Source organism: Pantoea sp. AN62 (genome assembly GCF_050432985.1).
In the GTDB taxonomy this organism is placed as follows: Bacteria; Pseudomonadota; Gammaproteobacteria; order Enterobacterales; family Enterobacteriaceae; genus Pantoea; species Pantoea brenneri.
In genome coordinates this window covers 108,743-165,501 of sequence record NZ_JBNPYB010000006.1, presented here as the reverse complement: position 1 = coordinate 165,501, position 56,759 = coordinate 108,743, and the positions used below count along the sequence as shown (strand labels likewise).

Here is a 56,759-nt window from a genome sequence, read left to right as displayed (position 1 = left end):
CGCCGTAGGCCGGCAGGAAGAACACCATGCAGATCAGCACTTTGAAGCTGTAGTCAACCAGGGCGATCTCCACCCAGTGCTGGGCCATAAACGCATCAGGGCTTTTATAAAAGGCGATGAAGAAAAAGGCCAGCGTATCGCTGATGTTGCCGAGGAACATGGCGCAGCCTGGAGCGATCCACCATTGCGGCAGGGCGCGCAGACGGTTGAAGACGTGCACGTCGAGGATCTGACCCAGGGCGTAAGCCATAAAGCTGGCGCAGGCGATACGCGCGACAAACAGATTCACCTGTTCCAGTGCCGCCCAGCCCTGCCACTGACCCTGATAATAGAGCGAAGAAACGGCATAGGAGATAAACAGCGCCGGGATCATCACCGCCAGAATAATGCGTCGGGCCAGCGGCGCGCCAAAGATGCGCACGGTCAGATCGGTTGCCAGGAAGATAAACGGGAAGCTGAACGCGCCCCAGGTGGTGTGGAAGCCGAAAATGGAAATCGGCAGCTGCACCAGGTAGTTACTGGAGGTGATCACCAGCAGGTGAAACAGCGATAACCAGAACAGCGCGTGCATGCGCTGACGCGAAGAGAATGCGAGCATAATCAACCTTTTTAATGTTGGGGTGAGGGAACCCATTGCGGGACGCCGTTCGGGCAGCGCCTGGCAGTTTTATGAGCAAAAAGCGGCGGCATCTTACCGCGTTGTGCTATTTATGCAATGGTTAATTTTAGCGCAATCGTTATCGCCTTGCGTCAACGGCACCACGCGCTAGAATGAGCGCCCCAAACCTGAACCGAGTCCATTATGAGCGATGCTTTTTCCTCTGCCGACCATCAACTGGATGCCCGTGGCCTGCGTTGTCCGGAGCCGGTGATGATGGTGCGCAAAACCGTTCGCAGCCTGCAGGATGGCGATACGCTGTTGATCATTGCCGACGATCCGGCCACCACCCGCGATATTCCCGGCTTCTGCCGCTTTATGGAGCATCGCCTGCTGGCGCAGCAGACCGATAACCTGCCTTATCAGTTCCTGATCCAGAAAGGGATGGCGGAGTAACGCTGGGTGCCCATTGGCAGCGCGGCCCGTCATCTGACCGGCCGCTCGTCTTCAGCTTCGGTTGCGCAGTAATCGCAGCGCGTTAGCGGTGACCAGCGCCGTTGCGCCGGAATCCGCCAGCACCGCCAGCCACAATCCGGTCAGTCCCAGCAGGGTCGTGACCAGAAATACCGCCTTCAGCCCCAGCGCAATGGTCAGGTTCTGACGAATGATGCGGCGCGTACGGCGCGCCAGTACAATCATTGGTGCCAGATTGCTGAGCTGATTGCGCGTCAGCGCGGCATCGGCCGCCTCCAGCGCAACGTCGGTGCCGCTGCCCATCGCGATCCCCAGCGTCGCCGCTTTCATCGCCGGCGCATCGTTAATGCCATCCCCGACCATCGCCAGCGGCTGCTGCTGACTCAGTTCTGCTATCGCCGCCACCTTGTCGGCCGGTAACAGGCTGGCACGGTACTCAATGCACAGTTGCCGGGCGATGGCTGCCGCTGCACGCGGGTTGTCGCCGGTCAGCATCAGACTCTCAATGCCCAGTTTTTTCAGCGCCTGTAATGCGGCGATCGCATCGCTGCGCAGCTGATCGCGCAAGGCCAGCGCGCCCAGCGCCTCGCCATTGCGGGTCAGCACCACCACCGTTTCACCTGCTGCTTCACGCTGGGTGATCTGTTCGGTTTGCTGCGCCGTCAGTCCGGTCATCTGCGTGGGCGTCAGCAACCGGATCGGCTGGCCATTGACCACCGCCGTAATGCCCCGTCCCGCCTGAACCTGCTGATCGCGGGCGGCCGGGATGGCCAGATTGCGTGCCGCCGCCGCCGCCACAATCGCACTGGCCAGTGGATGCGTCGCGCCCTGTTCAACCGCCGCGCTGAGCGCCAGCATCTCTGCCTCGCCGGTCTCGCCAAAGCGCAGAATCCCGGTGAGCTGCGGCTTGCCAACGGTCAGGGTGCCGGTTTTATCGAACGCCATCATGCGCAGGGAACTCAGACGTTCTAAGGCCGCGCCGCCTTTGATCAGCGCGCCCTGACGTGCAGCGGCAGCCAGCCCGGAGGTAATCGCTGCCGGCGTGGAAATCACCAGTGCACAGGGGCAGCCAATCAGCAGTAAGGTCAGGCCCTTGTAGATCCACGGCTGCCATTCTCCCGCGCCGAGCAGCGGGGGCACCACCATCACCAGCAGCGACAGCAGCATCACCAACGGCGTATAGAGACGGCTGAACCGATCGATAAAGCGCTCAACCGGGGCGCGGTGGGTTTCTGCTTCTTCAATCAGCTGCAGTATCCGGTCAATCGCGCTTTCGCCCGGTTTCGATACCACTTCCAGCGTGACCAGCCGGTCAATGCTGGTGGCACCGGCCAGTATTTTTTCGCCGCTGCTGCGCGTCACCGGCAGCGACTCGCCGGTTAACGCGCTTTCATCAAAGCTGGCGAGCGGCGTGATTAAGCGGCCATCGACCGGCAGGCGACTGCCGGCTGCCACTTCAATCTGATCGCCGGGCTGCAGCGCAGCCAGCGGCACGTCGCTGCGCCGACCCTGCTCAAGACGGACCGCCGATTCCGGCCGCAGCGCCATCAGACGGGTCACGCCACTGCGCGCCCGCGAGGCGGCATAGCTTTCGAGCTGTTCGCCAAGCTGAAACAGCACCAGCACCATCGCTGCTTCGGCGTGAGCGCCGATGATCAGCGCACCCGCTGAGGCCAGCGTCATCAGGGTTTCGATGGTGAAAGGCGAGCCGCTGCGCAGCCGTTGCCAGGCGCTGCGCGCCACCGGAAACAGGCCGATCAGGGTAGTGACAATAAACAGGCGATCTCCCCACAGCGGCGCGAAATGGCTGAGCAGGCTGCTGGCGAGCACCAGCAGCGCCAGCGCAATCAGCATGCGGTTATGCTGCCAGCGTGGGCCATCGGCTGCCGTTTCGGTCTGCGTACTGAGCTGGAAGCCAGCTTTTTTGACCGCCTGCTCCACCGCCTGGCGCACGTCGCTGTCCGCATTGACCACCAGTTTTTCACTGCTGAACAGGACGCGCGCCTCGGTGACGCCCGCGACCTGCTGAACTGCGGTTTCAATGCTGCGGGCGCAGCCGGGACAATCCATCCCGCTGACCTGCCAGCTATAAGGTAGAGTGCCGACGCGTCGTCGGTCACTTTCCTCATCGGCGTCGTTGCCGGGACTGCTGTTACTGTCGCAGCAGCAGCCCGCACTATCCGGCGTGACCGGAGTCGCGGCATGAATAGAGAGCGTCAGGGGACGGGACTGAGGGATCTGGCACAGGGGTTTGGCTGCGGCGTGGCTGGCACGCGGTTTACCGCAGCCACAGGCGTGATGTTGATGCATATGACCTCCGGAAAAGGGATGGACGAAGCTGTCCATCCCGCTATCCTACACTCTGGAGTGAACTCCAGAGTCAAGGTCAATTTTTTAAATCACCCACAGTGAACGGACAATCATAAAGTGACCGGCAAAGTAGCAGGCCGCAACGATAGCGCTGTCGGCACTGAAACGACGGCGATAGTGGCTGATAAACCAGACAATGTTAGCCAGCAGCAGCAGACCTGCACCGACCATGATTGAGAAGCTGTAATCGGTAGGGCGGAAGAAGTATTGCTCAGTAGCGATCCAGGTCATCACCAGCGTCATGCCGATAAAAGTACAGATCGGCCAGCGCAGATCTTCCAGTCTGCTCCACAGAATGCCAATCAGCACCACGCCGATAATCAGCAGCGTCAGCGGGATCGGCCAGAAAAAGGTCATGGTCATGCTGGCGGCAAAACAGAGGGTATACAGCAGATGCGACAGGAAAAATGCGCCAATCGCATAGAGCATCTGCTGACGGGGCAATAGCGTTAGCGCATCACCGACCAGCGTGGCGATCAGGCCGGCCAGAATCAGATAGTCAGTGGTATTCAGCGTCGGAGCCTGCCAGGCCAGGCCGACCAGCAGCAACAGTGTGACCGGTTTAAACAGCCAGCGTTGCCATTGCGGACCGCGATAGGTGGCATCAACGTAGAGCCAGCCGGAGAAAAGTACAGCGAGGAAAGACCAGAGCATTGTTTCTCCCTTTTTTAACCAAAATGGTGAAAGATCCCAAAATATCCCTTCCAGTTTAGGTTACGTCCCGACGATGTGACAATCAGGCAACTCTGGTTGTATGCTTTGCCGCGCAGTTAACGCCATCCGCACCCTTTAAGCCCGAGAGAATTATGAGCAAACCACCGCTAATCTTTATGATCGTTCTGGCAATTATCGCCGTGCTGGCAACCCGTCAGTTCATCAAGCAGCGCCGGGAAACCGCCGTCAATGACGCCTCACCGGTGCGATCCCTGACGGCACAGGTTAAAACCAAACGGGAGTTTCCGGCACCCAATCGCCGCTCACGTCAGCGTGAAGTGATTGCCGGAGAAGAGATGCGCTACGAAGCGCTGTTTCATCCGCTTAACGGTGCCAGCGACATTAAAGTGCAGCTTCAGGAAGCGCAGTATCATCAGCTGGATAAAGGGGCGAAGGGCGAATTAAAAATGCAGGGGACGCGCTTTATCAGCTTTACGCCAGCGCAGTAATCAGCGGGCAGGGTGCCCGCTCTGAAGACTACTTTTTCCGCGGGAAGTGCTTTTTCTGCCAGGCGACCAGCTCAAATACGCCGAACACAAACACTTTCACCTGGGTCAGGCGGTCGATTGGCGGGGCATCTTTGGTCTGCGTTGCACGCAGTAACACCAGCTGCAGGCCGTGCATCATGATCATGAAAAACAGCGCGACATTAATGAAGTAGGTCAGCGGTTTCGGGTAGGGATGGACCACGTTAACCAGCAAAAAACCCCATACGCACAGCATCAACAGACGCCCCAAATTAAGTAACATCCTGCGTCTCCAGTTGACGTTGATATAAACGATAAGCCACTTGTCCGGCTATTTTCTCGCGATAAAGGTTCCACTCTGGCGGCACCGGCGGCGCGCCATTTTCCACTTCACTTTCGACGTAGATCAGCGCCTCGTCTGCCAGCCAGTGATTCTGTTCCAGCAGCTGCAGCGTCTGTTCCAGCAGGCCCTGACGAAACGGCGGATCGATAAACACCACGTCAAACGGTTGGCCCGGCTGGGCCAGAAAGCTCAGGGCATTGGTCTGAATCACTTTGCCGTTGCTGGCGTTCAGCGTCTGCAGATTCTTCATCAGTTGCTGTGCCACCGGACGCTCCAGCTCCAGTAGCGTAGCCGATCCAGCGTAACGCGACAGCGCTTCCAGACCTAACGCGCCACTGCCGGCGAAACAGTCGAGACAACGTGCGTCGGGCAGTACCGGCGCCAGCCAGTTAAACAGCGTTTCACGTACCCGATCGGTGGTCGGGCGCAGTCCGGCACTATCGGGCACCGGCAATTTGCGTCCGCGCCATTGTCCGCCGATGATGCGGATCTGGCCGGCACCGCCGGTACTGCGGGGGTTTTTAGTCATCTTGCTCACAACTCGTCATAATTTGTTGCGTAGTTTAACGGGCGAATCGGTGAGAAGAAACGTTAAAAAAGGGTGCTGTGGTGAGCTGGCTGGAAAGTGTTAGACTACTGAGTTGCTGAAGTCATGCAGTATTCTGCGGTTTTACGCCGGTCTGGCGTTAGCCAATTTTAATTGATTCACCCCTGGAAACGACGTGCGACCGGGACAAAGCCATCGAGGAGTGTAGTCACACAATGGCAAAAGAGAAAAAACGTGGCTTTTTTTCCTGGCTGGGATTTGGCAAAGAAGAAGAGAAGCAACCCTCTGCGGAAGAGCAGGCGCAGCAGGCGGCTGAGTCTGCTCAGCCGCAGTCAGAGCAGCAAGCCGCAACCTTAACGCAGGCTGAAGCGCAAGCGGAAGAGACTGTCGCCATCACCGAAACGGTGGCCGGACAGCAGCGTGATGCGGATGTGACGGCCGCTGCGCCACACGAAGCCGCGCCGGAAGCCCTGGCGGAGCCGGAGCCGATTCAGGCTGACCCGGAAGCCTTACTGGAAACGGCGAGGGGGCCGGAGGCTGACGTTGCCCCGGTCGTCGAGGCTGATGCCGTTATCACACCAGCGGCTGATGCTGAACGGCATCAGGCCGACGCGCCGCTGAGCGACGAAGAGCTGGAAGCCCTGGCGCTGGGCGAGGCGGAGATCATCGAAACGCCACCGGCCGACGCGCCGCTGAGCGACGAAGAGCTGGAAGCCCTGGCACTGGGCGATGCGGAGATCATCGAAACGCCACCGGCCGACGCGCCGCTGAGCGACGAAGAGCTGGAAGCCCTGGCACTGGGCGAGGCAGAGATCATCGAAACGCCACCGGCCGACGCGCCGCTGAGCGACGAAGAGCTGGACGCGCTGGCGCTGGCAGAAAGCGAAGAAGCCGATGTCGTGCCGGATACCGTCAGCGATCTGCCGTTAGCCGCTGCGCCAATCATCACGCAGGAGCAGGAACGTCCCAGCAAGGAGGGCTTCTTTGCCCGCCTGAAGCGCAGCCTGGTGAAAACCCGTCAGAACCTCGGTTCCGGTTTTATCAGCCTGTTCCGTGGCAAAAAGATTGATGATGACCTGTTTGATGAGCTGGAAGAGCAGTTACTGATTGCCGACGTCGGCGTCGATACGACCCGCCGCATCATTACTCACCTGACTCAACAGGCGAACCGTAAGCAGCTGCGTGACGCAGAAGCGCTCTACGGCTTGCTGAAAGCCGAAATGGCCTCGATTCTGGCCAAAGTCGATGCGCCGCTGGATGTCTCCGGCAAAACGCCGTTTGTCATCCTGATGGTTGGCGTCAACGGTGTGGGTAAAACCACCACCATCGGCAAACTGGCACGTCAGTATCAGGCCGAGGGCAAATCGGTGATGCTGGCTGCCGGCGACACCTTCCGTGCCGCTGCGGTAGAGCAGCTGCAGGTCTGGGGCCAGCGCAATAATATTCCGGTGATTGCCCAGCATACCGGTGCGGATTCCGCTTCGGTGATCTTCGATGCGATTCAGGCAGCCAAATCACGCGGTGTGGATGTTCTGATCGCGGATACCGCCGGTCGTCTGCAGAACAAATCGCACCTGATGGAAGAGCTGAAGAAAATCACCCGCGTAATGAAGAAGCTGGACGAAGATGCGCCGCATGAAGTGATGCTGACGCTTGACGCCAGCACCGGGCAGAATGCGGTCAGCCAGGCCAGACTGTTCCATGAAGCGGTTGGCTTAACCGGTATCGCGCTGACCAAGCTGGATGGCACGGCCAAGGGCGGTGTGATCTTCTCGGTCGCCGATCAGTTCGGTATTCCGATTCGCTATATCGGTGTCGGGGAAGGCATCGAGGATTTACGGCCGTTTAAGGCGGAAGATTTTATTGAGGCACTGTTTGCCCGAGAGGACTAATTAGGATGATTCGCTTTGAAGAGGTCAGTAAGGCATATCTCGGCGGACGTCAGGCACTGCAGGGGGTGGATTTCCATCTGCGTCCCGGCGAAATGGCGTTCCTGACCGGCCACTCCGGTGCCGGTAAAAGTACGTTGCTGAAGCTGATTTGTGGCATTGAGCGTCCGAGTGCCGGACAAATCTGGTTTAGCGGCCACGATATTTCCCGCTTGCGTAACAGTGAAGTGCCTTTCCTGCGCCGTCAGATTGGCATGATCTTTCAGGATCACCACCTGCTGATGGATCGTTCGGTGTATGACAACGTGGCGATCCCGCTGATTATCTCCGGTGCCAGCGGCGAAGATATCCGTCGTCGTGTCTCAGCAGCGCTGGATAAAGTCGGCCTGCTCGACAAAGCGAAAAGTTACCCGATTCAGCTGTCAGGCGGTGAACAGCAGCGTGTCGGTATCGCCCGTGCGGTGGTAAACAAACCGGCGGTGCTGCTGGCGGATGAACCAACCGGTAACCTTGATGAAGCGCTGTCGGAAGACATTCTGCGGCTGTTCGAAGAGTTCAACCGCGTTGGCGTCACGGTATTAATGGCGACGCACGACAACGGCTTAATCGCCCGTCGTAACTACCGCGTCATGACGCTGAACCAGGGACGCCTGCACGGAGGCCACGATGGTCAATAAACGCAATAAACGCCCGACGGCGCAGAAAGCGAAGCAGCAGCCGTCAAAAAGCAAAGCGCTGAAAGGCGGCTGGCAGGAACAGTGGCGCTACGCGCTGCGCGGTACGCTGTCTGACATGTGGCGTCAGCCGCTGGCGACGCTACTGACGGTGATGGTAATCGCCATTTCGCTGACCCTGCCAAGCGTCTGCTATATGGTGTGGAAAAACGTCAGTCAGGCGGCGACGCAGTGGTATCCGGCACCGCAACTGACGGTCTATCTCGACAAAGCTCTGGATGACACTGCCGCGGAAAACGTGGTGGCGCAGCTCAAACAGGTTGATGGCGTGGATAACGTCAATTACCTGACGCGGGAAGAGGCGCTCAACGAGTTCCGCAACTGGTCAGGCTTTGGCGGTGCGATGGATATGCTGGAGCAGAATCCGCTGCCTGCGGTGGCGATTATCACGCCGAAGCTCAATTTCCAGAATTCCGACACCATGCAGAGCCTGCGCGATCGGGTCACCAAAGTGCAGGGCGTAGATGAAGTGCGGATGGACGACAGCTGGTTCGCACGGCTGGCGGCGCTGACCGGGCTGGTAGGGCAGATTGCCTCAATGATCGGCGTGCTGATGATTGTGGCGGTGTTCCTGGTGATCGGTAACAGCGTACGGCTCAGCATCTTTGCCCGTCGCGATACCATCAACGTACAAAAGCTGATTGGTGCGACCGATGGCTTTATCCTGCGGCCCTTCCTGTATGGCGGCGCGTTGCTGGGCTTCAGCGGCGCGGTACTGTCGCTGGTGCTTTCAGAAGTGCTGGTGCTGCGGTTACAGTCGGTGGTGGCCCACGTGGCGACCGTATTCGGCACTACCTTCTCACTGGAGGGATTCTCCTGGGATGAGGCGCTGCTGTTATTACTGATTGCCGCGATCATCGGCTGGGTGGCCGCCTGGCTGGCGACGGTACAACATTTACGCCGATTTACGCCCCAGTAAACGCCTGCAACATTTTTTTGTTATAATACTCCTCTGCTGCCGAAGACCGGATGCAGAGGACGTATTACCTCTTCCCTTCCTGTCATCTGTGTGTAAAATATTCACTGCTATAATTGTTGTTGTGGATAACTTTGTTGTCCCGGTAGCACAGATTGCTTTCGGATTTCGCGCGACGTTGACATACTGTATCGTCTGCGCAAGGAAATGTGCGGCAATTCCACTGAATTTGTGAGGGTTTGAATGACCAAAGAAATGCAAACTTTAGCTATTGCTCCTCTTGGTAACCTGGAGTCTTACGTCCGGGCTGCCAATACCTGGCCGATGCTATCGGCAGAAGAGGAAAAAGCGTTGGCTGAACGGCTGCATTACCAGGGCGATCTGGATGCGGCAAAGACGCTGATCCTGTCTCACCTACGCTTTGTAGTTCATATCGCTCGTAACTACTCCGGCTACGGCTTGCCGCAGGCTGACCTGATTCAGGAAGGTAACATCGGCCTGATGAAAGCGGTGCGTCGCTTCAACCCTGAAGTGGGCGTGCGCCTGGTCTCATTTGCCGTGCACTGGATTAAAGCCGAGATTCACGAATACGTGCTGCGTAACTGGCGTATCGTGAAAGTCGCGACCACTAAAGCACAGCGTAAGCTGTTCTTTAACCTGCGCAAAACCAAGCAGCGTCTGGGCTGGTTCAACCAGGATGAAGTCGAGATGGTGGCGCGCGAGCTGGGCGTGAGCAGTAAAGACGTGCGTGAAATGGAATCACGTATGGCGGCGCAGGATATGACCTTTGATATGTCGGCCGACGATGAGAGCGGTGAAGGCAAATCAATGGCGCCGGTGCTCTATCTGCAGGATAAAACCTCTGACTTTGCCGATGGCATTGAAGAGGATAACTGGGATGCCCACGCTGCCGATAAGCTGAGCTATGCGATGGAAGGTCTGGATGAGCGTAGTCAGCACATCATTCGTGCCCGCTGGCTGGATGAAGACAACAAAACCACGCTGCAGGAGCTAGCCGATCAATACGGCGTCTCAGCGGAACGTGTCCGCCAGCTGGAAAAGAACGCCATGAAAAAACTGCGCATGGCGATCGAAGCGTAATACCGCAAGGTAACCTTCAGGGGCGACATTATCATGTCGCCCTTTTTGTTTTCTGCGCCCGCCTAATCGACCGCTAATACCCAGCCATCCGCCTGCGCCCTGAAGCCACACGCCTGCATAAACGCCGCCCGCACCTGCTGATCGTCGCTGCCATCGTCTGCCATCCACCAGTCCGCTAATGACCCGTTCTGCCTGATGGTCTCTTCCAGCAAATATTGCCCGACTCCGCGGCGACGGGTGACATCGCGCACCGCCAGCCGCTGGATCTTGCCGTGAATACCTGAAATCTCCAGCTGTAACGCGCCCAGCAGACGATCGTTGAAGCGTGCCGCATAAAGTCGATGCCGTTCATTCAGGCGCTGTTCCAGACGATCAATCTCCAGATCCGGCCAGATTTTAGCCAGATCAATGCGGTCCTGCGGCGTCAGCGCGGTTAAACGCTGGATGGTGAGCTTCATGACAAACACCTGTACTTGTAAAAGGGGAAAGTGTAGCGAAAGTATACAACCAGAGCGCTGACACATTTTCATCAATAAAACAGGTCAAAAGATGGCCTGGCTGCCAGAATGATAGTTGTAAACAGGCCCTAGATGCGATCAATCCAGCATAAGCCGCTGGCAAAGTGGTGAAAAACCGGCCGTTGCATCCAGTGTATTATGCTGTTGCACTCAGGCAATTCTGAATATGTCAGTTGATTTACAGAAGAAACTTCCTGTTTAATAACCTGAAAAATAAAGCCTTATTACTAATAAATGCCAGAAAAGTGCGCTAACTCATTATTGCTTAATCAGTTTTTGATCTTTATCTGGCAGTTTGCACTCACACATACACGACATAACACATGGGGTAGTCCGGATGAAAATGAAAGGTCGCGCATTACTGGCGGGATGCGTAGCACTGGCGATGAGCCATGCAGCGCTGGCTGAAGATATTAAAGTGGCGATTGTTGGGGCGATGTCTGGCCCGGTTGCGCAGTATGGCGACATGCAGTTTGCCGGGGCTACTCAGGCGATTGAAGATATTAATGCCAAAGGCGGCGTCAACGGTAACAAACTGGTTGCGGTGAAATATGACGATGCCTGCGACCCGAAACAGGCGGTGGCGGTAGCCAACAAAGTGATCAACGACGGCATCCGCTATGTTATCGGCCATCTCTGCTCCTCATCGACCCAGCCGGCGTCTGACATTTATGAAGATGAAGGCGTGCTGATGATTACCCCTGCCGCCACCGCGCCGGATCTCACCGCCCGCGGTTATAAACTGATTATGCGCACCACCGGTCTCGACTCCGATCAGGGCCCGACCGCGGCCAAATACGCCATGACCGAGCTGAAGCCGCAGCGTATTGCCGTGGTTCACGACAAGCAGCAGTATGGCGAAGGCCTGGCGCGTTCAGTGCAGGATAGCCTGAAAAAGCAGGGCGCCAACATCGTGATGTTTGAAGGTATCACCGCAGGCGATAAAGATTTCTCCACCCTGGTGGCGCGCTTTAAGAAAGAGAACGTCGATTTCGTCTACTTCGGCGGTTACTACCCGGAGATGGGCCAGATTGTTCGCCAGGCGCGTGCAGCCGGTCTGAAAACCCAGTTCATGGGTCCGGAAGGGGTCGGTAACGCCTCGCTGTCCAACATCGCCGGTGCCGCCTCTGAAGGCATGCTGGTGACCTTACCGAAACGCTACGATCAGGTTGAGACCAACAAACCGATCGTTGATGCGCTGAAAGCGAAGAAACTCGATCCAACCGGTCCGTTCGTCTGGACCACCTATGCTGCCCTGCAATCGCTGGCGGCCGGGATGGAGCGCAGCAAGAGCGCAGAGCCGGAAGATATCGTGAAAAACCTCAAGGAAGGCGCTGCGGTGCCAACCGTGATGGGCAACCTGAGCTGGGATCAGAAGGGCGATCTGAAAGGCTTTGAGTTCGGCGTCTTCAAATGGCATGCCGACGGTACCTCGACCGCTGTGAAGTAAATCAGGCTGTTTACTGGCGGGTCAGGTAGCGGGTAACCGCTGCCTGCTCCCCTGCAACACTAACGCCTGGTCTGTGCTGCCAGGCGTTTTTTGTACTCCGTTCGGTCACGAGCGGATAAGTAAGGGTTAAGGTATGTCCGAGCAGTTCCTCTATTTTATCCAGCAGATGTTCAACGGTGTTACCCTCGGCAGCACCTATGCGCTGATCGCCATCGGTTACACCATGGTTTACGGCATCATCGGCATGATTAACTTCGCCCACGGCGAGGTTTACATGATCGGTAGCTACGTCTCCTTTATCGTGATTGCCGCCCTGATGATGATGGGCATCGACACCACCTGGCTGATGATTGCCGCCGGGTTTGTGATGGCGGTGATTATCTCCAGCGCCTACGGCTGGAGCATTGAACGCGTCGCTTACCGGCCGGTGCGCTCCTCCAAGCGTCTGATTGCGCTGATTTCCGCCATCGGGATGTCGATATTCCTGCAAAACTACGTCAGCCTGACCCAGGGATCGCGCGACCTGGCGCTGCCGAGCCTGATTACCGGTCAGTGGACCGTCGGCGAGAGCAACGGCTTTGCCGCCACCATCTCCACCATGCAAATTGTGATCTGGGTGGTGACGTTCCTGGCGATGCTGGCGCTGACCACCTTTATTCGCTATTCGCGTATGGGCCGCGCCTGTCGCGCCTGTGCCGAAGATCTGAAAATGGCCAGTCTGCTGGGTATCAATACCGATCGCGTCATCTCACTGACCTTTGTTATCGGTGCCGCCATGGCGGCGGTCGCGGGCGTGCTGCTGGGCCAGTTTTATGGATCGATCAACCCGTTCATCGGCTTTATGGCCGGCATGAAGGCGTTCACCGCCGCAGTGCTGGGCGGAATTGGCAGTATTCCGGGCGCGATGATTGGTGGCCTGGTGCTGGGAATCGCCGAAGCGCTGACCTCCGCCTATCTGAGCACCGAGTATAAAGATGTCGTCTCCTTTGCCTTACTGATTGTGGTACTGCTGGTGATGCCGACCGGGATTCTGGGCCGTCCGGAGGTGGAAAAAGTATGAAGTCTTCCTTGCTCAACGCCCTGATTTCGTCGCTGATGTTATTGCTGCTCGCCAGCTTCTTTATGGGTCTGCGCCTGAATCTGGACGGCACTAACCTGGTGGTGCAAAACGCCGGCAGCGTGCGCTGGAACTGGATTGCCGTCGCCTGTGTGGTGGTATTTCTGTTCCAGCTGCTGCGGCCGGTCTGGCAGAGCGGCCTGAAGAAAATCTCGGGTCCGGCGCTGGTGCTGCCAGGCATTGATGGCTCAACGCCGAAGCAAAAACTGGTGATGGCGGTAATGATCGTGGCGGCGCTCGCCTGGCCCTTCCTGGTGTCGCGCGGCACGGTCGATATTGCCACCATGACGCTGATCTACGTGATGCTCGGTCTCGGACTGAACGTGGTGGTCGGCCTGTCGGGCTTACTGGTTTTAGGTTACGGCGGCTTCTATGCCATCGGCGCTTACACCTTCGCTTTGCTGAACCACTATTACGGGCTTGGCTTCTGGCAGTGCCTGCCGCTCTCGGGCATGGTGGCCGCGCTGTTTGGTCTGCTGCTGGGCTTCCCGGTCTTGCGGTTGCGCGGCGACTATCTGGCGATTGTGACGCTGGGCTTTGGTGAGATCGTGCGTATTCTGCTGCTCAACAATACCGCTCTGACCGGTGGCCCGAACGGCATCAGCCAGATCCCGAAACCGACCTTCTTTGGTCTGGAATTTGGCCGTACACCGCGTGAAGGCGGCTGGGATACCTTTCACCACTTCTTTGGCCTGAAATACGATCCCAGTGACCGGATTATCTTCCTCTATCTGGTGGCATTGCTGCTGGTGGTGCTGACGCTGTTTGTGATTAACCGTCTGTTGCGCATGCCGCTGGGCCGCGCCTGGGAAGCGCTACGTGAGGATGAGATCGCCTGCCGTTCGCTTGGCCTCAGCCCGACCCGAATTAAACTGACTGCCTTCACCATCAGCGCCGCCTTCGCCGGCTTTGCCGGCAGCCTGTTCGCCGCGCGTCAGGGCTTTGTCAGCCCGGAATCCTTTACCTTTGTCGAATCGGCTTTTGTGCTGGCGATTGTGGTACTCGGCGGCATGGGCTCGCAGTTTGCGGTGATACTGGCCGCCATTCTGCTGGTGGTCTCTCGCGAGCTGATGCGTGATCTCAATGAGTACAGCATGCTGGTGCTGGGAGGCTTAATGGTGCTGATGATGATCTGGCGTCCGCAGGGACTGTTGCCGATGAAGCGTCCGCATCTGAAGCTCAGACAAGGTAAACAAGGAGAACAGGCATGAGTCAGCCTTTATTAGCCGTTGAAGGTTTGATGATGCGCTTCGGCGGCCTGTTAGCGGTTAACAACGTGGCGCTGGCGCTGCATCCGCAGGAAATCGTCTCGCTAATCGGGCCGAACGGTGCCGGTAAAACCACGGTGTTTAACTGCCTGACCGGCTTCTACAAGCCGACCGGTGGCAGCATTAAACTGCGTGAGCAGCATCTGGAAGGATTACCCGGCCAGAAGATTGCGCGGATGGGGATTGTGCGGACCTTCCAGCACGTGCGTCTGTTTCGTGAAATGACGGTGATTGAAAATCTGCTGGTGGCGCAGCATCAACATCTGAAGAGCGGGCTGTTTGCCGGTCTGCTCAAAACCCCGGCGTTTCGTCGCAGTGAAAGCGAGGCGCTCGATCGCGCAGCCAACTGGCTGGAGCGGGTCGGCCTGCTGGATCTGGCTAACCGTCAGGCCGGTAATCTGGCCTATGGTCAGCAGCGGCGTCTGGAGATTGCGCGCTGCATGGTGACGCGTCCGGAAATCCTGATGCTGGATGAACCGGCGGCCGGTCTTAACCCCAAAGAGACGCATCAACTGGATGAGCTGATTGCCGAACTGCGCGGTGAACACAAGGTTTCAGTGCTGCTGATTGAACATGATATGAAGCTGGTGATGGGCATCTCAGATCGCATTTACGTGGTCAATCAGGGAACGCCGTTGGCTAACGGCACGCCGGAAGAAATTCGCAATAATCCGGACGTGATCCGTGCCTATTTAGGAGAGGCGTAAGATGGCAAATGCGATGTTAACCATTGAGAACGTGAGCGCCCACTACGGCAAAATTCAGGCGTTGCATAACGTCAGCCTTTACATCAATCAGGGCGAGATCGTCACGCTGATTGGGGCCAACGGTGCCGGAAAAACCACGCTGCTGGGGACGCTGTGTGGCGAACCGCGTGCCACCCACGGCACCATCACCTTTGACGGTAAAACCATTACTGACTGGCAAACGGCGCGCATCATGCGTGAAGCTATCGCCATCGTACCGGAAGGCCGGCGGGTGTTTTCGCGTATGACGGTGGAAGAGAATCTGGCAATGGGCGGCTTTTTTGCCAGCCGTCCGCAATATCTGGAGCGGATCAAGCGCGTTTATCAACTGTTCCCGCGGCTGGAGGAGCGCAAAATCCAGCGTGCCGGCACTATGTCAGGTGGTGAGCAGCAGATGCTGGCGATTGGCCGTGCGCTGATGAGCCAGCCCCGCCTGCTGTTGCTGGATGAACCGTCGCTGGGTCTGGCACCGATTATTATTCAGCAGATCTTCGACACCATCGAACAGCTGCGCAGCGAGGGGATGACCATCTTCCTGGTGGAGCAGAACGCCAACCAGGCGCTGAAGCTGGCGGATCGTGGCTACGTGCTGGAAAACGGCCATGTGGTGCTGGAGGATAGCGGGGCTGCGCTGCTTTCCAATGAAGCCGTCCGAAGCGCGTACCTGGGTGCCTGATGGGGCACGGCCTGGCTTACTGGTCAGGTTGTGGTTGGGCAGTGCTCGTAATCCTCACGTATGTATATACGCTCCGGTTACTGCGCGCTGTCCGCCCGCAACCTGCCTGCGCCGCCGACGGCCTTCGATATAAATGCTCGCTGCGCCGCCGACGGCCTTCGATATAAATGCTCGCTGCGCCGCCGACGTCCTTCGATATAAATGCTCGCTGCGCCGCCGACGGCCTTCGATATAAATGCCCGCTGCGCCGCCGACGGCCTTCGACATGGGTGCGTGATGTGCCGCCCACGGCCATCAAAATGGGTGCGTAATCGCGCGGGCCGGGCATGTCATGGATTGGCTTTAGCGTCTTTCCGATCTGACCGTGTTCTCTGTGCAGGGCTCAGCCTTACAGCAACCAGGCCAGACGTTGTCAAAAATCTCAGCCCGGCCGGTAGCCGCTCCGCCTTTTTCACGCTTAAGCCTGTCATCTGGCTGTCATCCGCCCGTTATTAATTCGTCATTTTCCCGTGTCATGTTACTTCGCGAACCACAAATGCGTGATTTCACGCGTATTTACCTGCACAGGAAAATTCTATGTCCGTCGTTACCTATCGTCGTAGCCTGATCGGCGTGCTGCTTGGCCTGACGCTCAGTGGCCAGGCGCTGGCCGCCACTGAGATCCCGTTCTGGCACTCTATGGAAGGCGAGTTAGGCAAAGAAGTTGACTCGCTGGCGCAACGCTTTAACCAGGCCCATCCCGATTACAAAATTGTTCCGACCTACAAAGGTAACTACGAGCAGAGCCTGGCGGCAGGTATCGCGGCAGTGCGCACCGGCAAAGCACCCGCCGTGTTGCAGGTGTATGAAGTCGGTACTGCCACCATGATGGCGTCGCAGGCGATTGTGCCGGTGCATCAGGTGTTTAAAGATGCCGGTATTCCGTTTGATGAAAAACAGTTTGTGCCGACGGTGGCGGGCTACTACAGCGACAGCAACGGTCAGCTGATCTCTCAGCCGTTCAACAGCTCGACGCCGGTGCTCTACTACAACAAAGACGCGTTCAAAAAAGCGGGTCTTAACCCGGACCAGCCCCCCAAAACCTGGCAGGAACTGGCGAAAGATGCGGCGGCGCTGCGTAAATCGGGCATGAGCTGTGGTTACGCCAGCGGCTGGCAGGGCTGGATTCAGATCGAAAACTTCAGTGCCTGGCATGCCCTGCCGGTAGCGACTAAAAACAACGGTTTTGACGGACGCGATGCGGTCCTGGAGTTCAATAAGCCGGTGCAGGTTCGTCATATCCAGATGCTGGAAGAGATGAATAAAAAGGGCGACTTCACCTACTTTGGCCGCAAAGATGAATCCACCGCCAAGTTCTATAACGGCGATTGCGGTATCACCACCGCCTCATCCGGCTCGCTGGCGGATATTCGTCATTACGCCAAATTTAACTTCGGCGTCGGCATGATGCCGTATGACGACAGGGTTCCTGAGGCACCACAAAACGCCATCATCGGCGGGGCCAGCCTGTGGGTGATGAAGGGCAAAGACGCGGCCACCTACAAAGGCGTGGCTGAGTTTATGCAGTTCCTTGCCCAGCCGGAAATCGCCGCTGAATGGCATCAGAAAACTGGCTATCTGCCAATCACCACGGCTGCCTATGAGCTGAGCAAACAGCAGGGCTTCTACGATAAAAATCCGGGTGCTGATATCGCGACCCGTCAGATGCTGAACAAGCCGCCGTTACCGTTTACCAAAGGGATGCGTCTCGGCAACATGCCACAGATTCGTACCGTGGTGGATGAAGAGCTGGAAAGCGTCTGGACCGGCAAACAGTCGCCGCAGGGCGCACTGGATAATGCGGTGAAACGCGGCAATGAACTGCTGCGTCGTTTCCAGCAGCAGGTGAAGTAATCCGCTGTATCGGGCCAGCACCGGCTGGCCCTTTCTCTTTCTGAATCAGAGTGCGCCATGTCTTCATCTCGTCCGGTATTTCGCACCAGCCTGTTGCCCTATCTTTTGGTGCTGCCGCAACTGGTGATCACCGCCATCTTCTTTCTCTGGCCGGCTGGCGAAGCCTTGTGGTATTCGCTGCAAAGCCTCGATCCTTTTGGTCTCTCCAGCACCTTCGTCGGGCTGGATAACTTTAAACGGCTGTTTGCCGATCCTTACTATCTGGATTCATTCTGGACCACCATCAAATTCAGCGGTCTGGTCACGGTGTGCGGCATGGTGTTATCGCTGCTACTGGCGGCGCTGGTGGATTACGTGGTGCGGCTGCGCAAGCTTTACCAGACGCTGCTGCTGCTGCCGTATGCCGTCGCGCCGGTCGTGGCAGCGGTGTTGTGGATGTTTCTGTTCAATCCCGGCCTTGGCCTGTTCAGCTACCTGCTGAACCACATCGGCTACAACTGGAACTACGCGCAAAACAGCGGCCAGGCGATGTTCCTGATTGTGCTGGCGTCGATCTGGCAGCAGATGAGCTACAACTTCCTGTTTTTCTTCGCCGCGCTGCAGTCGATCCCCAAATCGCTGGTTGAAGCCGCCGCGATTGACGGTGCCGGACCGGTGCGCCGTTTCTTTAATCTCTCATTACCGCTGATTACGCCGGTCAGCTTCTTCCTGCTGGTGGTGAACCTGATTTATGCCTTCTTCGATACCTTCCCGGTGATCGATGCCGCCACCGGCGGCGGACCGGTGCAGGCCACCACCACGCTGATCTACAAAATCTATCGCGAAGGCTTCACCGGCCTGGATCTCTCCTCATCCGCTGCTCAGTCGGTGGTGCTGATGGTGTTGGTGATCGGTCTGACGGTGATTCAGTTCCGCTTCGTTGAACGTAAGGTGCAATACCAATGATTGAGAATCGACGCGGGCTGGATATCTTCAGCCACATCGTGCTGATACTGGGCGTGCTGACCATTCTGTTCCCGCTCTACGTCGCCTTCGTGGCGGCCACGCTGGATAACGATGCGGTCTATCAGGTGCCGATGACGCTGGTACCCGGCACTCACCTGTGGGAAAACGTCTCGCGCATCTGGACCCACGGTGTGAACGGTAACGGCCCGGCATTCGGCCTGATGCTGCTGAACAGCACCATCATGGCGCTCGGGATCACCGTCGGCAAAATCACCGTCTCGATGCTCTCGGCATTTGCGCTGGTCTGGTTCCGCTTTCCGCTGCGGACGCTGTTCTTCTGGCTGATTTTCATCACCCTGATGCTGCCGGTCGAGGTGCGTATTTTCCCGACGGTGCAGGTGATCGCCGATCTGAATCTGCTCGACAGTTATAGCGGCCTGACCCTGCCGCTGATGGCATCGGCGACCGCCACCTTTTTGTTCCGCCAGTTTTTTATGTCACTGCCGGATGAACTGGTGGAAGCCGCCCGGATTGATGGTGCCAGCGCGATGCGTTTCTTCCGCGATATCGTGCTGCCACTGTCGAAAACCAATCTGGCGGCGCTGTTCGTTATCACCTTTATCTACGGCTGGAATCAGTATCTCTGGCCGCTGCTGATCATCAATGACCCCAGCCTCGGCACGGCGGTGGCGGGGATTAAAAGCATGATCTCCACCAGCGGTTCACCGACCCAGTGGAACGAAGTGATGGCGGCGATGTTATTAACCCTGATCCCACCGGTGGTGGTGGTGTTAGTCATGCAGCGTGCCTTTGTGCGCGGCCTGGTTGAGAGTGAGAAATAAGATGGCAGGCGTAACCCTTCAGGCAGTGACCAAGTCCTACGATGGTAAAAATCAGATCATTCAGCCGCTGAACGTCACGGTAAATGATGGCGAATTTATGGTGATGGTTGGCCCCTCCGGCTGCGGTAAATCGACGCTGCTGCGGATGGTGGCGGGCCTCGAGCGCGTCAGCTCCGGCGACATCTACATCGACAACAAACGCGTCACGCAGGAAGAGCCAAAAGATCGCGGCATTGCGATGGTGTTCCAGAACTATGCGCTCTATCCCCATATGTCAGTGGAAGAGAACATGGCCTATGGCCTGAAGATCCGCGGCATGGGCAAAGAGCAGATTCGGCTACGGGTGCTGGACGCCGCGCGCAGCCTTGAGCTGGATCATCTGCTGACCCGCCGGCCGCGTGAGCTCTCTGGCGGGCAGCGTCAGCGCGTTGCCATGGGCCGCGCGATTGTGCGTGAACCGGCGGTCTTTCTGTTCGATGAGCCGCTCTCCAACCTTGATGCGCGCCTGCGGGTGCAGATGCGTCTGGAGCTGCAACAGCTGCATCGGCGTTTGCAGACCACCAGCCTGTATGTCACCCACGATCAGGTTGAAGCGATGACGCTGGCGCAGCGGGTAATGGTAATGAACAAAGGCGTGGTCGAGCAGCTGGGTACGCCGGTTGAGGTTTACGAGCGTCCCGCCAGTCAGTTCGTCGCCTCGTTTATCGGCGCACCGGCAATGAACCTGCTGAAAGGCGCATTCAACAGTGATGGCAGCCGCTTTAATCTGGACGCGTCGCATGCCCTGCCGCTAAGCGAGAGCAAAGCGAAGTGGGCCAACCGTCCGGTGGTGCTGGGTATCCGGCCGGAACATATCCAGCTCAGCAGCCGTGAACAGGGTGGGATACCGCTGCGGGTTGATACGCTGGAAATGCTGGGGGCTGACAATCTTGCCCATGGCCGCATCGGTGATACGCCGCTGGTGGTACGCTTAGCTCACAGCGAGCGGCCACAGCCCGGCAGCACGCTGTGGCTGCATCTGCCCGCAGATGCGTTACACTTCTTCGATTCAACCCATGGAAAGCGTCTGGAATGAGCACACAACACTGGCCCTATCCGCACATCGTCGCGCATCGCGGCGGCGGCAAACTGGCACCGGAAAACACCCTGGCGGCAATTGACGTCGGGGCGAAATATGGCCATCAGATGATTGAATTTGATGCCAAATTATCAGGCGACGCGCAGATCTTTCTGCTGCACGACGACACGCTGGACCGCACCAGTAATGGCTGGGGTGTTGCGGGGCAGCTGCCGTGGGAGAAACTGTCGCAACTCGATGCCGGCAGCTGGTTCAGCAAAGCGTTTAACGGCGAGAAGCTGGCACGGCTGGATCAGGTCGCCGATCGCTGCCGTCAGCATCAGATGATGGCGAATATCGAAATAAAACCGACCACCGGCAGCGAGGCGGAAACCGGGCGGGCAGTGGCGCAGGCAGCAGCCCGCCTGTGGCAGGGGCAAACGCCGCCGTTGCTCTCATCCTTCTCGTACGTCGCGCTGGACGCGGCGATGCAGGCTGAACCGCAACTGCCGCGAGGTTTACTGTCGCACAGCTGGGATGACCAGTGGCGCGACAAGACCTCGGCGCTGGCCTGCGTTTCGATCCATCTCAATCACAAAGTGCTGACCGAAGCGCGGGTGGCGGAGCTGAAAGCGGCGGGCCTTAAAATTCTGGCTTATACCGTTAACAGCCCGGAGCGGGCGCGGGAACTGCTGAAATGGGGCGTTGATGCCATCTGTACTGACTGCATCGACATCATCGGCCCCGATTTTAGCTAGTTCTGATTCTGGTTCTGCTGGCCCGGCTGGGTGGTGATCACGCGTTGCTGGGCGCTGTTGCGTTGCTCCTGCATCTTACGCTGCATATCCTGCGTCTGACGCTGCTGGTCCTGACGCAGCTTCAACTGCTGTTGTTGCTGTTGCGCCTGCATCTGGCTCTGCATCCGTTGCTGGCTCGGGTTATAGCCGGGCCGGTTAGGATCGTTGGTACTGTTCAGCGTATTCGCCAGCGTGGCGAAGGGCAGCAGAGCCGCCAAAGCAATAATCCACTTCTTCATCATTCCTCCTTCCTGAAAGCGACAGGTGCTGGATGCTGAACGCCATCGTCCGGCGTCCAGGGTCGCATGCATAAGTTTACGCGATATCACAGACCTTACCTTCAGATGTATTCCTGATTTGACTTAACCCTGACTAATTTGCTGTATTTGTAGCCACTTGCGGAAATGATAAAAAAATGTAAATAACAAATAAGGATGGTGGCGGGATGAAAATGCAGGCAACAGTGCGCCAGCTCGGCTGGTCGTTGGTGATGAGCTTTACCGTGGTCGCGGGGGCGAATGCGGCCCCGACTCAGGCACCGCCGGTTTCCTACGGCGTCGACAGCGACACCTTCCACCCGGTAAAAGCACAGCACGGCATGGTGGCCTCGGTCGATGCGATGGCAACCCAGGTCGGAGTCGAGATTCTGCGTCAGGGCGGCAACGCCGTTGATGCCGCAGTTGCGGTGGGCTTTGCGCTGGCCGTCACCCATCCACAGGCCGGTAACCTCGGCGGCGGCGGCTTTATGCTGCTGCGCACGGCGTCCGGTCGCACCAGCGCCATCGATTTCCGTGAAATGGCACCGGGCCACGCCTCGCGTGACATGTTCCTCGACAAGCAGGGAAATGCCGACAGTAAGCTGTCGCTCACCTCGCATCTGGCCTCCGGCACACCCGGTACGGTGGCGGGGCTGGCGCTGGCAGCCCATAAATATGGCACGCTGCCGCTGAGTACGCTGCTGGCTCCGGCGATCAAACTGGCGCGCGACGGCATCGTGGTCAATGATGCGCTGGCGGATGACCTGAAAACCTACGGCAAAGAAGTGCTGATTAACCATCCCAACAGTAAAGCGATCTTCTACAAAGCGGACGGCACGCCATGGCAGAAGGGCGACCGGCTGGTGCAGAAAAACCTCGCCCACAGCCTGCAATTAATTGCCCGTCAGGGACCGGATGCCTTTTATAAAGGCGCTATCGCCGATGAGATTGCGGGCGAGATGGCGCAGCACGGCGGCCTGATCAATAAAGCCGATCTGGCGGCCTACCGCGCGGTTGAACGTAAGCCGATCAGCGGCACCTACCGTGGTTATGAGGTCTTCTCAATGCCACCGCCGTCGTCCGGTGGCATCCACATCGTGCAGATCCTCAATATCCTCGAAAACTTCGATCTGGCGAAGATGGGCTTTGGCAGTGCTGACGCGATGCAGGTAATGGCCGAAGCGGAGAAATATGCCTATGCGGACCGCTCTGAATACCTTGGCGATCCCGATTTCGTTAAGGTGCCGTGGCAGGCGTTAACCAGCAAAGCCTATGCCAGAACCCTGGCGCAGCAGATTGATGTCGCCAAAGCGCGTCCTTCCAGCGAGATCAAACCCGGCAAGCTCGAACCCTACGAAAGTAACCAGACCACCCATTTCTCGGTGGTGGATAAACAGGGCAATGCGGTGGCGGTCACTTACACTCTGAATACTTATTTCGGCAGCGGTATTGTGGCGGGCAACAGCGGCATTCTGATGAATAACGAGATGGACGATTTCTCAGCCAAACCGGGAACGCCAAACGTCTATGGGCTGGTCGGCGGTGAGGCCAATGCGGTGCAGCCGGCGAAACGTCCGCTCTCTTCCATGTCACCGACCATTGTGGCGAAAGGCGGCAAAACCTGGCTGGTCACCGGCAGTCCGGGCGGCAGCCGTATTATCACCACGGTCTTGCAGATGGTGGTGAACAGCATCGATTTCGGGATGAACGTCGCCGAAGCCACCAATGCACCGCGTTTCCACCATCAGTGGCTGCCCGATCAGCTGCGCGTTGAGAAAGGCTTCAGCCCCGATACCCTGCGTCTGCTGGAAACCAAAGGTCAGCATGTGAAAGTGCTGCCAGCGATGGGCAGTACGCAGAGCATTATGATCGGGCCGGATGGGATGTTGTATGGCGCGTCCGATCCGCGCAGCATTGACGATCTCAGTGCCGGTTATTAAGGCGCAAGGTGTAATGCTCGTCAGTTAAGCAGCAGGTGATAATCCAGTCTGGTGCCGCTCAGGGGCTGGCGGTCCTCGCGCCGCTGTGCGGTTCCTTCACTTCATTCGTCTGCCTGACGGACCGCCGGGGATGGCTCATCCTGTGCTGCCCCGCCTTTCGCCCGCGTCCTGCGGGCTCTCCTGGCAGACTCATTCTGTTCAGCGCTGCGGATTGCCTGCCCTTGATCGGCACCCGCCTGCTCTGAAGCTTCAGTGTGTGCTGTTGAAAGGGCATGAGAGTGGTGCTCAGGCCCGCATTCCGGCACGCTCGCCCAGTAAAAAAGCTGCCACGTTTGACCGTGACAGCCTTTACAAATTTAACCTTAACTGACGAGCATCATACCTCAGGGTGCCCTTTTTTATTCTGAGGCGTCAGGATTTCAGCCGCGCCATATAATACGCGTCGATCAGTTCACCGTGCCGCATTGCGAAGCCCTTAGCCGTTCCCTCGATCTCAAAACCGAAACGACGATAAAGGGCGATGGCCGGCGCATTATCAACAAACACCGTCAGTTCCATCCGCGATACCTGCAGCCAGTTGTCGCACAAGCTGACCATCTCCTGCATCAGGGCACGGCCCACACCGCGCTGGCGGTAACGTTCGTCGACCCCCATGCCCAGCGTGGCGGAGTGACGCCGTCGGGCGCGCTCGGGCACTTCCAGGGCGCATTGCCCGACCACCTCGTCATCCATACAGGCGACCAATAGACGTACGCCTGGCTGGGGAGTGCTGAGCCGGGTTTGCCACATCTGTAACGACGAGTGGGGCAGATGTAGCGTATTCGCCTGGGTATCGGGCTGACTATAAATCCTGTGCAGTGCAGCCGCATCTTCCGGCATAACGTGGCGAATGGTTATCTCACTCATGGTGCCTCCCCCTGCGAATTAAATGGATAAATCCCTTTTAACATCAAGGGATTCACTCCAATAATCAACAAAAAATCGGCAAAATCGCTTTACAGACGCGAATGATAATGATTATTATTGCGATGCATTCTCGGGCAGTCGCCCGACAGCCTGAGAAAGCACGACATTGCTCACATTGCTTCCAGTATTACTTTAGCCAGCCCGGGTGCTGGCTTTTTTTTTGGCTGACACTCACCGATCGGCAGGGATAAGCAGCAGGCACTCTGATCATCGTATCCAGCAGGATGACCCTGCGGTTAATATGCTGTCTGGCCGCCAGCGTAACCGTCTTCCTCTTCGCCACCTCTTCAGCTACAGCCATCATTCAATCAAAAATAAAGCCAGAAGGTTATATTGGGTGGTGTCAGTTGTTAATAAAAAACCTGTGTGGCGGTTTTTTACTGCGTCCTGAAATACCGACACGAAACGGTATTGATGACGCGGGAAAATAAAGCCCGTGCGATGGGTTTATGAATAGCGATTAACATCACATTTTTCCCTACCCGTTGCCGTCGGCTGGTTAATAAATAACTTACCTTGATGCTAATGCTGTTATTTCAAAATTATCTGCTTTATTTAGCGGCTGGTTTACTCAATAATTTATTCTGTATATCCAGTAATGAGGTATTGATATGCGTTTTAATACGCTGTCCGATGGCGCCATTATTTCTGAATTGTGCTGCAGAATTAAAGAAACCCGTATGCAGCTTGGGCTCTCGCAGATTGAGCTTGCTGAACGCGCACGCGTCGGCACGGCCACCATTAAACGGGCAGAGTTGGGTGAATCAGTCACCCTGAGCACCTTAATTGGGATATTGCGTGGTCTTGGACGATTGCATCAGCTGGAGTCAATTTTGTCCGATTCACACATGCGAACCTTTAACGCGCAGTTTACCGCTGCGCCACCTGCCCGTATTCGTATCCGGAAAAAACAGAGCAGCCAGTCGCCGGCGGTGGATACCACTGAAGCTGTTGCTGAGCGTCCTGCCAGCGCAACCATAAATGAGTGGTACACCTCTTCTGAAGTGCGCAGCATGGTCTGGTCCGATCTGGCCACGGAAAGCGAATCAAAATAACCCGACTCACAGCATAACCTCTGTCAGGTTCGGGTTAATGAAAAAACCGCCAGCCTCGCCGCCAGCGGTTTTCAGGCCGTTACGATTCACATATCGCAACTTTGATCGCCAGACCGCCGCGGGCTGTTTCACGGTATTTGGCATTCATGTCTTTGCCGGTTTCATACATGGTTTCAATGATCTTATCCAGTGACACTTTGGGATCGCTGGTGCGGTACATCGCCATACTGGTTGAGTTAATGGCTTTGACGGCAGCAATCGCATTCCGCTCTATACAGGGCACCTGCACCTGTCCCGCAACGGGATCGCAGGTCAGACCAAGATTATGCTCCATGCCAATTTCAGCCGCGATGCAGACTTTCTCCGCATCGGCCCCCAGCAGTTCGGCCAGGCCCGCCGCCGCCATCGAACAGGCCACGCCGACTTCTCCCTGACAGCCGACTTCAGCGCCGGAAATTGACGCATTCATCTTATAAAGAATGCCAATTGCGCCTGCCGTCAGGAAATAACGCATATAGAGTTCAGGCGTTACCGGCTTGATGAATCGATCATAATAAGCCAGTACCGCCGGGATAATGCCGCATGCGCCATTGGTGGGGGCGGTGACCACCCGTCCTCCGGCGGCATTTTCTTCACTCACCGCCATAGCGAACATATTCACCCAGTCCATGGCACTCAGGGGATTAATAGACTGGCTCTGTGGTGCCAGAATGCGATGCAGAGAAGAGGCCCGACGCGGCACCTTCAGCGGACCGGGTAATACGCCTTCAGTACTGATGCCACGGGTAATCGCATTACGCATGGTTTGCCACAGTTGTGCCATGTTGTCTTCGACTTCACGGCGGCCATAGCGTGCTATCTCGTTCTTCATCATGACGGCCGACACCGACAGGTTGTTATTATGGCAATGCGCCAGCAGGTTACGGGCGGAGTAGAAGGGGAAGGGAATATCGACTTCGCTATCCAGGTTTTTACCAAAATCGTCTTCGGTGACAATAAAGCCGCCTCCGACAGAATAATAGGTCTGGGCGTGAACGATTTTTCCGTCACAAAAGGCGGTTATGCTCATGCCGTTTTCATGTAACGGCAGGAACTCGCTGTGAAAGCGCATGCACTCTGCCACCGGGAAGGTAATCTCCCGCCGCCCTTCTTCGATACGCAACTGTTGCAGCGTATTCACGTCGCGAATGATCGCTGGGATCTGATCGATATCCACGGTGTCAGGCAGATAGCCACTCAGGCCGAGAATAATCGCAATATCGGTATGATGACCTTTTCCCGTCAGGGAAAGAGAGCCATAAATATCCACCACCAGCCGGCTCACGCGATCCAGCTGGCCCTTTTCTTTTAGCGTATCAACGAAATGTTTACCCGCTTTCATCGGTCCGACCGTATGCGAACTGGATGGCCCGATGCTGATTTTAAAAATATCGAAAACGCTAATCATGATTCACCCATGCGGATTGCAATATGAAAGAGGCGCTGACCGGTACGGCAAGCGACGGCATTAGCTAACTAAAGAGAAAGCGATGGCGGAGATAGCAATCAGGCCAATGATGACGACAAAGAGATTACTCAGATGACCGCTATATTTGCGCATAGCCGGGACTTTATTAATGGCGTACATCGGCATCAGGAACAGGATCATGGCGATAACCGGCCCGCCCAGGGTTTCAATCATGCCAAGAATGCTGGGGTTGAGGGTGGCAACAATCCAGGTGGTAGCCAGCATAAAGAAGGCGGTGATCCGGTTCAGTTTATTAATTTCTATCGACTTGCCTTTGCTGCGAAGCGATTTAATCACCATGCCGTTGAAACCTTCACGCGCGCCCAGATAGTGGCCGAGAAAAGATTTGGTTATGGCGATAATGGCGATAATCGGGGCCATCCAGGCAATTAACGGGGCGTTAAAATGGTTAGCAAGGTAGGAAAGGATGGAAATATTCTGCGCCTTCGCCTCTGCCAGGTTTTCCGGGGAGAGACTCAGAACGCAGCTGAAGACGAAGAACATTACGGTGAGGACCATCATGATATGGGCACAGGCCAAAATGCGTGAACATTTTGATGCCGCCTGATCGCCGTACTCCTGACGCTTGGCTACCGCAAACGATGAAATAATCGGGGAGTGATTGAAGGAGAACACCATCACGGGAATGGCCAGCCACAGCGTGAGCCATAATCCGCCGCCGGTGGTTTCAGAACCACTCATCGAGAGCGTATCCAGAATGGCTCCGTTCCATTGCGGGATCAGATACAGCGCGAGCAGCATCAGTGCGGCCACGAACGGGAACACCAGAATACTCATCGCCTTCACGATAGCCTTTTCGCCGAAGCGCACGATGGCCATCATGCCGACAATCAGAATGAAAGCCAGTACCGCACGCGGCGGCGATATCAGGTGAAGCTGGTGGGTGAGAAAGCTGTCGACGGTGTTGGTAATTGCGACGCTATACACCAGCAGAATAGGGTAAATAGCAAAAAAGTAGAGCAGGGTGATGAGTTTTCCCGCGCCGATACCAAAATGTTCCTCCACCACTTCAGTAATGTTTTCTCCCGGATTCTTGCCGGAAAGAACAAAACGGGTGAGCCCACGATGGGCAAAGAACGTCATCGGGAAAGCCAGCAGTGCCATAATGATTAACGGCAGTAAACCACCGGTACCGGCATTGATCGGCAAAAACAAAACGCCAGCACCAATTGCAGTGCCATACAGTCCCAGCATCCAGACGGTATCGCTTTTTCTCCAGCGTGGAGTTTCATCTGATATCAGCGTATTTTGAACGGCATCCATAATTGGGTTCCTAATAATAATCAGAAATAAAATGAATCGGAGGGTATTTAAAGCAACAGGCTTTTTATTTGCTGACTATTTTAGTAGGGTTTATGAGGACAGGTTATTTACGGCGATCACATTATTCATTTTATAAATAAACTTTTAAGGTATCAAAAATCATCCCTTATTTAGCGTTATTTTTAAGGTATCATTTTTAATGCCTTAATAAGGTTGTGCGTGCTTTCACCTGAGCATAAATATGCCTGAGCCGGTGACGCGGCAAAATAAATTAACCGCTGACTATCCCGCGGCTATTATCCGGCAGATTTATCCGATTAACCTGTATGTCAGGTGTCCCCTTCATCCCTTCATCACATCCGGTTCGTTCGATCTGTTTCAGTGATAAGCCCGCTTTTGTTCAATGATTTTGAACAGAGGCGTGAAGTTTTTCAGCTATCAATCAAAGCGCCTCAGGGAGAGACTATAAAAAACATTGAGGAGATTTGAACATGATTTATGTACGTAAAGCTGAAGAACGCGGTCACGCTAACCACGGCTGGCTCGATAGCTGGCACACCTTTTCCTTCGCCAGCTATCACGACGCTAACTTTATGGGTTACTCCGCGCTGCGGGTGATCAATGAAGATGTGGTGGAAGGCGGCCAGGGTTTTGGTACCCATCCGCATAAAGATATGGAAATTCTGACCTACGTGCTCTCCGGAACCGTTGAGCATCAGGACAGCATGGGCAACAAAGAGCAGATCCCGGCCGGAGAATTCCAGATCATGAGCGCCGGCACCGGTGTGCGTCACTCGGAGTACAACGCCAGTGCCAGCGAGCCGCTGCATCTTTACCAGATCTGGATCATTCCTGAGCGTACCGGCATTGAGCCACGCTACGATCAGCGTCGCTTCCCGGATGTGCAGGGACGACAGCTGGTGCTGAGTCCGGATGCGCGTGATGGCTCGCTGAAGGTTTATCAGGATATGACCTTATCGCGCTGGGTGCTGGCGGCGGGTGAGCAGGACAACGTCGCAATTGATGCCGGTCGTCGCATCTGGATTCAGGTGGTTAAAGGTGATGTCACCGTTAACGGTCAGGCGGTCACCACCAGCGATGCGCTGGCGATCTGGGATGAAAGCGCACTGACCATTGAGGCCAGCAGCGCCGCCGAAGTACTGCTGTTTGATCTGCCACCGGTCTGATTCGGATACGGGCGCGCAACGTCGCGCCCGGTTGGCAATTTGGTGACAGAAAAGTGATAGACTCATCGTACTTAAGCTATGAGGGCGATCCCAGGCGCTACGATGAAGAAGAAAAGACCGGTATTACAGGACGTTGCCGATCGCGTCGGCATTACTAAAATGACCGTCAGCCGTTACCTGCGCAATCCTGAGCAGGTCTCCATTGCCCTGCGCGATAAGATTGCCGTGGCGCTGGATGAGCTGGGTTATATCCCTAATCGCGCGCCCGACATGCTTTCTAATGCGACCAGCCGCGCCATTGGCGTGCTGCTGCCGTCGCTCACCAACCAGGTTTTCGCCGACGTTCTGCGCGGCATCGAAGCCGTCACCGATGAGGCGGGCTACCAGACGCTGGTGGCTCACTTCGGCTATAACCCCCAAAAAGAAGAGTTACAGCTGCGCTCGCTGCTCGGCTGGAACATTGATGGGGTGATCCTGACCGAACGCACTCACACTCCCGGCACGCTGCGGATGCTGGAAGTGGCCGGCATTCCGGTGATTGAGGTGATGGACAGCGTGACGCCCTGCCTGGATATGGCGGTAGGCTTCGACAATGTGGAAGCGGCACGTCAGATGACCCAGGCTATTCTGCGTAAAGGCCATCGTTATACGGTTTACCTTGGTGCGCGGCTTGATGAACGTACGCTGCAAAAGCAGCGCGGTTATGAAGCGGCGATGCGCGAAGCGGGGCTGACGCCGCGCAGCGTGATGATGGAAGATGCCTCGTCGTTCAGCGCCGGTTGTGATCTGCTGCGAGAAGCGCAACGACTCTATCCTGAAACCGACAGTCTGTTCTGTACCAACGATGACCTGGCGGTCGGCGCGATGTTTGAATGCCAGCGGCAAGGGTTGCAGGTGCCGAGCCAGATGGCGATTGCTGGTTTTCACGGTCACGACATCAGTCAGGTGGTGACGCCGCAACTGGCAACGGTACTGACGCCGCGCGACCAGATGGGACGTGAAGCGGCGGCGCTGCTGCTGGCGCGTATCGCCGGTGACAGCAGCGTGAATCAACCGCTCGATGTCGGTTTTGAAATCAGTGAAGGTGGCAGCATCTGATTCTGGCGATTTTATGAGTCAGCTCACACTTTCGTGCTTTTCCCGGTAAAAAGGTTGCCAGGCTGTTAAGCGGTCAAGACAATGAGAAACGACATTGTTATCGGTAACATTGGCAAATTCATCCCTGCCGGAGCAGAAAAATGACAACGCAATCCCCGTCGCATCACGTTTTTATCCTGATGGGCGTTTCAGGCAGCGGTAAGTCTGCCGTCGCCAACCAGGTTTCGCATCAACTGAATACCGCCTTTCTCGACGGTGATTTTCTCCACCCGCGTGCCAACATCCTGAAAATGGCCGACGGTCATCCGCTGGATGATAACGATCGTCAGCCATGGTTACAGGCGCTGAACGATGCCGCTTTTGCGATGCAACGTACCCAGGCGATTTCAGTGATTGTCTGCTCGGCGCTGAAAAAAAGTTATCGCGATATTCTGCGTCAGGGTAATGACAACCTGCGTTTCGTCTATCTGAAAGGCGACTTCGACACCATCGAAGCCCGTCTCAAAGCGCGTAAAGGTCACTTCTTCAAGCCGCAAATGCTGGTCACTCAGTTTGCGACGCTGGAAGAGCCCGGCAGCGATGAGTCAGATGTACTGGTGGTGGATATCGATCATTCACTCGACGAGGTTGTGGCGGCTACGGTTGCGACTATCAGGGACGCAATCAGCCAGGGTTAGAGATGAATACCGCAACACTTGTTTTGACCGCAGCAGGCTCTGTCCTGCTGCTGCTTTTTCTGGTGATGAAAGCGCGCATGCACGCCTTTGTCGCCCTGATGTTAGTGTCGATTGGTGCCGGTTTGTTCTCCGGCATGCCGCTGAATCAGATCGCCGAAACCATGCAGAAGGGGATGGGCGGTACGCTCGGCTTCCTCGCCATTGTGGTGGCGCTGGGCGCGATGTTCGGCAAAATCCTGCACGAAACCGGTGCCGTCGATCAGATCGCTATCCGGATGCTGAAAACCTTTGGTCAGAGTCGTGCCCACTATGCGATGGGCATTGCCGGCCTGATCTGCGCGCTGCCGCTGTTTTTTGAAGTGGCGGTGGTGCTGCTAATCAGTATCGCTTTTGCCGTGGCGCGGCGTACCGGTGGCAATCTGGTCAAGCTGGTCATCCCGCTGTTTGCCGGGGTCGCCGCCGCTGCCGCCTTCCTGTTGCCTGGCCCGGCGCCGATGCTGCTGGCCTCGCAGATGCACGCTGACTTTGGCTGGATGATCCTGCTTGGCCTGTGCGCGGCGATCCCCGGCATGCTGATTGCCGGTCCGCTGTTCGGCAATTTCATCGGGAATCATGTCTCCTTCAGCGCACCGCCGGAAGATCATCAGCCGGATGTCGATGAGAGTAAGCTGCCGTCGTTTGGCTTCAGCCTGTCATTGATTCTGTTCCCGCTGGTGCTGGTCGGCCTGAAAACTATCGGCGCGCGCTTCACCACCGAAGGCACCCCTTTATATGAGTGGCTGGAGTTCATCGGTCACCCGTTTACCGCCATTCTGCTGGCGTTGCTGGTGGCGATTTATGGTCTGGCCTACCGTCAGGGCATGGACAAAGAGCGGGTGATGCAGGTGTGCGGCAGTGCGCTGCAACCGGCGGGTATTATTCTGCTGGTGATCGGTGCGGGCGGGGTGTTTAAGCAGGTGCTGGTAGATTCCGGCGTCGGCCCGGTGCTGGGTAATGCGCTGACCGGTGCGGGACTGCCGATTGCACTGGCCTGCTTTATCCTGTCGGGCGCAGTGCGGGTGATTCAGGGATCGGCGACGGTCGCCTGTCTGACCACGGTCGGCTTGATTATGCCGGTGATTGAACCGCTGCACTACAGCGGCGCTCAGCTGGCGGCACTGTCGATTTGTATCGGCGGCGGGTCGATTATCATCAGTCACGTCAATGATGCCGGTTTCTGGCTGTTTGGTCGCTTCACCGGGGCCAGCGAAGCAGAGACCCTGAAAACCTGGACTCTGATGGAAACCATTCTCGGCACCGTTGGCGCGGTGGTGGGGATGATCGCCTTTACGTTGTTATCGTAACGGCGTGGCCACTCTGGATGTTGTGTTTAACCGGTCTGTACCGGGCACTGGAGTCTGGAGGCCCATCCGTTTTCAGCGTTGTTGCTATGTAGATTGATAAAAACTGAGGCACGGCCGTCCCTGACGTTAAGGACGGCGGTGCTGGCTGCTCATCGCAACGCTGTTTCGGTACGACTGTGATGCTGCAGAGAGGTAGCTACAGCGCTAAAGGCTCAGCCACGAGAAGATGTCGATGGGATCAACCACAGCCTGCCAAAACCCAGCTCACCGACAGTAAATCCGCACTTCCTCCCGGACTTAAATTGCGCGCAATCAGAGCCCTGTCCATTTCTGAGAGCGCCTCACGATCCCAGCCTTGAGCCAGTAGCTGACGCGCATATCCTTGCACAAAGTGCAGCCCGGCCATACCGCCACGTGATACTAGGTTACTGTCCTGATTAACGGCTAACAGATGTAACAACAGCTCATGAAGCGTTCCTCCCTGCCAGAGCGGCAGCACCTTGCGCACGGTGGCAAATCCGCTTTCTGCCTCGCCGCGTGCGCCGGTTAACCCGAATTGCTGATACTGCCGCTCGCCTGCCGTCGCCAGGCCTGTACAGCTAGCGAGTTCACGATCCACCAGGCCCCGGCACAGGCGACTGACTTCGCGGCAGAGCATCCGGGCATCGGGATACGACAGGCGCCCGGCGGCAAAGCAGAGTAAACCCAGGGCGAATATCCCGCCTTTATGCGTATTGACTCCACCGGTTGCTGCATACATCGCCTGTTCACAGGCGATCCCCATGGGGCGAATCAACCGAAGCTGCTGCTCTGCAGGTTTATCCGCATGCTCAAATCCCAATTCGGTAAACCGTGAGAACCAGGGCGTGATGGCATTAATACTTCGGGCAAACATCGCGTGGTTCATATCACGATGCGAACCGTTATTGAGCTTATCTACCAGCCCCGGTTTAGGCGTCAGCGCCAGTTCAAGCCACAAGGCCTGTTCTGCAAGACCGGCTACATCAGGAACGCGTGGTTTAGTCGCGAGTAAACCAGTCATTAATTATCTTCTCCACGCAAGCAACGACCTGATCAACCGGATGCCGACGTGAACGGGAACAAGCATGTGCCGGTTGGTCGCATACCAGACAGCGGCGTATATTTCTCCCTAACGAGAGGCGGCCGATGTGTCCGTTGACCGGGCAAATCACGTCCAGGTCCCACAGTCTGCCAAGAGGGTGAGTATGTTCCAGCTCAGCGCAATGGGCTTTGATTTCTGTCGCTGGATGAGCCACACACCATAAGGCCTCCGGGCCCGTGGGTAGCCACAAAACGGTGCGGTTAAGCACTTTCCAGTGGTGGTTTCGCAACAGTTGATCGCACATTTGCAGCGCCTCCCCCATGGTGTTGCGATAGCGCTGATTGTCTTTGACCTCTCCGGGCGTGACCAGCGTAAGGGAAATAATGGGTTGTCTGTAGAGCCTGAGCCAGTTAGCCTGACGCGCCGCACGGTGCTCTCGTGCCGTCAGCATTGCCTCCAGGCTGATAGCTCCTGGCAGGGATGTCTCTGTCGACATGCGCATTATTTCTTCACCTGTCGTACCGTATCGATCACGCTGCCGTCACGGTAGCGAATGACGCCCACAATCCTGTCGGTATACTCAATCGGTGTCGGCACGCCAACCAGAGAAATCGCCCGGTCATATAACGCTTCAATAGTCACAATGTTTAAACCTGCCGCTTCAAGCCGCTCACGGATTTCCGGGCGTGCCGGGTTCACTGCGATACCGTGATCGGTAACCAACACATCGATACTTTCACCTGGCGTCAGGCGCGTGGTAACCCGCTTCACGACGGTCGGTATGCGGCTTCGTACTAATGGCGCCACGATAATGGTCAGATTTGCTGCCGCGGCAACATCACAGTGTCCACCGGATGCGCCGCGCATTACCCCGTCCGAGCCGGTGATAACGTTCACGTTGAAATCTGTATCAATCTCCAGCGCACTGAGGATTACCACATCAAGCTGGTCACAGCTTGCGCCCTTGCTGCCGGGATTGGCATAAACGTTGGTAGAAATCTCAATATGATTTTGACTTGTTGCCAGCGAAGCCGCCGCCTCGCTGTCAAAGCACTGCGTATCCAGCAGCGTTTCGATTAGCCCCCTCTTATGCAGGTCCACCAGGCTACCGGTAATGCCCCCCAGCGCAAAGCGCGCTTTTATGTCGTGTCGCGCCATTTTGTCGCCCATAAAGCGGGTGCAGGCCGTGGCGGCTGCGCCAGAGCCGGTCTGCATCGAAAAGCCGGGGTTGAAGTAGCCTGAGAATTCAATCACTTCTGCTGCATAGCGGGCAATCATCAACTCACGGGGATTGCTGGTGACCCGCGCTGCCCCCACGCTAATCTTCGCCGGATCCCCCACGCTTTCAACCTGGACAATGTAATCCACCTGATCCTGCACCAGGCTGGCGGGTGTATTAGGAAAAGGCACCATCTCTTCAGTAAGTAACACGACTTTCCGGGCAAAATGGGCATCTACCATGGCGTAACCCAGTGAGCCACAGCAGGATTTGCCGTGTATACCGTTAGCATTGCCAAACGCATCGCTACAGGGTACGCCTAAGAATGCCACGTCGATTTGAAGCTCTCCGTCCTGCAACAGTTTTACGCGGCCGCCGTGAGAATGAATCTGCACCGGTTCGTCCATCAGTCCGTGTGAAATAGCATCAGCGAGTTTGCCGCGCATGCCGGAGGTGTAGATTCGGTTGATTACGCCATTTTTAATATGCTCAATCAGGTTTTCGTTGCAGCTCATCAGCGAACTGGAAGCCAGCGTCAGATCTTTAAATCCCATTCTTGCCAGTAGTGCAATCACGTTATTAATCACCCGATCGCCTTCACGAAATGCGTGATGAAAGGAGATCGTCATCCCATTCTGTAAGCCACTGCGCATGACGGCGTCTTCTACGGAGTGACACAGTTTGCGATACCGTTTCGCCTCAGCATCAGCGAGCCACGGGGCAGTGCTACTGGCAGTATTAAATGCTGTTAAGCTTCGCAGATGGGGAAAGTTAGTGTGGAGACGTTCTGTCTGATTCATGTGAAATCCTTAACGACGTAAGCCTGAGGCAGCCGCGCGTTCCAGCAACCTTTGCGCATGCTCAATAATCGGTGCATCAACCATTTTGCCGTTGAGCGACACGACGCCCAGGCCGTTGCGCTCGCCTTCTCTGGCCGCTTCTGTCACCCGCCGGGCGTAATCGACTTCAGGCTGGGTTGGCGCATAAGCGTTATGTAGCAGGTCAATCTGGCGAGGGTTAATCAGCGATTTACCGTTAAAGCCCATTTTGCGGATCAGCTCCACTTCACGCAGAAAGCTAGCCTCGTCGTTAACGTCTGACCACACCACGTCAAAGGCATCGATCCTGGCGGCCCGTGCGGCATGCAGTACGGCACAACGGGCATAAAACAGCTCGGTGCCATCGCCGCGCTCCGTCTGCATGTCCATCACATAGTCAAAAGCAGCCAGTGCGATACCGATCAGGCGCGGCGTGCTGCGGGCAATCGCCACGGCGTTAATCACGCCAGTTGCAGACTCAATGGCCGCCATCACACGCGTAGACCCCACTTCACGCCCGCATTCACGTTCAATACGGACAAGGTGCTCTTCAAGCTCATCGATATCTTCAGGTGTATCCGTTTTTGGCAGACGAATCACATCTGCTCCTCCACGAACCGCGGCTTCAAGATCCAGCAAACCAAATGGTGTATTCAGCGGGTTAATGCGTACTACGGTTTCAATCTGCTGGTACATCGGGTGCTGCAGTGCATTGAAAACCAGCAGGCGCGCACTGTCCTTCTCGCGCAGGGCGACTGCATCTTCAAGATCAAACATGATGGAGTCCGGACGGTAGATAAAGGCTGTAGAGAGCATGGCTGCATTGGCTCCCGGTAAAAACAACATGCTGCGACGGAGTGGGCTCATTGCATTTTTCTCCAGTCGATGGACGGTTCGTCAGCTGCGCGAAGTACCGCGCTTTGCAGACGGGCTCGAATCACGCAGTCCAGCGCGCCTTTATCCTGAATACTAATCAGCCCTGTGCGCACGTTCAGGGTTCGTAATGTCTCAGTGACCACCTGACGAATCTGTTCGCCAAACTGCTTAATCACTTCACTGTTGATGATAATTTCCAATTCGTCAGCCGCCGGAGCGACTTTCACCATCAGGTCGCTGGACTCCTGCGTGCCAGCTAGCGCTTCCCTTACAATATTCATCTCAATTTCCTGATAGTTATGCACTCTCTTTGCGGGTGCCAGAGTGCGCTTTGAGGTACGCGAAAGTGGAGGCCGGAACAATTCTCTGAATGCGTGAAAGCTGTTCGGTTTTAAATAATCGACGAACTTCGGACGCCGAAATGGCCGTGCCATTCGCTTTGAGCCGCTGCATTTCTATGACCTCGATTTGCGAAGCGAGTAACAGATGCAGTGTCTGGTTGTACTGACGGGTAAGCTCGCAGAACGGCTCCGTGCCGATAAAACGATGGGTAATGCCTAAGGCGGGGGCGATAAAATTTCGAAAAATCAGGACGTCAATTTCACTCCACGCCTGCTGTACTTTGACGCTCTCTTTCAGGAAATAGGCCGGGAAGGTCGCGCGGGAAATAATGTATTGTGAACTTTCGTGCACGGACACATTCGACAAATGTGCGACTCCTGCTTTCACCATATTCAGGCGGTCAGCAAACGAAAAGAATGAGGTGTCTTGTTGCACCACGAAGAGATGCAACCAGTCGCACTGCTTCACCGCCTGCTCGACTAAGTGGAGATGTCCCAGGGTGAAGGGATTGGCATTCATTACAATCGCACCGATGCTGTCGCCTCTCCTGCGTAGCGCGCTGAGCGATCGGCAGTAGCGCTCAATACCCTGCGAGGTGTTTTCAAGCAGCACGGCGTTATCACCACTTTGTGCAATCGGCCAAAAACCGCAACGCGCAAAACGCGCCTGGTTAACGGGTCGGCAGCATAGGAACAGGTGGAAGTGGCCACGCGCCAGCGCGGCGTTCTCGACTTCTGTCAGCAGTCGGCTGCTGAGATTGATCCCCCGTAGGCGCTCATTGACCGCCACACACTTAATCACGTTAGCGGCAAGCCCCGCACATCCCACCAACTGCGTACCAGACCAGGCTTCAACAAATAGCGTGACATCGTTATCCAGCGCCAGTCCGCTGTCTGCCAGTAAACAGCGAATCGGCACCAATCGTTCCGGATGTTTTGACACCACCGTCAGGCGGAAATCGAGAGTAGTTTGTCTGTACATAACGCGGCACCTAGTACGCTGTCGTCAGCACATGTGCTGGCGCTTCCACAATCATATTGCTGAGATGACCGATATTTTCTATTTCGACCTCAATACAATCTCCCTCCTGCATAAACAGCGGTGGATTACGCTTTTTACCTACGCCGCCTGGCGATCCGGTGATGATCACATCGCCCGGACTCAGGTGAGTGAACGTGCTGATGTACTCGATCAACTCAGCGACCGTATGGATCATGCTGCTGGTGTTATCCTCCTGTACCATGCGGCCATTGAGCCAGGTGCGGATCGCCAGTTGATGAGGATCGGGGATCTCATCTGCTGTCACCATCCAGGGACCAAACGCGCCGGTCTGACGCCAGTTTTTTCCGGCGGTGTACCAGCTATGCTGCCAGTCACGCGCAGACCCATCCATGTAGCAGCTATAACCGGCCACATGGTGCAAAGCGACTTCACGACCGATGTTCTCGCCACCTTTTCCTATGATGACCGCCAGTTCGCCTTCGTAGTCGAATTCGCTGGAGTGATGTGGCTTAAGTACCGGTGATTTATGGCCGGTTTGAGAGTCCGGAAAGCGGACAAACAGCGTAGGTGCGGGATCATGCTGGTCGAACTCCTCGCGCTTGGCGGAATAATTCATACCTACGCAGAGGATTTTCCCTGGCTGCTCGATAACCGGTAAAAAAGTGATTTCGTCTATTAGCATGTCAATGCTATCGCTGAGATAGCATCTGGCCTCTGTAAGGCCGTTGCCCTGTAGTAGCGCTTTCAGGTCGATATAGCGATCGCCCAGCCGCTGGCCCAAATCCACCACACCGTCGACTTTTACGATACCGTAGCTGCGTTTACCTTCATGGATATAGCTTGCAAGTTTCATGATGATCTCCTGAAGAATTAAACGAGGAAGTTGCCCAAAATCAGCAAGGAAACGGAGACGTTAATTGCGCCACCAATACGGGTTGCAATCTGGGCGAAAGGCATCAGGCTCATACGGTTACCGGCGGTAAGAATGGCTACGTCGCCGGTACCTCCTTGTCCGCTCTGGCAGCAGGAGACGATGGCAACATCAATGGGATGCATTCCTATCTTTTTACCCACCATGAACCCGGTCGCCACCAGGGCAGAGACGGTGCTGATAATCACCAGCAGGTTGCTCACAGTGAAAGCATTTACCAGTTCTTGCCACGGTGTGATTGCCACGCCCACAGCAAAGAGAATCGGATAGGTCACAGAGGTCTGGAAGAACTTGTACACCACCTGCGAACCTTCCAGAAGGCGCGGTGATACTACGTTACAGAGCTTGACCAGCACGGCTATAAACAGCATGCCAACCGGTGCGGGCAGGCCGATCAATTTGTGGCCCAGCATACCCAGCATGTAGAGCAGTACCGCCAGTAGCGCACCGGAGGCAATAGTGGTCACATCCATTTTGCCAGAGACGGCGGGCGGAGAAGAGGTGGTGTCCACATTTGCACAGTCAGGCATCAACTGGCCTTCGCCGGTCAAATGCGGAAAGCGCTTACCGAGTTGGTTCAGACAGCCGGAGATAATAATGGCCGTCAGGCTACCCAGCATGACCATCGGCAGCACGCGGCCAAGCGCAACGCCCTGGTCCATATGCAGCAGCGTAGCGTAGCCGATTGAAAGGGGAATGGCGCCTTCTCCTACTCCGCCGGCCATAATCGGTAAAATGATGAAAAAGAAGATCTGGAAAGGCTCAAGACCGAGCGCGACACCCACGCCCATTCCGACGAGCATACCGACGATTTCACCGCACACCATCGGGAAGAAAATACGCAGGAAACCCTGAATCAGGACGGTACGGTTCATGCTCATAATGCTGCCGACAATGATGCAGCAGATATAGAGGTAAAGAATATTGGTGGATTTGTAGAACCGGGTGGTGGACTCCACAACCACATCGGGCAGAAGGCCGTAATAGACCATTGCGGACGGAATAAACGTCGCGCAAATTGCCGCTGCACCGAGTTTACCGATAATCGGCAGGCGCTTGCCAAACTCACCGCATGCGAAGCCGAAGAACGCCAGCGTGGCAACCATTACCACGATGTCGCTAGGGAGTTTGCCGCCAAGGCAATCAATTGCTATTAACACACCCGCTAATACAAATAGCGGCAGGGGAATAATACCTACTTTCCAGGTGTCCATAATGTGCCACCAGCGCTCCTTGAACGAGGGTCGCGTGATATTTATTGGATCATTGATTGTTGGAATGGAATCGTCAGTTGTGCTCATAAGTAAGCCTCTTAATTAGCGAAGCATTAACTTTACCGGCGCAATGAATAATTTTTTGTGAGAGCTGGCGCTATTAAAAGTGAAGTTTTTATGGTCTATGTGGTTTTAATGGTTTTTTTAATTTAATGTGATTTTGCTTTTAATCGCCCATGTGGTTGTAATGGTTTTTTTTCATTATCGAACAACTGCATAACATTTTTGTATTTAATCTTTGAGCAGGGTTGTTTTTAAAATACTATCTAAAAATGGCTCTGTGCAAGGGATCGCAACTTTCATCTAAACCGCTAAGCACGCTGAGAAAAGGTGGTATATTCGCTGCTCCCATCGTCCTATGCGTGGCAGTGATAATAATGACAATTCAGATGAGAGTTTCGTTCCAGATAAAATTGTTTATTTCACTGGTGATTTTTTTCTCCGGACTCTTTGCGCTGCTGGCAGGCTATTATTATTTTGATGTGGCCCGGGAACTGTATAAGGAAATGAGTCTTCGGGCAAAAATACAGGCGGAGGAAATTGCGCTTATTCCTGATTTGCGTAAAGCGGTGGAGGAAAAAAACAGCACTGCAATCCGTCAATTTATGCGCCAGATAGCCGGGCGTAGCGACGCCAGCTTTATTGTGGTTGGTGATAATAAAGGAATACATCTGTTTCATTCGGTGTTCGAGGAGCGGGTAGGCACCACATTGGTCGGTGGTGATAACGACGCGGTGTTACAAGGTAAAAGCACGACGACAATCCGCGAAGGTGGCCTCGGCATTTCACTACGGAGTAAAGCGCCTGTTTTTAACGCGACCGGGCAGGTTGTGGGTATCGTTTCCGTTGGCTATCTCACCAGTTATCTCAACACCATTACCGTCAGTAAGGTCGTCAACATTCTGATTGCTGCTGTACTGCTGCTGTTTGCCCTGTTTGTTTTCTCATGGTTTTTTACCCGCAGTATTAAAAAGCAGATCTTCTCACTGGAGCCGCGCGAGATTGGATTTCTGGTGCGTCAGCAAAAAGCCATGATGGAGTCGATTTATGAAGGGGTAATAGTTATTGATCGTGACTTACAGATTGAAGTGATCAATCAGGCGGCCCGTAAGCTGCTGGGTTTGCCTCAAACCGCGAAGGAATTGCGTGGTCAGCTGATAAGTCAGGTGATTCGGCCGGTTTCATTCTTCACATCCTCAACCATGCTAAGCAAAGATACCCACGATGAAGTCTGCCATTTTAACGATCTTACGGTGATCGCCAGTCGCGTAAGAGTGATGCTGGAAAATACGTTACAGGGCTGGGTCATCACCTTTCGCGATCGCAACGAAATCGACATCCTCAGTGCTCAACTCAGTCAGGTAAAACGCTACGTTGATAACCTGCGCGTTATGCGTCACGAACAGCTTAATCTCATGACGATACTTTCCGGCCTGTTGCACATGGGACGTTATGAAGAAGCGATCGATTTTATTCAGGCGCTGTCGGCGCACGAGCAGGAGCTGCTGGATTTTATCTCCTCACGCTTCTGTTCACCGATGCTGTGTGGCCTGCTGTCAGGAAAATCAGCCCAGGCACGTGAGAAAGGCGTTGAACTGCACTTTGACGCTAGCTGCCGGCTGGACAAACCGTTCGCGTCAATGCCGGAAGCTGAACTGGTCTCCATCATCGGAAATTTGCTGGATAACGCCATCGAATCGACCCACCGTGCCTCACGCCCGTATCAACCGGTTGAAATACTGATCAGGTTGAATGCGTGTGAACTGATTATTGAGGTGGCTGACCAGGGCATCGGTATCAAGCCGGAGATCCGCGACAGACTATTTGAACGTGGCATCACCACCAAAACCCAGGGCGATCACGGCATCGGCCTGTACCTGATTGAGCGCTATGTCACTCACGCAGGTGGCGTGATTGAAGTGGCTGATAACACCCCCCGGGGCGCTATTTTCTCGCTTTTTATTCCTGTCACGGCAGCCGAACGGCACCTGTATCAGGAACCGGAAGAGAACGACTATGCAACATGAATCTATCGATGTACTTATTGTTGAAGACGAGAAAGAGCTGGCCCAACTTCACGCCGAGCTTATAGATAAGCATCCGCGTCTTCGGCTGGTGGGCATTGCCTCATCACTTGCCGAGGCACAGACCTTAATGACCCGTTTAAAGCCGCAGCTGGTCCTGCTGGATAATTACCTGCCTGATGGTAAAGGACTTGCCCTGGTCAGCAATCCTTTGCTGACCCATGCTAACTGTTCTGTCATTTTTATCACCGCAGCAAGTGATATGGACACCTGTAGCCTGGCGATCCGCAACGGTGCGTTTGATTACATTCTCAAACCCGTCTCCTGGAGGCGACTTAACCAGTCACTGGAACGCTTTGTACAATTTGCTGAACAGCAGCGGATCTGGAAGATTGTCGATCAGCAAAACGTCGATTTACTCTATCAGCTGCAGGCTAAAAACTACCGTCAGGATAACGGCAGCAAAGGGATCGAAGAGTACACGCTGGCACGGGTGCAGCGCTTTTTTAACGAAAGCGACAGACGCAGCTTCTCAGTAGACGAAGTCGTCAGCAAAACGGGACTGAGCAAAACCACCACACGGCGCTATCTGGAACACTGCGTGGAGGCAGGATTTCTGAGGGTAGAAATGCTATATGGAAAAATTGGACACCCGCGGCGCATGTACCGGCGGAGTGAGGATTGACAGGTGATTCATTTCTGCACGCTTCCCCCGATGACAGGGGGAAGCGTGCACTGACTACAGCTTCAGGTAGGCCCGAATCCCATCGAGGAACATCTGGGTCGCCAGCATAATCAGAATCAATCCCATCAGCCGCTCCAGCGCATTCACCCCTTTGTCGCCCAGCAGGCGGAGGAACAGGCCCGACAGCAGCAAAATACCGACCGTTACGCCCCAGGCAATCAACAGTGCGCCCACCAGATGCGTCATCTGTTGTGGGTACTGATGTGACAACAGCATCAGGGTCGCCAGCAGCGACGGTCCGGCGACCAGCGGGATCGCCAGCGGCACCAGGAATGGCTCTTCGCCTGCCGATAAGCCAGTACTGCTGCTCTCCGCCGACGGGAAAATCATCTTGATGGCGATTAAGAACAGGATTACCCCACCGGAAATCGACACCGTCTCGGTACGCAGATTCAGAAAAGCCAGAATGCGCTCACCGGTAAACAAAAACAGCAGCATGATGATTAACGCGATCAGCATTTCACGTATCAGTACCACTCGCCGCCGTTTCGGTTCCAGATGCTTTAAAACCGACATAAAAATGGGCAAATTGCCCAGTGGGTCCATAATTAACAACAATAATATGGTTGCTGAAATCATTTCAGTCATTCGTTTTGCGCCGTCTCGTGATCTAAAAATGGCTGTTATTAGTTACGCTGCTGAAAAAGTTAGCGTAATCGAATTAATTCACTTGCCAGAAAGCCTGCATTTTGTAGAGTTGGTAGTCACAGGTAAATCTTATTATTACGCAGAGCGACGTGAAATTAACACGTCGTTCTCTCCTCTGAAATGAAAAGCAGGTGTGAAACCGCCTGAGACGGACACGACATGAAGAATGTAGGTTTTGTTGGTTGGCGCGGTATGGTCGGCTCAGTGCTGATGTCCCGCATGAGCGAAGAGCGTGATTTTGATCTCATCAATCCGGTCTTCTTCTCGACGTCGCAGCACGGCCAGGCCGCACCCGCCTTTGGCGGTAAGCAGCAGGGCGTACTGCAGGATGCATTTGATATCGAGGCGCTGCGTGCGCTGGATATCATCATCACCTGCCAGGGCGGCGATTACACCAGCGAGGTCTATCCGAAGCTGCGCGAGAGTGGCTGGCAGGGTTACTGGATCGATGCCGCCTCTACGCTGCGGATGAAAGACGATGCGATCATCATCCTCGATCCGGTTAACCATCAGGTGATCCGTGAAGGTATCGATCGTGGCATCAAGACGTTTGTCGGCGGAAACTGCACCGTCAGCCTGATGCTGATGTCACTCGGCGGGCTGTTTGCGCAGGATCTGGTGGAGTGGGCCTCGGTGGCGACCTATCAGGCGGCTTCAGGCGGCGGTGCGCGCCATATGCGTGAGCTGCTGACCCAGATGGGCATGCTGCACGATCACGTGGCACCTGCGCTGCAGAATCCGGCGTCAGCCATTCTCGACATCGAGCGTAGCGTCACCGATTTCACCCGCTCCGGTACCCTGCCGACCGATAACTTCGGCGTGCCGCTGGCTGGCAGCCTGATCCCGTGGATCGACAAGCAGCTGGATAACGGTCAGAGCCGTGAAGAGTGGAAAGGGCAGGCGGAAACCAACAAGATTCTCGCCACCCGTAATGTGATTCCGGTTGATGGACTGTGTGTACGCGTCGGTGCGCTGCGCTGTCACAGCCAGGCGTTTACCCTGAAGCTGAAACGCGACCTGCCGCTGGCCGAAATCGAGCAGCTGCTGGCTGCGCATAATGAGTGGGTCAAAGTGGTGCCGAACGATCGCGAACGGACAATGCGTGAACTGACGCCAGCGGCGGTGACCGGCACGCTGACCACGCCGGTTGGCCGTCTGCGTAAACTGAATATGGGACCGGAGTACCTCTCCGCCTTTACCGTCGGTGACCAGTTATTATGGGGGGCGGCTGAACCGCTACGCCGTATGCTGCGGTTGTTAACCAACTAATCGATGAGACTCGCCAAGGGCCGGATTTATCCGGCCTTTTTTGTTTTTGTTGCGGCATCTTTGCGCTGCCGTTTCGCTTACTAAGTGATCAGCTTCCCTTTTTTACCGCTCGGTGAATAATTTTTTGTTTTCAGCCATGGCAACTGCCGCTACCAAGCTATGATTTAACCATGATGTGCCGCAAGTTGACTGTTTTGCTTTCCGGACTAAATGGTTGTTGTACACGGCAAAGACACTTTTCCCATGGAATGGCCTGACTCCTTTTGTCGTCGTACGTATGGCTCAATGAAGAGCAGTGCATTTGAAGCGCGACGAGCCGTGTCGTGTTGCTCATTTCGCCTGCCAAATATCACAGGAAGAAAGTCATGTCAGAGCTTCCCGATCGCGATGCGATCAATGCCCTGTTTGCAGGTAATTATTCTGACCCGTTTGCGTTACTGGGGATGCACCAGACTCAGCAAGGCCTGGAAGTCAGGGCGTTGTTACCTGAAGCGCTTGAGGTGTGGGTAATCGAAACCTCCACCGGGCGCAAACTTGCTCAGCTGGCGTGCGAAGATGCACGCGGCTTCTTCAGCGGCGTGATCCCACGCCGTAAAAACCGTTTCCGCTACCAGCTGGCGGTGAACTGGCACGGTCAGCAGAACCTGATCGACGATGCCTACCGCTTTGGCCCGCTGCTGCAGGAAATGGACCTGTGGCTGCTGGCCGAAGGGACCCACCTGCGCCCTTACGAAACGCTGGGCGCCCACGGTGACGTGATTGATGGCGTCACCGGTACCCGTTTCTGCGTCTGGGCGCCCAATGCCCGTCGCGTGTCGGTAGTGGGTGATTTCAACTTCTGGGATGGCCGCCGTCACCCGATGCGCCTGCGTAAAGAGATGGGCATCTGGGAGCTGTTTGTGCCAGGCGCGGTTAACGGCCAGCTGTATAAATTTGAAATTATCGATGCCAACGGCCAGCTGCGCATCAAAGCGGATCCGTTCGCCTTTGAAGCGCAGATGCGTCCGCAAACGGCTTCGATGATTTGTGGTCTGCCCGATGCTATTGAGATGAAAGAGGAGCGCAAGGCGGCCAACGCCTTTGATGCGCCGATCTCAATTTATGAAGTGCATCTCGGTTCATGGCGACGCCATACCGACAATAACTTCTGGCTGAGCTACAAAGAGCTGGCTGAGCAGCTGGTGCCCTACGTCAAAGAGATGGGCTTTACCCATATCGAACTATTGCCGATCAACGAACACCCGTTTGATGGCAGCTGGGGTTATCAGCCGCTGGGCATGTATGCGCCAACCCGTCGCTTCGGAACCCGTGACGAATTCCGTGCCTTTATCGACAGCGCCCATGCCGCCGGCCTGAACGTGCTGCTGGACTGGGTGCCGGGCCACTTCCCGAGTGATGACTTTGGTCTGGCAAAATTTGATGGTACTGAGCTGTATGAACACAGCGATCCGCGTGAAGGTTTTCATCAGGACTGGAACACCCTGATCTACAACTTTGGCCGGCGCGAAGTCAGCAACTACCTGTCGGGTAATGCGCTCTACTGGGTCGAACGCTTTGGCATTGATGGTCTGCGCGTCGATGCGGTGGCGTCGATGATTTACCGCGACTACAGCCGCGCTGAAGGCGAGTGGGTGCCTAACCAGTATGGCGGGCGTGAAAACCTCGAAGCGATTGAGTTTCTGCGCTACACCAACCGCACGCTGGGCACCGTGGCCTCCGGCTCGGTGACCATGGCGGAAGAGTCGACCGATTACCCTGGCGTGACGCGCCCGACCGAAGGCGGCGGGCTGGGCTTCTGGTTCAAATGGAACCTCGGCTGGATGCACGACACGCTCGACTACATGAAACTCGATCCGATCCATCGCCGTTATCATCACAACCTGATGAGCTTCGGCATGATGTACAACTACACCGAGAATTTTGTGCTGCCGCTGTCACACGACGAAGTGGTGCACGGTAAGCGCTCGATTCTCGACCGCATGCCGGGCGACGCGTGGCAGAAGTTCGCCAACCTGCGCGCCTATTACGGCTGGATGTGGGGCTTCCCGGGCAAGAAACTGCTGTTTATGGGCAATGAGTTCGCCCAGGGCCGCGAGTGGAATCATGACGTCAGCCTCGACTGGCATCTGCTGGAAGGCGGTGACAACTGGCACCACGGCGTGCAGCGTCTGGTGCGCGATCTCAACCATACCTATCAATATTACACGCCGCTGCATCAGCTCGACTTCGATCCGCAGGGATTTGAATGGCTGGTGGTCGACGATGCGGAGCATTCGGTGTTTGCCTTTGTCCGTCGCGACCGTGAAGGCAATGAAGTGATTGTGGTCAGTAACTTTACGCCGGTGCCGCGGCCGGGATATCGCTTTGGCGTAAACCAGCCAGGCAAGTGGCGCGAAGTGCTGAATACCGACCAGCATGAATATCACGGCAGCGACGTGCGCAACCACGGTGTGCATACCGATCAGCAGCCGAGCCATGGGCGACCGCAGTCGCTGAGTCTGAATCTGCCGCCGCTGGCGACCCTGTGGCTGGTGCGGGAGGGCGAATGACCATAACGGCCGGCGATCCGCAGCCGCCTGGTGCCAGTTACGATGGCAAAGGCGTCAATTTCACCCTGTTTTCACAGCATGCCAGCCGCGTTGAGCTATGCCTGTTTGATGAAAACGGCGTGGAGCAGCGTATCGATCTGCCGGGCCGCAGCGGCGATATCTGGCATGGCTATGTTCCGACGCTAAAGCCAGGGCAGCGTTACGGCTATCGGGTTCACGGTCCATGGGCGCCCCGCCAGGGGCATCGTTTTAACCCGGCTAAGCTGCTGGTCGATCCTTGCGCCCGCGCGGTAGAAGGCGACGTGCCGGACGATGCCCGTTTTCACGGCGGCATTAACGCGCCTGACCCGCACGACAGCGCGGCGATCGCGCCGAAGTCACGGGTGGTGGCCGAAGATTTCGACTGGCAGGACGACGTTGCGCCGCGTACGCCGTGGGGCAACACGGTGATTTATGAGGCGCACGTGCGCGGCCTGACCCGGCAGCATCCGGAAATTCCGGAAACGCTGCGCGGCACTTACGCGGCGCTCGGCCATCCTGTTATGGTGGATTACCTGCGTCGTCTCGGTATCACGGCGATTGAACTGTTGCCGGTTGCCCATTTTGCCAGCGAACCGCGTTTGCTTCAGTTGGGGCTGAGCAACTACTGGGGCTATAACCCGTTTGCGCTCTGGGCGGTCGATCCGCGCTACGCCTCCGGACAGGATGGGCTGACCCCGCTGCAGGAGTTTCAGCAGGCGATCAAAAACTTGCATGCGGCCGGGATAGAAGTGCTGCTGGATGTGGTGTTTAACCACACCGCCGAACTGGACGCCATTGGCCCGACGATTTCAATGCGCGGCATCGATAACGCCAGCTATTACTGGCTGGACGAGCAGGGCGACTACCAGAACTGGACCGGCTGCGGCAACACGCTCAATCTGCATCATCCGCAGGTGATGGCGTGGGCGCTGGATGCGCTGCGCTACTGGGTGCGCGTCTGTCACGTCGACGGTTTCCGTTTTGATCTGGCACCGGTGCTGGGGCGTACGCCCGACTACCAGCGCGATGCACCACTGTTTGAGGCGATACGCGCCTGTCCGCTGCTGTCACAGGTCAAGCTGATTGCCGAACCCTGGGATATCGGACCCAATGGCTACCAGGTCGGCCATTTTCCTGCGCCGTTTGCTGAATGGAACGATCACTTCCGCGACACCGCGCGACGTTACTGGCTGCACGGTGCGATGAGCAACGGCGAGTTTGCCCGTCGCTTTGCCGCCTCCAGCGATCTTTTTCAGCATGAGGAGCGGCAGCCACACGCCACCGTCAACCTGATCACCGCTCACGACGGCTTTACGCTGTGGGATGTGGTGAGCTTCGAACGCAAGCACAACGAAGCCAACGGGGAAGATAACCGTGACGGACACGGCGATAACTACAGCCATAACCATGGCAAAGAGGGGCTGAACGTCAGCTTCGATGTGATTGAGCGCCGCCGTCGCAGCGTGCGGGGCTTGCTCACCACCCTGTTACTGTCGCAGGGCACGCCGATGCTGCTGGCGGGCGATGAGCGCGGCCACACGCAGCACGGTAACAACAACGCCTACTGTCAGGACAACGCCCTGAGCTGGCTTGACTGGCAGGCGGATGAGAAGGGATTGGTCGGATTCACTGCGGCCCTGATCCAGCTGCGTCAGCGCATTCCGGCGCTGACGGCGGATCGCTGGTGGCAGGAAGGTGATGGCAATGTGCAGTGGCTCAATGCCGGTGGCCAGCCACTGCAACACGATGAATGGGCACAGGGGACGCATAGATTGCAGATCCTGCTGTCCGGCCGCTGGTTAATAACAATAAACGCCACGGACTCGGTGAATGACATCGTGTTACCAGACGGAGAATGGCGTGCCCTTCCTCCTTTCGCCGGGGACGATAACCCCATCCTGTTAACTGTCTGGCATGGTCCCGCACACGGTGTGTGCGTGTTCCAAAAGCAATCATAAGGAGTCAGACATGGTTAAATTAGACAGAACAGATCACCTGATGCTGGCGCGCCAGCTCCCTACACAAACGGTTGCTCTGATCCTCGCCGGTGGACGCGGTACACGGCTGGTCGACCTGACGGCAAAACGCGCCAAACCGGCGGTGCACTTCGGCGGCAAGTTCCGCATTATCGACTTTGCCTTGTCCAACTGCGTTAACTCCGGTATCCGCCGCATCGGCGTGATTACCCAGTACCAGTCCCACACCCTGACCCAGCACATCCAGCGTGGCTGGTCGATCTTCAATGAAGAGATGAATGAGTTTGTGGATTTGCTGCCAGCGCAGCAGCGCTTCTCCACCGAACAGTGGTATCGCGGCACCGCCGATGCGGTAACGCAAAACCTTGATGTGATTCGCCGTTATCAGGCGCAGTACATCGTGATCCTCGCCGGGGACCACATTTATAAGATGGATTATTCGCGCATGCTGCTGGATCACGTGGTCAATGAGGCGAAATGTACCATCGCCTGTTTGCCGGTGCCGGTGCATGAAGCCACCGCGTTTGGCGTGATGGCGGTTAACGAAGAGAACATGGTGATCGACTTCGTCGAGAAGCCGCCAAAACCGCCGACCATGCCGGGTGATGACACTCAGGCGCTGGCCAGTATGGGGATCTACGTCTTCAACGCCGATTATCTCTATGCGTTGCTGGAAGAAGATCTGCAGACCCCAGGCTCAAATCACGACTTTGGCAAAGATATTCTGCCGAAAATCGTAGCGAGCGGTGAAGGCTACGCGCACTCCTTTGCGCTCTCCTGCGTGCAGAACGACGACAAAGCGCCGCCTTACTGGCGCGATGTCGGCACGCTCGAAGCTTACTGGCGCGCTAACCTCGACCTGGCCTCGGTAATGCCGGAACTGGATATGTACGACGTGACCTGGCCAATTCGCACCCATATGGAGCCGCTGCCACCCGCCAAGTTTGTCCAGGATCGGTCCGGCAGTCACGGCATGACCATGAACTCGCTGGTATCGGGCGGCTGCATCATCTCCGGCTCGGTGGTGGTGAACTCGGTGCTGTTTCCCCGGGTGCGCGTTAACTCGTTTTGCAATATTGATTCAACCGTGCTGCTGCCCGATGTGGTGGTTGGCCGATCCTGCCGTCTGCGCCGCTGTGTGATTGATCGCGCCTGCGAGCTGCCAGAAGGAATGGTCATCGGCGAAAACCCTGATGAAGACAGTCGCCGGTTTCACCGTTCGGATGAAGGCATCGTACTGGTTACCCGCGCCATGCTGGCTAAATTGGCCAATGCGGGGCAGTAAGCGATAGCGGAACACACGCAATCGGCACGCGGATCGTGCCTGATAACTTAATGAGGTCGAGGATGCAGGTTTTACATGTCTGTTCAGAACTTTTCCCGCTGCTCAAAACGGGCGGACTGGCTGATGTAGTCGGGGCATTACCTCAAGCACAAATTGCGGGTGGCACGGATACGCGGGTGTTATTGCCCGCTTTTCCAGCATTGCGCAAGGGCATACCTGATCTTCAGGTGGTAACAGAATTGGATACGTTTGCCGGACATGTGCGCTTACTGTTTGGTGAGTTTAACGGGGTAGGCATCTACCTGATCGATGCGCCGGCGCTCTACGACCGTCCGGGCAGTCCGTATCATGATGAGTCGCAGTTTGCCTACGTCGATAACTATCTGCGCTTCGCGCTGCTCGGCTGGATGGGCTGTGAGCTGGCGTGCGGGCTGGATACGATGTGGCGTCCGGATATTGTTCACGCCCACGACTGGCATGCCGGCCTGACCTGCGCCTATCTGGAAGCGCGGGGCCGTCCGGCCAAATCGGTGTTCACCGTGCATAACCTGGCTTATCAGGGACTGTTCGCGGCGCATCACATGGAAGAGATCGGCCTGCCGTGGTCGTTTTTCAGCATGTACGGACTGGAGTTTTTCGGTCAGATCTCTTTCCTCAAAGCGGGCCTTTACTACGCCGATCACGTCACAGCGGTCAGTCCGACCTATGCGCATGAAATCACCTCGGCCGAGTTCGGTTATGGCATGGAAACCTTACTGGCGCAGCGTATGCGTGAAGGTCGCCTGAGCGGCATTCTGAATGGCGTGGACCCGTCAATCTGGGATCCGGCGCATGACCTGCTGCTCAACGCGCGCTATAACCGCGACACGCTGGAAGCCAAGGCGGAAAACAAACGCCAGCTGCAGGTTGCGATGGGGCTGAAGGTGGATGATAAGGCCCCGGTATTCTGCGTCATCAGCCGTCTGACCAAACAGAAAGGGCTGGACCTGGTACTGGAAGCGCTGCCGGGCCTGCTGGCACAGGGCGGACAGCTGGTGCTGCTGGGGCAGGGCGATGCCGAGCTGCAACAGGGATTCCTGGCCGCGGCGGCAGAGCATCCGGGTAGCGTCGGGGTGCAGATTGGCTACCACGAAGCATTCTCACACCGCATTGTCGGCGGCGCGGACGTGATTGTGGTGCCGAGCCGATTCGAGCCGTGCGGCCTGACTCAACTTTATGGCCTGAAGTATGGTACGTTGCCGTTAGTGCGTCGTACCGGCGGCCTGGCCGATACGGTCAATGACAGTTCATTAGAGAATCTGGCGGACGGTATCGCCAGTGGCTTCAGTTTTGAAGATGCAAATGCCTGGTCGCTGTTGCGGGCCATCCGGCGTGCGTTTGTGTTGTGGTCTCGTCCTTCGCTGTGGCGTTACGTTCAGCGCCAGGCCATGGGGATGGATTTTAGCTGGCAGGTGGCGGCACAAGCCTACCGTGATCTCTACCAACGTTTGATGTAACGGATTGGGAAAACTGGATATGAATGCACCTTTCACTTACGCCTCACCAACGTTGACGGTTGATGCCTTAAAGCATTCGATTGCCTACAAACTGATGTTTACCATCGGTAAAGATCCTTCTATTGCCAATAAGCACGAGTGGCTTAACGCCTCGCTGCTGGCGGTGCGCGACCGGATGGTTGAGCGCTGGCTGCGTTCCAGTCGTGCCCAGCTGTCACAGGACGTGCGGCAGGTTTATTACCTGTCGATGGAGTTCCTGATGGGCCGCACGCTGGGCAATGCGCTGCTGGCGATGGGGATTTATGACGATCTGAACCAGGCGCTGGATGAGATGGGGCTGGACCTGGCCGAGCTGATGGAAGAAGAGAACGATCCTGGCCTCGGTAACGGCGGTCTGGGTCGCCTGGCGGCCTGTTTCCTGGACTCCCTGGCAACGCTGGGTATGCCCGGCCGCGGCTACGGCATTCGTTATGACTACGGCATGTTCAAACAGAACATTGTGGAAGGTGAGCAGAAAGAGTCGCCGGATTACTGGCTTGAGTACGGTAATCCGTGGGAATTCCAGCGCTTCAATACCCGTTACAAAGTGCGTTTTGGCGGCCGGGTGCAGCATGAAGGGGCGAAGGTGCGCTGGCTGGAGACAGAAGAGATTCTGGCGATGGCGTATGACCAGATCATTCCGGGTTTCGACACCGATGCCACCAACACCCTGCGGTTGTGGGGCGCGCAGGCGAGTAACGAGATCAACCTCGGTAAATTTAACCAGGGCGACTATTTCGCGGCGGTGGAAGATAAAAACCACTCCGAGAACGTTTCCCGCGTGCTCTATCCCGATGATTCAACCTATTCCGGCCGTGAACTGCGGTTGCGTCAGGAGTATTTCCTGGTGTCCGCCACCGTTCAGGACATTCTTAATCGTCACTGGCGGATGCACCAGACCTGGGACAACCTCGCCGATAAAATCGCTATCCACCTGAATGACACCCACCCGGTGCTGGCGATCCCCGAACTGATGCGTCTGCTGATCGACGAACATAAGTTCAGCTGGGGCAACGCGTTTGACGTCTGCTGTCAGGTGTTCTCTTACACCAACCACACGCTGATGACCGAAGCGCTGGAGACCTGGCCGGTCGATATGATTGGCAAAATTTTGCCACGTCATCTCAGCATCATTTTCGAGATTAACGACTTCTTCCTGAAAACCATTCAGGACTACTACCCGGATGACTGGGATCTGCTGTCGCGCATTTCGATCATCGATGAGAACGACGGCCGCCGGATCCGCATGGCGTGGCTGGCGGTGGTGGTCAGCCATAAGGTCAATGGCGTCTCTGAACTGCACTCCAATCTGATGGTACAGTCGCTGTTTGCTGATTTCTCGCGGCTGTTCCCCGGCCGTTTCTGCAACAAGACCAATGGCGTGACGCCGCGTCGCTGGCTGGCGCTGGCGAACCCGGCGCTCTCTGAAGTGCTGGATGAGGAGATCGGCCGCAACTGGCGTACCGATCTCAGCCAGCTCGGCGAGCTGAAAGCGCAGATTGATTATCCGGCCTTTATCGAAAAAGTGGCGGTTGCCAAACATCAGAACAAACGTCGGCTGGCTGACTGGGTGGCGAAAAACCTTGATGTGGTGCTGGACCCGAACGCGCTGTTTGACGTGCAGATTAAACGTATCCATGAGTACAAGCGGCAGCTGCTCAACGTGCTGCATGTGATCACCCGCTATAACCGCATCAAAGCCGATCCGCAGGCGGACTGGGTGCCGCGCGTCAATATTTTTGCCGGCAAAGCTGCCTCGGCCTATTACGTCGCCAAGCACATCATTCATCTGATTAACGATGTCGCTAAAGTGATCAACAACGATCCGCAGGTGAAAAATAAGCTGAAGGTGGTCTTCATTCCGAACTACAGCGTCAGCCTGGCGCAGATCATCATCCCGGCGGCCGATCTTTCTGAGCAGATCTCCACGGCCGGTACCGAAGCCTCCGGCACCAGTAATATGAAGTTTGCCCTCAACGGCGCGCTGACCATCGGTACGCTGGATGGCGCCAATGTCGAGATGCTGGATCACGTCGGCGAGGAGAATATCTTCATTTTCGGTAACACCACGCCGCAGGTTGAAGCGCTGCGTAAAGGCGGATATAACCCGCGTCAGTACTACGAAGAGGACCCGGAGCTGCATCAGGTGCTGACCCAACTGGCCTCTGGCGTATTCAGCCCGCAGGAGCCAGGCCGCTACCGTAACCTGTTTGATTCGCTGGTGAACTTCGGCGATCACTATCAGCTGCTGGCGGATTACCGCAGTTATGTCGATACCCAGGATAAGGTGGATGCGCTCTATCGCCAGCCGGATGAATGGCAGCGGCGTGCGGCGATGAACATTGCCGGCATGGGCTATTTCTCGTCGGACCGCACCATTCAGGAGTATGCCGATGAGATCTGGAATATTTCGCCGATAAGGTTATAAGACGCGCACGTCACCGCCCGCGGTGACGTTATCATTCGCGGCGGCCGAGGGAGCGGCCGCACTGCTTCACGCCCGTCATTTCCGCTACCGCCGATCCACCGTGACGTTCAGCGCTTCCCCTGATCAGGCTGATACCTGCACTCATCCCGCTTTGCCGTGACGGCAGCGGATCGCCGATCCCGCCCGATTGACTCCCCGGCAGAAGTACCACGGCAGACATGCCAGATCATAACGCCCTCGCTGAGGTATCGGCTATTATGCAGCCCGGCTTACATGCGTTTCATCTTTTGACCAGACAGGCAGAACAGACAATGAGTGACAACATCAATCACGAGATTACCTTTCGCAAGCTCAGCGTCTTCATGATGTTTATGACCAAAGGCAATATCGCCCGCACCGCAGAAGCGCTGGAACTGAGCAGCGTCAGCGTCCATCGTGCGCTGCACACGCTGGAAGAAGGCATCGACTGTCCGTTGTTTATCCATAAAGGCCGCAACCTGGTGCCGCTGCCCGCCGCCTGGACGCTGCTGGAGTATTGCCGGGATGTGACGGCGCTGATGGGGAAAGGGATCGAAGAAGCACGGCTGGTGGCTGGCGTGGGCTGTGGTCGTCTGCGGATCGGCACGCTCTACTCGCTGACGCTGGAAACCATCCCGCGACTGATCATGGGCATGAAGCTGCGCCGACCGACGCTCGAGCTTGATCTCACCATGGGCTCAAATCAGATGCTGCTCAACATGCTTGAGGATGATGCGCTTGATGCGATCCTGATCGCCACCAACAACGGCGAGTTCAGCGATTCGCTGTTTGATGTGGTCCCGCTGTTTTATGATGACATTTTCCTGGCCGCGCCAGCCGGTGAAACGCTGGATCTGAGCCGTCCGGCGGATCTGCGCGACTATGCCGATCGCGATTTCGTTTCGCTGGCCGAAGGCTTTGCCACCTATGCCGGTTTTCAGGAGGCGTTTCAGGTTGCCGGATTTGAACCGCGAGTGGTGACGAAGGTGAATGACATCTTTTCGATGGTCAGCCTGGTGCAGGCTGGCATGGGGCTGGCGTTAATTCCGGGACGGATGAAAAAAGTCTACGAAAACAATATCCAGCTGGTCAGCCTGGCCGAGCCTTATCAGATGCGCCAGCAGATTTCGATTGTCTACTCACACCGCCGCGAACGCGATCAGGAGCTGCTGGCGCTGGCCGCAGAAGGGCGAATGTATGCCCGCGGTCTTACTGACTCAGCCGTTTAGCCAGATGCAGTGCCACCTCAACGCTGTTGCGCTCCATGCAAATGGCTTCGCCCTGCCAGCCCGCCTGCAGGGTGAGGCCGGTCAGCACATTGCCTGGCGGCATTTCAATCGCCAGGCGGGCATCGCGCTGGTTGGCTGAAATCACCGCATCATTCCACTGCACCGTTCGCGCCATGTTATAGGCGAGGTCGTCGGCAATTTTGCCCGGCTCCCAGATTACCCGACCGGTCGAACCGCTCAGGTAAGCGCAGCCAGGGCGTGAAAGACTGACAGACTCAAACGCGGCAGCCAGTTCAGCAGCAGGCTTATCCAGCAGTGCGCAGTGAGAAGGCACGCTGACCGCCAGCCTGACCGCTTTGCTGGCACCGGCCGCCAGCGCTTTTTGCGCCACCCGCGCCATATCCTCATCCCGTCCGGCAATCACGATCTGCGTTTCTGCATTGAGGTTGGCAATATAAGTATTGCTGTCGACCAGCAGCTTCTCCAGCCGGCTGAGCGTCAGTCCGGTAATTGCGGTCAGGCCGTAGCCCTGCGGATAGGCCTGCTCCATCAGATCGCCGCGCAGAGCCACCAGCCGTAGCGCATCGCTGAAATCGAGTGCGCCAGCAATCACCGCGGCGGGATAAGCGCCAATCGACAGGCCGCTGACAATGTCTGGCTTCAATCCGTGTCTGATTAGCTCACGCGCCCAGGCTACGCCGGCAATCAGCAGGCTGAGCTGGACGGCGCGG

52 protein-coding genes (2 of these 52 running past the window's edge) are annotated in these 56,759 nt (G+C 56.2%); 32 read left to right on the top strand and 20 right to left on the bottom strand.

Going from position 1 to position 56,759, the window contains the following annotated elements; translation table 11 throughout:
* Nucleotides 1-598, bottom strand: partial view of a 7-cyano-7-deazaguanine/7-aminomethyl-7-deazaguanine transporter gene (locus FHW04_RS09275; RefSeq protein WP_031375243.1) — the 5' portion only. The gene continues 68 nt to the left of window position 1, outside the view; only the first 598 of its 666 coding nucleotides appear in the window; the start codon lies at nucleotides 596-598; its stop codon lies beyond the left edge, outside the window.
* Nucleotides 599-802: 204 nt separating this feature from the next.
* Between FHW04_RS09275 and tusA the strand changes: the two genes are divergently transcribed.
* Nucleotides 803-1,054, top strand: a complete 252-nt coding sequence (gene tusA, locus FHW04_RS09270) for a sulfurtransferase TusA (RefSeq protein ID WP_031375242.1) — start codon at nucleotides 803-805, stop codon at nucleotides 1,052-1,054.
* A 51-nt stretch (nucleotides 1,055-1,105) separates the two neighbouring features.
* On the opposite strand, the gene FHW04_RS09265 is transcribed toward tusA, so the two are convergent.
* Entirely contained in the window at nucleotides 1,106-3,382 is a 2,277-nt protein-coding gene (locus FHW04_RS09265; protein ID WP_089561862.1) for a zinc/cadmium/mercury/lead-transporting ATPase, read from the bottom strand.
* An 84-nt stretch (nucleotides 3,383-3,466) separates the two neighbouring features.
* Nucleotides 3,467-4,096, bottom strand: coding sequence for a lysoplasmalogenase (locus FHW04_RS09260; RefSeq protein WP_031375241.1), 630 nt, complete (start codon nucleotides 4,094-4,096; stop codon nucleotides 3,467-3,469).
* 152 nt (nucleotides 4,097-4,248) lie between these two features.
* Between FHW04_RS09260 and FHW04_RS09255 the strand changes: the two genes are divergently transcribed.
* Nucleotides 4,249-4,605: a DUF2500 domain-containing protein gene (locus FHW04_RS09255; protein ID WP_089561861.1), complete on the top strand. Its 357-nt coding sequence runs from the start codon at nucleotides 4,249-4,251 to the stop codon at nucleotides 4,603-4,605.
* A gap of 28 nt (nucleotides 4,606-4,633) precedes the next feature.
* Here FHW04_RS09255 and FHW04_RS09250 read toward each other — a convergent pair whose 3' ends face one another.
* Together FHW04_RS09250 and rsmD are read right to left on the bottom strand one after the other, a co-directional pair.
* Complete coding sequence (locus FHW04_RS09250; protein ID WP_031375239.1) at nucleotides 4,634-4,906, bottom strand: DUF1145 family protein; 273 nt, start codon at nucleotides 4,904-4,906, stop codon at nucleotides 4,634-4,636.
* Nucleotides 4,896-5,495 (bottom strand): 16S rRNA (guanine(966)-N(2))-methyltransferase, encoded by a 600-nt coding sequence (rsmD, locus tag FHW04_RS09245; protein ID WP_031375238.1) that lies wholly within the window; start codon nucleotides 5,493-5,495, stop codon nucleotides 4,896-4,898. The genes FHW04_RS09250 and rsmD overlap by 11 nt, the downstream gene beginning before the upstream one ends.
* A 233-nt stretch (nucleotides 5,496-5,728) precedes the next feature.
* Between rsmD and ftsY the strand changes: the two genes are divergently transcribed.
* The 4 genes from ftsY (at nucleotide 5,729) to rpoH (ending at nucleotide 10,153) form a co-directional block, all read left to right on the top strand.
* Entirely contained in the window at nucleotides 5,729-7,405 is a 1,677-nt protein-coding gene (gene ftsY / locus FHW04_RS09240; protein WP_179420080.1) for a signal recognition particle-docking protein FtsY, read from the top strand.
* A 5-nt stretch (nucleotides 7,406-7,410) separates the two neighbouring features.
* Nucleotides 7,411-8,079 (top strand): cell division ATP-binding protein FtsE, encoded by a 669-nt coding sequence (ftsE, locus tag FHW04_RS09235; protein WP_031376707.1) that lies wholly within the window; start codon nucleotides 7,411-7,413, stop codon nucleotides 8,077-8,079.
* Entirely contained in the window at nucleotides 8,069-9,055 is a 987-nt protein-coding gene (gene ftsX, locus FHW04_RS09230) for a permease-like cell division protein FtsX (protein ID WP_046289368.1), read from the top strand. The genes ftsE and ftsX overlap by 11 nt, the downstream gene beginning before the upstream one ends.
* 240 nt (nucleotides 9,056-9,295) lie before the next feature.
* The gene (rpoH, locus tag FHW04_RS09225; RefSeq protein WP_031376708.1) at nucleotides 9,296-10,153 is read left to right on the top strand and encodes an RNA polymerase sigma factor RpoH; all 858 of its coding nucleotides are present in this window, start codon (nucleotides 9,296-9,298) and stop codon (nucleotides 10,151-10,153) included.
* Nucleotides 10,154-10,215: 62 nt separating this feature from the next.
* Here the strand turns inward: rpoH and panM are convergent, their stop codons facing one another.
* A complete protein-coding gene (gene panM, locus FHW04_RS09220) occupies nucleotides 10,216-10,611 on the bottom strand; it encodes an aspartate 1-decarboxylase autocleavage activator PanM (RefSeq protein ID WP_031376709.1) in 396 nt (131 codons plus the stop codon).
* 397 nt (nucleotides 10,612-11,008) lie between these two features.
* Between panM and FHW04_RS09215 the strand changes: the two genes are divergently transcribed.
* The 10 genes from FHW04_RS09215 to ugpQ all read left to right on the top strand — a co-directional run bounded on the left by FHW04_RS09215 (nucleotide 11,009) and on the right by ugpQ (nucleotide 21,423).
* Nucleotides 11,009-12,121 (top strand): branched-chain amino acid ABC transporter substrate-binding protein, encoded by a 1,113-nt coding sequence (locus FHW04_RS09215; RefSeq protein ID WP_089561860.1) that lies wholly within the window; start codon nucleotides 11,009-11,011, stop codon nucleotides 12,119-12,121.
* Between the two features lie 133 nt (nucleotides 12,122-12,254).
* Nucleotides 12,255-13,181, top strand: coding sequence for a high-affinity branched-chain amino acid ABC transporter permease LivH (livH, locus tag FHW04_RS09210; protein ID WP_009087789.1), 927 nt, complete (start codon nucleotides 12,255-12,257; stop codon nucleotides 13,179-13,181).
* Nucleotides 13,178-14,449 carry a high-affinity branched-chain amino acid ABC transporter permease LivM gene (locus tag FHW04_RS09205; RefSeq protein ID WP_031376711.1) on the top strand — a complete coding sequence of 424 codons (1,272 nt, stop codon included), beginning with the start codon at nucleotides 13,178-13,180 and terminating at the stop codon, nucleotides 14,447-14,449. The genes livH and FHW04_RS09205 overlap by 4 nt, the downstream gene beginning before the upstream one ends.
* Nucleotides 14,446-15,213: a high-affinity branched-chain amino acid ABC transporter ATP-binding protein LivG gene (gene livG / locus FHW04_RS09200; protein ID WP_031376712.1), complete on the top strand. Its 768-nt coding sequence runs from the start codon at nucleotides 14,446-14,448 to the stop codon at nucleotides 15,211-15,213. The genes FHW04_RS09205 and livG overlap by 4 nt, the downstream gene beginning before the upstream one ends.
* Before the next feature lies 1 nt (nucleotide 15,214).
* Nucleotides 15,215-15,928, top strand: a complete 714-nt coding sequence (livF, locus tag FHW04_RS09195; protein ID WP_031376713.1) for a high-affinity branched-chain amino acid ABC transporter ATP-binding protein LivF — start codon at nucleotides 15,215-15,217, stop codon at nucleotides 15,926-15,928.
* A 576-nt stretch (nucleotides 15,929-16,504) separates the two neighbouring features.
* Nucleotides 16,505-17,821: a sn-glycerol-3-phosphate ABC transporter substrate-binding protein UgpB gene (ugpB, locus tag FHW04_RS09190; protein WP_069729104.1), complete on the top strand. Its 1,317-nt coding sequence runs from the start codon at nucleotides 16,505-16,507 to the stop codon at nucleotides 17,819-17,821.
* Between the two features lie 57 nt (nucleotides 17,822-17,878).
* Complete coding sequence (gene ugpA / locus FHW04_RS09185; protein ID WP_046289367.1) at nucleotides 17,879-18,766, top strand: sn-glycerol-3-phosphate ABC transporter permease UgpA; 888 nt, start codon at nucleotides 17,879-17,881, stop codon at nucleotides 18,764-18,766.
* Entirely contained in the window at nucleotides 18,763-19,608 is an 846-nt protein-coding gene (gene ugpE / locus FHW04_RS09180; protein WP_089561859.1) for a sn-glycerol-3-phosphate ABC transporter permease UgpE, read from the top strand. Before ugpA ends, ugpE begins: the two co-directional genes overlap by 4 nt.
* A gap of 1 nt (nucleotide 19,609) precedes the next feature.
* A complete protein-coding gene (locus tag FHW04_RS09175; RefSeq protein WP_089561858.1) occupies nucleotides 19,610-20,683 on the top strand; it encodes a sn-glycerol-3-phosphate import ATP-binding protein UgpC in 1,074 nt (357 codons plus the stop codon).
* On the top strand, nucleotides 20,680-21,423 hold the full coding sequence (gene ugpQ / locus FHW04_RS09170) for a glycerophosphodiester phosphodiesterase (RefSeq protein WP_089561857.1): 744 nt from the start codon (nucleotides 20,680-20,682) through the stop codon (nucleotides 21,421-21,423). Before FHW04_RS09175 ends, ugpQ begins: the two co-directional genes overlap by 4 nt.
* Here ugpQ and FHW04_RS09165 read toward each other — a convergent pair.
* Nucleotides 21,420-21,701: a DUF2756 domain-containing protein gene (locus FHW04_RS09165; protein ID WP_031375619.1), complete on the bottom strand. Its 282-nt coding sequence runs from the start codon at nucleotides 21,699-21,701 to the stop codon at nucleotides 21,420-21,422. The two genes, ugpQ and FHW04_RS09165, sit on opposite strands and share 4 nt — an antisense overlap.
* 206 nt (nucleotides 21,702-21,907) lie before the next feature.
* Between FHW04_RS09165 and ggt the strand changes: the two genes are divergently transcribed.
* Nucleotides 21,908-23,659 (top strand): gamma-glutamyltransferase, encoded by a 1,752-nt coding sequence (gene ggt / locus FHW04_RS09160; RefSeq protein ID WP_031375620.1) that lies wholly within the window; start codon nucleotides 21,908-21,910, stop codon nucleotides 23,657-23,659.
* A gap of 411 nt (nucleotides 23,660-24,070) precedes the next feature.
* On the opposite strand, the gene FHW04_RS09155 is transcribed toward ggt, so the two are convergent.
* A complete protein-coding gene (locus FHW04_RS09155) occupies nucleotides 24,071-24,565 on the bottom strand; it encodes a GNAT family N-acetyltransferase (RefSeq protein ID WP_089561856.1) in 495 nt (164 codons plus the stop codon).
* Between the two features lie 671 nt (nucleotides 24,566-25,236).
* On the opposite strand from FHW04_RS09155, the gene FHW04_RS09150 reads away from it, so the two are divergent.
* Nucleotides 25,237-25,680 carry a helix-turn-helix domain-containing protein gene (locus tag FHW04_RS09150; protein WP_089561855.1) on the top strand — a complete coding sequence of 148 codons (444 nt, stop codon included), beginning with the start codon at nucleotides 25,237-25,239 and terminating at the stop codon, nucleotides 25,678-25,680.
* Nucleotides 25,681-25,759: 79 nt separating this feature from the next.
* Here FHW04_RS09150 and FHW04_RS09145 read toward each other — a convergent pair whose 3' ends face one another.
* Complete coding sequence (locus tag FHW04_RS09145; RefSeq protein WP_089561854.1) at nucleotides 25,760-27,127, bottom strand: L-serine ammonia-lyase; 1,368 nt, start codon at nucleotides 27,125-27,127, stop codon at nucleotides 25,760-25,762.
* Nucleotides 27,128-27,187: 60 nt separating this feature from the next.
* Complete coding sequence (locus FHW04_RS09140; RefSeq protein WP_089561853.1) at nucleotides 27,188-28,471, bottom strand: HAAAP family serine/threonine permease; 1,284 nt, start codon at nucleotides 28,469-28,471, stop codon at nucleotides 27,188-27,190.
* 491 nt (nucleotides 28,472-28,962) lie between these two features.
* Here FHW04_RS09140 and FHW04_RS09135 point away from each other — a divergent pair, with 491 nt between their 5' ends.
* From FHW04_RS09135 to gntU, 4 genes are all read left to right on the top strand, one after another.
* Complete coding sequence (locus FHW04_RS09135) at nucleotides 28,963-29,658, top strand: pirin family protein (RefSeq protein ID WP_031375625.1); 696 nt, start codon at nucleotides 28,963-28,965, stop codon at nucleotides 29,656-29,658.
* Between the two features lie 102 nt (nucleotides 29,659-29,760).
* The gene (gntR, locus tag FHW04_RS09130) at nucleotides 29,761-30,756 is read left to right on the top strand and encodes a gluconate operon transcriptional repressor GntR (RefSeq protein WP_089561852.1); all 996 of its coding nucleotides are present in this window, start codon (nucleotides 29,761-29,763) and stop codon (nucleotides 30,754-30,756) included.
* A gap of 140 nt (nucleotides 30,757-30,896) precedes the next feature.
* Nucleotides 30,897-31,433: a gluconokinase gene (gntK, locus tag FHW04_RS09125; protein ID WP_031375627.1), complete on the top strand. Its 537-nt coding sequence runs from the start codon at nucleotides 30,897-30,899 to the stop codon at nucleotides 31,431-31,433.
* A 2-nt stretch (nucleotides 31,434-31,435) separates the two neighbouring features.
* Entirely contained in the window at nucleotides 31,436-32,776 is a 1,341-nt protein-coding gene (gntU, locus tag FHW04_RS09120; protein WP_069729847.1) for a gluconate transporter, read from the top strand.
* A gap of 238 nt (nucleotides 32,777-33,014) precedes the next feature.
* Here the strand turns inward: gntU and citG are convergent, their stop codons facing one another.
* The 8 genes from citG to FHW04_RS09080 are packed head-to-tail and all read right to left on the bottom strand — an operon-like array spanning nucleotide 33,015 to nucleotide 40,328.
* Nucleotides 33,015-33,818 (bottom strand): triphosphoribosyl-dephospho-CoA synthase CitG, encoded by an 804-nt coding sequence (citG, locus tag FHW04_RS09115; RefSeq protein WP_089561851.1) that lies wholly within the window; start codon nucleotides 33,816-33,818, stop codon nucleotides 33,015-33,017.
* Nucleotides 33,796-34,335 (bottom strand): citrate lyase holo-[acyl-carrier protein] synthase, encoded by a 540-nt coding sequence (gene citX, locus FHW04_RS09110; RefSeq protein ID WP_089561898.1) that lies wholly within the window; start codon nucleotides 34,333-34,335, stop codon nucleotides 33,796-33,798. Before citX ends, citG begins: the two co-directional genes overlap by 23 nt.
* A 5-nt stretch (nucleotides 34,336-34,340) precedes the next feature.
* Nucleotides 34,341-35,858 carry a citrate lyase subunit alpha gene (citF, locus tag FHW04_RS09105; RefSeq protein WP_094106162.1) on the bottom strand — a complete coding sequence of 506 codons (1,518 nt, stop codon included), beginning with the start codon at nucleotides 35,856-35,858 and terminating at the stop codon, nucleotides 34,341-34,343.
* A gap of 9 nt (nucleotides 35,859-35,867) precedes the next feature.
* Nucleotides 35,868-36,743: a citrate (pro-3S)-lyase subunit beta gene (gene citE, locus FHW04_RS09100; RefSeq protein WP_089561850.1), complete on the bottom strand. Its 876-nt coding sequence runs from the start codon at nucleotides 36,741-36,743 to the stop codon at nucleotides 35,868-35,870.
* Entirely contained in the window at nucleotides 36,740-37,033 is a 294-nt protein-coding gene (gene citD, locus FHW04_RS09095; protein ID WP_089561849.1) for a citrate lyase acyl carrier protein, read from the bottom strand. Before citD ends, citE begins: the two co-directional genes overlap by 4 nt.
* Nucleotides 37,034-37,049: 16 nt before the next feature.
* Nucleotides 37,050-38,075, bottom strand: a complete 1,026-nt coding sequence (gene citC / locus FHW04_RS09090) for a [citrate (pro-3S)-lyase] ligase (protein WP_089561848.1) — start codon at nucleotides 38,073-38,075, stop codon at nucleotides 37,050-37,052.
* A gap of 10 nt (nucleotides 38,076-38,085) precedes the next feature.
* Nucleotides 38,086-38,949: a fumarylacetoacetate hydrolase family protein gene (locus tag FHW04_RS09085; RefSeq protein ID WP_089561847.1), complete on the bottom strand. Its 864-nt coding sequence runs from the start codon at nucleotides 38,947-38,949 to the stop codon at nucleotides 38,086-38,088.
* 17 nt (nucleotides 38,950-38,966) lie between these two features.
* Nucleotides 38,967-40,328 (bottom strand): 2-hydroxycarboxylate transporter family protein, encoded by a 1,362-nt coding sequence (locus FHW04_RS09080; RefSeq protein WP_089561846.1) that lies wholly within the window; start codon nucleotides 40,326-40,328, stop codon nucleotides 38,967-38,969.
* 362 nt (nucleotides 40,329-40,690) lie between these two features.
* Between FHW04_RS09080 and FHW04_RS09075 the strand changes: the two genes are divergently transcribed.
* Together FHW04_RS09075 and FHW04_RS09070 are read left to right on the top strand one after the other, a co-directional pair.
* Nucleotides 40,691-42,328 carry an ATP-binding protein gene (locus FHW04_RS09075; RefSeq protein WP_089561897.1) on the top strand — a complete coding sequence of 546 codons (1,638 nt, stop codon included), beginning with the start codon at nucleotides 40,691-40,693 and terminating at the stop codon, nucleotides 42,326-42,328.
* On the top strand, nucleotides 42,318-43,010 hold the full coding sequence (locus FHW04_RS09070) for a response regulator (protein ID WP_089561845.1): 693 nt from the start codon (nucleotides 42,318-42,320) through the stop codon (nucleotides 43,008-43,010). Before FHW04_RS09075 ends, FHW04_RS09070 begins: the two co-directional genes overlap by 11 nt.
* A gap of 54 nt (nucleotides 43,011-43,064) precedes the next feature.
* Here the strand turns inward: FHW04_RS09070 and FHW04_RS09065 are convergent, their stop codons facing one another.
* Nucleotides 43,065-43,616, bottom strand: a complete 552-nt coding sequence (locus FHW04_RS09065) for a YhgN family NAAT transporter (RefSeq protein ID WP_236566404.1) — start codon at nucleotides 43,614-43,616, stop codon at nucleotides 43,065-43,067.
* Between FHW04_RS09065 and FHW04_RS09060 the strand changes: the two genes are divergently transcribed.
* The 8 genes from FHW04_RS09060 (at nucleotide 43,507) to FHW04_RS09025 (ending at nucleotide 56,028) form a co-directional block, all read left to right on the top strand.
* Nucleotides 43,507-43,842: a hypothetical protein gene (locus FHW04_RS09060; protein WP_236566415.1), complete on the top strand. Its 336-nt coding sequence runs from the start codon at nucleotides 43,507-43,509 to the stop codon at nucleotides 43,840-43,842. The two genes, FHW04_RS09065 and FHW04_RS09060, sit on opposite strands and share 110 nt — an antisense overlap.
* Before the next feature lie 35 nt (nucleotides 43,843-43,877).
* Complete coding sequence (gene asd / locus FHW04_RS09055) at nucleotides 43,878-44,987, top strand: aspartate-semialdehyde dehydrogenase (RefSeq protein WP_031375630.1); 1,110 nt, start codon at nucleotides 43,878-43,880, stop codon at nucleotides 44,985-44,987.
* Between the two features lie 365 nt (nucleotides 44,988-45,352).
* Nucleotides 45,353-47,536, top strand: coding sequence for a 1,4-alpha-glucan branching enzyme (gene glgB / locus FHW04_RS09050; protein WP_031375631.1), 2,184 nt, complete (start codon nucleotides 45,353-45,355; stop codon nucleotides 47,534-47,536).
* A complete protein-coding gene (gene glgX / locus FHW04_RS09045; protein ID WP_089561844.1) occupies nucleotides 47,533-49,515 on the top strand; it encodes a glycogen debranching protein GlgX in 1,983 nt (660 codons plus the stop codon). The genes glgB and glgX overlap by 4 nt, the downstream gene beginning before the upstream one ends.
* A 10-nt stretch (nucleotides 49,516-49,525) precedes the next feature.
* A complete protein-coding gene (gene glgC / locus FHW04_RS09040; protein WP_031375633.1) occupies nucleotides 49,526-50,818 on the top strand; it encodes a glucose-1-phosphate adenylyltransferase in 1,293 nt (430 codons plus the stop codon).
* Nucleotides 50,819-50,880: 62 nt separating this feature from the next.
* On the top strand, nucleotides 50,881-52,314 hold the full coding sequence (glgA, locus tag FHW04_RS09035; RefSeq protein WP_031375634.1) for a glycogen synthase GlgA: 1,434 nt from the start codon (nucleotides 50,881-50,883) through the stop codon (nucleotides 52,312-52,314).
* Between the two features lie 19 nt (nucleotides 52,315-52,333).
* Nucleotides 52,334-54,781: a glycogen phosphorylase gene (gene glgP, locus FHW04_RS09030; RefSeq protein WP_046289366.1), complete on the top strand. Its 2,448-nt coding sequence runs from the start codon at nucleotides 52,334-52,336 to the stop codon at nucleotides 54,779-54,781.
* 311 nt (nucleotides 54,782-55,092) lie between these two features.
* A complete protein-coding gene (locus FHW04_RS09025; RefSeq protein WP_031375635.1) occupies nucleotides 55,093-56,028 on the top strand; it encodes a LysR family transcriptional regulator in 936 nt (311 codons plus the stop codon).
* On the opposite strand, the gene mdcH is transcribed toward FHW04_RS09025, so the two are convergent.
* Nucleotides 56,009-56,759 carry the 3' portion of a malonate decarboxylase subunit epsilon gene (gene mdcH, locus FHW04_RS09020; protein ID WP_046289365.1) on the bottom strand. 152 nt of this gene lie beyond the right edge of the window, so the window shows 751 of its 903 coding nt (coding positions 153-903); its start codon lies beyond the right edge, outside the window — the gene reads right to left on this strand; it ends in the stop codon at nucleotides 56,009-56,011. The two genes, FHW04_RS09025 and mdcH, sit on opposite strands and share 20 nt — an antisense overlap.

What these genes read in the sequence shown, in the direction of transcription:
- tusA (WP_031375242.1), top strand. Translation starts at nt 803, where the DNA reads ATGAGCGATGCTTTTTCCTCTGCCGACCATCAACTGGATGCCCGTGGC.
- FHW04_RS09265 (WP_089561862.1), bottom strand. Translation starts at nt 3,382, where the DNA reads ATGCATCAACATCACGCCTGTGGCTGCGGTAAACCGCGTGCCAGCCAC.
- FHW04_RS09260 (WP_031375241.1), bottom strand. Translation starts at nt 4,096, where the DNA reads ATGCTCTGGTCTTTCCTCGCTGTACTTTTCTCCGGCTGGCTCTACGTT.
- FHW04_RS09255 (WP_089561861.1), top strand. Translation starts at nt 4,249, where the DNA reads ATGAGCAAACCACCGCTAATCTTTATGATCGTTCTGGCAATTATCGCC.
- FHW04_RS09250 (WP_031375239.1), bottom strand. Translation starts at nt 4,906, where the DNA reads ATGTTACTTAATTTGGGGCGTCTGTTGATGCTGTGCGTATGGGGTTTT.
- rsmD (WP_031375238.1), bottom strand. Translation starts at nt 5,495, where the DNA reads ATGACTAAAAACCCCCGCAGTACCGGCGGTGCCGGCCAGATCCGCATC.
- ftsY (WP_179420080.1), top strand. Translation starts at nt 5,729, where the DNA reads ATGGCAAAAGAGAAAAAACGTGGCTTTTTTTCCTGGCTGGGATTTGGC.
- ftsE (WP_031376707.1), top strand. Translation starts at nt 7,411, where the DNA reads ATGATTCGCTTTGAAGAGGTCAGTAAGGCATATCTCGGCGGACGTCAG.
- ftsX (WP_046289368.1), top strand. Translation starts at nt 8,069, where the DNA reads ATGGTCAATAAACGCAATAAACGCCCGACGGCGCAGAAAGCGAAGCAG.
- rpoH (WP_031376708.1), top strand. Translation starts at nt 9,296, where the DNA reads ATGACCAAAGAAATGCAAACTTTAGCTATTGCTCCTCTTGGTAACCTG.
- panM (WP_031376709.1), bottom strand. Translation starts at nt 10,611, where the DNA reads ATGAAGCTCACCATCCAGCGTTTAACCGCGCTGACGCCGCAGGACCGC.
- FHW04_RS09215 (WP_089561860.1), top strand. Translation starts at nt 11,009, where the DNA reads ATGAAAATGAAAGGTCGCGCATTACTGGCGGGATGCGTAGCACTGGCG.
- livH (WP_009087789.1), top strand. Translation starts at nt 12,255, where the DNA reads ATGTCCGAGCAGTTCCTCTATTTTATCCAGCAGATGTTCAACGGTGTT.
- FHW04_RS09205 (WP_031376711.1), top strand. Translation starts at nt 13,178, where the DNA reads ATGAAGTCTTCCTTGCTCAACGCCCTGATTTCGTCGCTGATGTTATTG.
- livG (WP_031376712.1), top strand. Translation starts at nt 14,446, where the DNA reads ATGAGTCAGCCTTTATTAGCCGTTGAAGGTTTGATGATGCGCTTCGGC.
- livF (WP_031376713.1), top strand. Translation starts at nt 15,215, where the DNA reads ATGGCAAATGCGATGTTAACCATTGAGAACGTGAGCGCCCACTACGGC.
- ugpB (WP_069729104.1), top strand. Translation starts at nt 16,505, where the DNA reads ATGTCCGTCGTTACCTATCGTCGTAGCCTGATCGGCGTGCTGCTTGGC.
- ugpA (WP_046289367.1), top strand. Translation starts at nt 17,879, where the DNA reads ATGTCTTCATCTCGTCCGGTATTTCGCACCAGCCTGTTGCCCTATCTT.
- ugpE (WP_089561859.1), top strand. Translation starts at nt 18,763, where the DNA reads ATGATTGAGAATCGACGCGGGCTGGATATCTTCAGCCACATCGTGCTG.
- FHW04_RS09175 (WP_089561858.1), top strand. Translation starts at nt 19,610, where the DNA reads ATGGCAGGCGTAACCCTTCAGGCAGTGACCAAGTCCTACGATGGTAAA.
- ugpQ (WP_089561857.1), top strand. Translation starts at nt 20,680, where the DNA reads ATGAGCACACAACACTGGCCCTATCCGCACATCGTCGCGCATCGCGGC.
- FHW04_RS09165 (WP_031375619.1), bottom strand. Translation starts at nt 21,701, where the DNA reads ATGAAGAAGTGGATTATTGCTTTGGCGGCTCTGCTGCCCTTCGCCACG.
- ggt (WP_031375620.1), top strand. Translation starts at nt 21,908, where the DNA reads ATGAAAATGCAGGCAACAGTGCGCCAGCTCGGCTGGTCGTTGGTGATG.
- FHW04_RS09155 (WP_089561856.1), bottom strand. Translation starts at nt 24,565, where the DNA reads ATGAGTGAGATAACCATTCGCCACGTTATGCCGGAAGATGCGGCTGCA.
- FHW04_RS09150 (WP_089561855.1), top strand. Translation starts at nt 25,237, where the DNA reads ATGCGTTTTAATACGCTGTCCGATGGCGCCATTATTTCTGAATTGTGC.
- FHW04_RS09145 (WP_089561854.1), bottom strand. Translation starts at nt 27,127, where the DNA reads ATGATTAGCGTTTTCGATATTTTTAAAATCAGCATCGGGCCATCCAGT.
- FHW04_RS09140 (WP_089561853.1), bottom strand. Translation starts at nt 28,471, where the DNA reads ATGGATGCCGTTCAAAATACGCTGATATCAGATGAAACTCCACGCTGG.
- FHW04_RS09135 (WP_031375625.1), top strand. Translation starts at nt 28,963, where the DNA reads ATGATTTATGTACGTAAAGCTGAAGAACGCGGTCACGCTAACCACGGC.
- gntR (WP_089561852.1), top strand. Translation starts at nt 29,761, where the DNA reads ATGAAGAAGAAAAGACCGGTATTACAGGACGTTGCCGATCGCGTCGGC.
- gntK (WP_031375627.1), top strand. Translation starts at nt 30,897, where the DNA reads ATGACAACGCAATCCCCGTCGCATCACGTTTTTATCCTGATGGGCGTT.
- gntU (WP_069729847.1), top strand. Translation starts at nt 31,436, where the DNA reads ATGAATACCGCAACACTTGTTTTGACCGCAGCAGGCTCTGTCCTGCTG.
- citG (WP_089561851.1), bottom strand. Translation starts at nt 33,818, where the DNA reads ATGACTGGTTTACTCGCGACTAAACCACGCGTTCCTGATGTAGCCGGT.
- citX (WP_089561898.1), bottom strand. Translation starts at nt 34,335, where the DNA reads ATGTCGACAGAGACATCCCTGCCAGGAGCTATCAGCCTGGAGGCAATG.
- citF (WP_094106162.1), bottom strand. Translation starts at nt 35,858, where the DNA reads ATGAATCAGACAGAACGTCTCCACACTAACTTTCCCCATCTGCGAAGC.
- citE (WP_089561850.1), bottom strand. Translation starts at nt 36,743, where the DNA reads ATGAGCCCACTCCGTCGCAGCATGTTGTTTTTACCGGGAGCCAATGCA.
- citD (WP_089561849.1), bottom strand. Translation starts at nt 37,033, where the DNA reads ATGAATATTGTAAGGGAAGCGCTAGCTGGCACGCAGGAGTCCAGCGAC.
- citC (WP_089561848.1), bottom strand. Translation starts at nt 38,075, where the DNA reads ATGTACAGACAAACTACTCTCGATTTCCGCCTGACGGTGGTGTCAAAA.
- FHW04_RS09085 (WP_089561847.1), bottom strand. Translation starts at nt 38,949, where the DNA reads ATGAAACTTGCAAGCTATATCCATGAAGGTAAACGCAGCTACGGTATC.
- FHW04_RS09080 (WP_089561846.1), bottom strand. Translation starts at nt 40,328, where the DNA reads ATGAGCACAACTGACGATTCCATTCCAACAATCAATGATCCAATAAAT.
- FHW04_RS09075 (WP_089561897.1), top strand. Translation starts at nt 40,691, where the DNA reads ATGAGAGTTTCGTTCCAGATAAAATTGTTTATTTCACTGGTGATTTTT.
- FHW04_RS09070 (WP_089561845.1), top strand. Translation starts at nt 42,318, where the DNA reads ATGCAACATGAATCTATCGATGTACTTATTGTTGAAGACGAGAAAGAG.
- FHW04_RS09060 (WP_236566415.1), top strand. Translation starts at nt 43,507, where the DNA reads ATGATGATTAACGCGATCAGCATTTCACGTATCAGTACCACTCGCCGC.
- FHW04_RS09065 (WP_236566404.1), bottom strand. Translation starts at nt 43,616, where the DNA reads ATGGACCCACTGGGCAATTTGCCCATTTTTATGTCGGTTTTAAAGCAT.
- asd (WP_031375630.1), top strand. Translation starts at nt 43,878, where the DNA reads ATGAAGAATGTAGGTTTTGTTGGTTGGCGCGGTATGGTCGGCTCAGTG.
- glgB (WP_031375631.1), top strand. Translation starts at nt 45,353, where the DNA reads ATGTCAGAGCTTCCCGATCGCGATGCGATCAATGCCCTGTTTGCAGGT.
- glgX (WP_089561844.1), top strand. Translation starts at nt 47,533, where the DNA reads ATGACCATAACGGCCGGCGATCCGCAGCCGCCTGGTGCCAGTTACGAT.
- glgC (WP_031375633.1), top strand. Translation starts at nt 49,526, where the DNA reads ATGGTTAAATTAGACAGAACAGATCACCTGATGCTGGCGCGCCAGCTC.
- glgA (WP_031375634.1), top strand. Translation starts at nt 50,881, where the DNA reads ATGCAGGTTTTACATGTCTGTTCAGAACTTTTCCCGCTGCTCAAAACG.
- glgP (WP_046289366.1), top strand. Translation starts at nt 52,334, where the DNA reads ATGAATGCACCTTTCACTTACGCCTCACCAACGTTGACGGTTGATGCC.
- FHW04_RS09025 (WP_031375635.1), top strand. Translation starts at nt 55,093, where the DNA reads ATGAGTGACAACATCAATCACGAGATTACCTTTCGCAAGCTCAGCGTC.